Genomic DNA, 55,738 nt, shown 5'->3' on the forward strand with positions numbered 1-55,738 from the left:
TGACGAAAGCAGGTATGCCTGAAAGTGTGCGTATTGCCTGAAAACACAACCCGCTACGGGGGAGACTTACCCGAAATCTGATTTATTCAACAAAGCCGGGGCAACATCTAAAGTATATGCAAAATTCGGTGTAGAAATCTATGCTGCGGCGAAACAAGGTGAACCAGACCCGGAATCAAACTCAACGTTAAAATTCGTTATTGAACGTGCAAAACAAGCGCAGGTTCCGAAACACGTTATTGATAAAGCCATTGATAAAGCCAAAGGCGGCGGCGATGAAACATTCGTACAGGGCCGTTATGAAGGCTTTGGGCCAAACGGTTCAATGATTATCGCCGACACGTTAACGTCAAACGTTAACCGTACGATTGCTAACATCCGCTCCGTCTTCAATAAAAACGGTGGCAATATCGGCGCGTCCGGTGCCGTGAGCTATATGTTTGACAATACTGGCGTGATTGTATTTGCGGGCACAGATCCTGACCGTATTTTTGAAATTTTGCTTGATGCTGAAACGGATGTTCGCGATGTCACCGAAGAAGAAGGAAACATCGTTGTTTATACCGAGCCGACAGACCTTCATAAAGGCATTGCAGCACTTAAAGCCGCCGGCATTACTGAATTCTCAACCACAGAATTAGATATGATTGCCCAATCAGATATTGAGCTTTCACCAGAAGATTTAGCAATCTTTGAGGGGCTTGTTGATGCCCTTGAAGATGACGACGATGTTCAAAAAGTATATCACAACGTTGCAAATCTCTAATTACAAATCAAATAAATCTGTCATTACGGCAGATTTATTTAATATTGTACTCTTCGTAGTAAAATTATTCCCGGCAAAAAAACACTGCTAAAAATAAGTAATAATTATTATTACTGAAAAAACCACATCAATTTACATTCTGACCTGAAATATCTGATGATAGACAATAAATACCCCTTATTGAAAACTGGATGATATTGCGCATCAGGTTTCAACCTGTTTTTCGCTGACGGCCCCGGCCTCGCGCCTCTGTGCCAATTACGCACAGCTGATGTTCCGCCCCGCCGCTTTTTCCGGTTTTCCCGCCCCCTATAATGGCCCCCATCGCAGCAGCGCATCTGCCTGCCACTATTAATGAGGAAAACACCATGTCTATGCCCGGCATAAAAGCACCTGACCATATCGGTTTCACCGTCCCGGACCTGCAACAGGCCATCGACTTCTTTGGCACCCACTTTGGCTTTGAGGTGGCCTACCGCTTTGGGCCCTTCGCCGCCGACGATAACTGGATGGCAGACCATCTGAATGTTGATCCCCGGGCCACTATTCGCCAGATTGCGGTGCTCAGCGCCCACAGCATGAATTTAGAGATTTTTGAATATGCTGATACCACACCGCGTAATCACCGGGCGCCAAACAATGCCGATGTCGGCGGCCACCATATTGCGTTTTATGTGGACGATATGGATGCCGCGGTGCGTTATCTGCATGAACAGGGCATCACGGTAAAAGGTGAACCTACCGTAATGCAGGAAGGCCCCAGCGCCGGGGAGAGCTGGGTCTACTTTATGGCGCCCTGGGGCATGCAGCTGGAGCTGGTTTCCTACCCGCAAGGCAAAGCCTTTGCCAGCGGCAGCAGCGTCCGCCTGTTCGACCCGCGCCGCCTGTAGCCCGCCCAGTACCGGCACCGGGAATGATGCCTGTGGCAGGATTTACCGTTATCATTAACCGCATCTGCCATTCACCTGGGATATGCGGTGATCAATTACGATATTTCTCTGCAGGATATGCAGTTGTTTATGATGACAGCGCAATCCGGCAACTTCTCCGCCGTGGCCCGCCAGGCTGATATGACCCCCTCGGCGGTGTCACGCAAGATGTCACAGCTGGAAGAAAAACTCGGCACCCGCCTGTTCCATCGCCATACCAGGGCCATCTCCCTCACCGAAGAAGGCACGGCATTCGCCGCCAGTTGCCGGGATATCCTCGCCCGCTTTGACACTATTGCGGCAGATATCGAAAACGGCGCCGGAACGCCCCAGGGCACGGTCAAGATCAGCGCCCCGGTGGCTTTTGGTCGCCAGCACATCGCCCCTTATCTCGGGGAGCTGCTGGCGCGCTATCCGCGCTTGCGCATCGAACTACAACAAACCGACAGCTATATTGACCCCGCCCAGGAGGGCATCGATCTGCTGATCCGTATCGGCGTACTGAAAGATTCCACCCTGCGGGTAAAACACTTTGCCCGGCAACACTATGTGGTGGCGGCCAGCCCTGCCTATATCAAGGCCCACGGCGCCCCGCATACCCCGGAACAGCTGGCGGAGCATAACTGCCTGGTGTTTAAAGGCAGCCTGGGGCTACAGCGCTGGTTTATCGGCCAGCAGGCGCTCATCCCCTGGGAGGTTCAGGGCAGCCTGTACAGCAATAACGCGGATACCCTGGTAGCCGGGGCCATCAGCGGCGCCGGGCTGGTGATGTTCCCCACCTGGCTGATGAATGACGCCCTGAAAAGCGGCCAGCTGGTCCCGGTGCTCAGCGATTATCAGGCCTCAGCCTCTCTGGAGCCGCAAACCATCGCCGCCCTGTACCTCGATAACCACAATCTGGCCCCGAAGGTCCGGGTAGTTATCGACTTCCTGGCGGAAACGTTCGGCAGCCCCTGTTATTGGGACCAGCCCTGAACCTTAACCCACCAGCAGGGTTTTCGGCTCCAGATACGCCTGCATCCCCCATTTGCCCATTTCTCTCCCCTGCCCGGACTGCTTAAAACCGCCGAACGGGGCCTGGGGCTCGTGGGCCAGCGTATTCACCAGCACCCGTCCGGCATCGATCTGGCGGGCAATGGCCGCCCCGCGGGCAGCATCACCGCCCAGCACCACCGCACTCAGCCCGTAGCAGGTGTCATTGGCCAGGGCGATGGCCTCTGCGTCACTGTGGTAAGGGATAACCACCAGCACCGGTCCAAAAATCTCCTCCCGGGCAATACGCATCTGGTTATCACCAACAAACACCGTCGGTTTCACGCACCAGCCGCGCGTCATCCCCCCAGGCCGGCCGGTGCCGCCGGTCAACAACCGGGCCCCTTCATCTATCCCCAGCTGGATATAGCTCTGCACCCGCTGCCACTGTTTGTGGCTGACCATCGGGCCAATGTCAGTGCGTGGGTCTTCAGGGTAACCAGAATGGATCTGCGCTACCGCCTGGCGAATCGCCTGCTCGCATTCGTCCTGGCGGCTGGCGGGGACCAGAATACGGGTACCGGCGACACACGCCTGCCCGTTATTCATAAAGCCCGCCGCCAGTGCCAGCGGAACAGCCTGGCCAAGGTCCGCATCATCGAGGATCAGGGTCGGGGATTTGCCCCCCAGCTCCAGGGTCACCCGTTTCAGGCTCTGCGCCCCGCTGGCGACAATGTGTTTGCCCACCGCCGTAGAGCCGGTGAAGGATATTTTCGCGATATCCGGGTGGCGGTTAATCACCTCCCCCACCACATCACCGCGCCCGGTAATAATATTAAACACCCCGGCAGGCACCTGTGCCTCGTGCAGCGCTTCACTAATAATCTGGGTCTGGATACCGCTCATTTCACTGGGTTTAATCGCCGCCGTACACCCGGCGGCCATCGCCGTGGCGAGCTTATTGCAGATAAACCCGGCGTCGCTGTTCCAGGGGGTGATCAGCCCGGCCACCCCCACCGGGGTCATGATAACCTCGGCGCTACCGGCCTGCTCGGTAAAGGCAAAATTCTCCAGCGCGCTTATCGCCTGGCGGATGACATCCGCAGGGTACTGGGCCATCCAGCGTGCCCGGCTGCGGGGGGCGCCGTACTCGGTGACAATCGCGTCAAACAAGGTCTCTTCCCGGGCGGCAACCGCCGCGTGCATCCGCGCTAATACCGCAATACGCTGTGCTTTATCGGTGGCGGCCCAGCCGGGGAAGGCCGCTTTGGCTGCGGCAATAGCCTGCAGGGCATCGTGCTCATCCGCCAGGCGCACATAGCCGATAACCTCTTCGGTGGCCGGGTTATACAGCGGGTACTGCTCTTCACCGTGGGGCGTCACAAAGGCGCCGTTAATATAGATCTGGTCGATATAGTGCATAGACATGGGATAACTACTCCGGGTTGGTGCTTGATATCCCCCAGTATAGGAAAGGTCACTGGCCGCGATAAGCGGGGTTATAATGGATGCACTGTTACGAAAATCGGGATAATCAATGCATCGCACCGGGCTGACTGAACTGGAAGTGATCCTCGCCGTGGCCAACCGCAAAAGTTTTCGCGGGGCGGCCCGGGAGCTGAATATGTCCGCCACCGCGGTGAGCAATGCCGTGGCCGGGCTGGAAAGCCGCCTGCAGGTGCGCTTATTTAACCGCTCAACCCGCAGCGTGGCGCTGACCGCCGCCGGGGAGCAGTATGTGGCGCGCATCGCCCCGGCACTGGCGGAAATCCGCCGGGCCTCAGAAGAGCTGAGCGACAATCTCTCAACCCCCAGCGGCACCCTGCGGATCAATATCCCGGCAGAATGTGCCAGCCTGCTGTTCGAGCCACTGTTCGCCCCTTTTTTGTCCCGCTATCCCCAGATGCGCCTCGATTTGTGCAGCGAATCCCGGATGGTGGATATTGTGGCGGAAGGGTTTGATGCCGGTATCCGGCTGGCGGAATCGGTCCCTCTGGATATGATTGCCGTACCGCTAACCGGGGATGCCCGGATGCTGATTGTCGGCTCGCCGGGCTACCTCGCCCGCCACGGCACACCGCAAACCCCGGATGAACTGCGCCACCACGCACGCATTACCATGCGGCTCTCCCACGGCGGGGTGTACCACTGGGAGCTGGCCCACCGGGCGGAAACGTTTATCGTCAACACCCCACCGCGGATGGTATTCAACGAGATGCAGGCGATCCATAAGGCCGCCCTCGGCGGTTATGGCCTGGCGTTTATGTCCAACTGGTTTGTGGATGACGATATCGCCAGCGGCGCGCTGGTCAGCGTGCTGGATAACTGGTGCCCGTCTTTTGGGGGGTTGCAGCTGTACTACCCCGGCAGGCGGCATATTCCCCCGGGGCTGCGGGCGTTTATCGACGTGGTACATCAACAGCGCCGCTAGTTAGCGGGCGATGGCCCCGTCAAGGATAACCAGGGGCCGCCCCCGGGAGCAGCACTCAATGCGCCCGCTCACCCCATACACTTCGGCAAGGGTCGCGGGGGTTATCACCGCCTGTGGCGCACCGCAGGCCACCAGGCCCCCGTCTTTTAGCATCACAATCGTATCCCCGTAGCGCATGGCGATATTGATATCATGCACCACTACCAGGGTCACCATCTGGCGCGCGGCGGTTTCCCGGGCGATCAGGTCCATCACCTGGAGCTGATAGTGCAGGTCCAGTGCGCTAAGCGGCTCATCCAGCAGCAATAAGCCCGGCTGGCGAACCAGGGACTGGGCCAGCCCCACCAGCTGTTTCTGGCCCCCGGAAAGCTGGTCAAGAAAGGTCAGCGCCAGGTGGCCAATCCCCAGTTGTTCCAGGATCTGCATCGCCTGTTGCCGGGCATGATCCGCGTCATGCTCCCCGCTGGCCCGCCGGGCAACAATTACCGACTCCAGCACGTGTAAATGCACCCCCTGAGGCAGGGACTGGGGCAGGAACACTACCTCCCTGGCGCGGGCCCTGAACGGCAACGCCATCAGGTTGTTGTCCCCCAGCCAGGCCTCCCCCCGGGCGGGGTTCAGCCCGGCCAACGCCCGGAGCAGGGTTGATTTCCCGCAGCCATTGGGCCCGAGCAATACCGTGACGCTTCCTGCCGGCAGCGGCGGAAGGCTAAGATTGTCGATAATCGCCCGTTTCCCGTAGCCGGCAGAGAGATGCCCGATACGCAGCGCGCTCATAGCGCTCTCCCCTGCTGGCGGAAGATAATACTCAGGAAGAACGGCACCCCCACCAGCGAGGTGACAATGCCTATCGGGATAATGACCCCGGGGATGATGTTCTTTGAGGCGACCGACGCCAGCGACAGTACCAGGCCACCGGTCATCAGGCTTCCCGGCAGGTAGTAGCGGTGATCTTCACCAAACAGCAAACGCGCAATGTGCGGGGCCACCAGGCCAATAAACCCGATCGGGCCGACAAACGCCACCGCCAGGGCAGACAGCAAACTGATGCGCAGCAGGGTCGCCAGCCGCAAGCGGCGCACATCAATCCCAAAACTCATGGCGCGCTCCTCGCCGAGGCGCAAAGCGGTCAGCTTCCAGCTGCTCAGCAGTGACCAGGGCAATACCAGCACAAAGGCCGCCCCCAGTATGCCGAGTTTGTCCCAGGAGGCCCGCCCCAGGCTGCCCATGGTCCAGAACACCAGCCCCTGAAGGGTGTCTTCATCGGCAATAAACTGCATCATCGACACCAGGGCATTGAAGGTAAATACCAGGGCGATACCGAATAGCACCACCCCGGCGGTCGCCACCCGGGTCCAGCGGGATACCACATCCAGCAACAGCGCGGAGATAACCGCAAACAGAAAGGCGTTACCGGAAATAAACCACTGGCTGGCAATCCCGGGAATGCCGATGCCCAGCACAATCGCCAGCGCCGCCCCGAAAGCAGCCGCAGATGACACCCCTAGGGTAAAGGGGCTGGCCAGGGGGTTATTGAGGATGGTTTGCATCTCGGCCCCGGCCAGCCCCAGCGCCATACCAACCAGTAGCGCCATCAGGGCATAGGGCAGGCGAATATCCCAGACGATCATCCGGGTCGTGGCATCCACCGTGTGCGGGCTGATCAGCGACGCCCACACCTGGTGCAGCGGCAAGCCAGATGGCCCGAGGGTAAAATCCAGCAGCAGCGACAGCATAATCGCCGCACAAAGTATCGCCATCATCAGCAGACGGTGACGCAGGATCTGGCGATAACGCCGATCGATTCCGGCAGAAAGTTGGCTCATGTAGATGGGTTCAGCGTGAGTATTCGATAGCCACAGGCCGACAGGCGCTGCACATAGCGCGATCTGTCTTAGCGCGCAGCGTTATGCATGAAATCATATTACGTTTGATACTCTGCGGATAGCAATGATCCTGAACAGGTACACCGGGAAAGTATTTTATCAGGGAGTAATAACAGCCTCATCATTAGTAAAAGTAATAATTACAATTGCATAAGTAAATTGCCTGATAATTAAGCTGATCGCACAAATGTCCCCTGATCTGCGGCGAAAAATCGTTATTAATAAAAAAGTATGACGTATCACGATGGATTTATGGTTGGGGACAACATTATGCAGTATGACCTGAAAACACTGGTCGGCCACGCCAGACATCTGGAAGATCATGGACTGTACCGCCGTGCACTACGGCTGTGGCAGGAAATTGCCACCCGCTCAGACGCCAGTGACGACTTACGGGATCTCGCCTGGCAGCAAATCACCCGCGGTGTCGGTATCCGGGCCGCCACCGGAGAGCCTCCTCAGGAGGTGCTGCCCAAGCCCGATCGCCGCTATCTGGTTGCCGAAGATAAAAAGCGTATCCAGGCCTACTTCAAAATGGGCTATACCAGCGCCATGATTTGTGGGCTGACGGGCCGCTCGCGCTCTTTTGTTGCCACCTGCCGTAAGAATGCCACCCCCTGAGCCACATCCCGCGGTATTGATATGCAGCAGCCTGGACCCTCAGCCGTGGCGGGGTCCGCTGCCTGACCATTACCGCCCGCGACCCCACAGCACCGCCCCGATAACTCACCCGTAAAAATTCCCATGCCCACAGGCCACTTAGTGGCAGTGGGGCAAGCAGGCAGAAAAAAACCCCGACAACCAGGGGGAATTAATGTACAATGCGCGACACTTTTTCACGCCACAGCGTGTTTTTACGCTGAAACCTGCGTTTTCAGCACTATCATCTTGAGCGTCGATTTCCAGAGGACCCGCCATGTCATTACCAAACTGCCCTCAGTGCAATTCTGAATACACCTATGAAGATAACGGAATGTACATCTGCCCTGAGTGTGCTCACGAGTGGAACGACAATGAACCTCAGGCTGAAGACGATACTCTGGTGGTAAAAGACGCCAACGGCAACCTGCTGGCGGATGGCGACAGCGTTACCGTGATTAAAGATTTAAAAGTTAAAGGCAGCTCGTCGATGTTAAAAATCGGCACGAAAGTGAAAAATATTCGCCTGGTTGAAGGCGATCACAACATAGACTGCAAAATTGATGGTTTTGGCCCGATGAAGCTGAAATCAGAGTTCGTTAAAAAGAACTAATCTCCCCGATTCTGGCAATGGATGGCCAGGGTGAACGCGCCGCCGTTCTCCTGTAGCAACGTCCCGCATCTGCGGGACACCCCCTACCCCCACAGCCACCGCGCATCATTCCCCCACCGCTATCCCTCTTGTCACGGTTTTCGCGTTAACTCTTCATCCCCCTGACATCCCGCATTAACAAAAACATCATATTTTCACTGCACCATAAGGCAACTTTATAAGAGGGCCGGATGATGCAGACGGTAATTCGTGTCGACAACCTGACCAGAACCTTTAACCAGACCCAGGCGCTAAACAGCGTCAGTCTTACGGTTGAGCAAGGCCAGATGGTCGCGTTACTTGGGCCTTCCGGCTCGGGAAAATCCACGTTGCTACGCCATCTCAGCGGGCTGGTCCGCGCCGATGACAACAGTGAATCCCATATCCAGTTACTGGGCCGCACCGTGCAGCGCCACGGGCGTCTGGCCAGGGACATACGCCAGATTCGTGCCCACACAGGCTATATCTTCCAGCAATTTAACCTGGTGAACCGGCTGTCGGTTATCGACAACGTGTTGATCGGCGCGCTGGCCGCCACCCCCTTCTGGCGGACCAGTTTTCGCTGGTTTAGCCAGCCCCAAAAACAGCAGGCCCTCCAGGCCCTGAGCCGGGTGGGTATGGCCCATGCGGCCCACCAGCGCGTCTCTACCTTATCCGGCGGCCAACAGCAGCGGGTGGCCATTGCCCGGGCGCTGATGCAACAGGCCCGTATTATCCTCGCCGATGAGCCCATCGCCTCACTGGACCCAGAGTCCGCCCGCACCGTTATGGATATTCTGCACAGCATTAACCGCCAGGATGGCACCACCGTGGTGGTCACGCTGCATCAGGTGGACTACGCCGTGCGCTATTGCGAACGCATCGTTGCCCTGCGCCAGGGGAATATCGTGTTCGATGGCCACAGCCAGCACTTTGATGAACAACAACGGGAGCACCTGTACCGCACCAGCGGGCCGGGCCTCCTCTCCCAGGCCAGGGCGGCCTGATTGCCCGATGGTTAACCCCAATAAGGATCTGAAATGAGCTATAAAGCCGTCGCCGCTATGGCCTTTACCTCGATGTTCGGCCTCAGCACCCTGGTGACCCAGGCCCATGCGGACACCGCCGACAACACGCTTAATTTCGGCATTATCTCTACCGAATCCCAGCAAAACCTCAAACCCATGTGGGACCCGTTCCTCAAAGACATGGAGAAGCAGCTGGGGGTGAAAGTAAACGCCTTCTTCGCCCCGGACTACGCCGGGATCATCCAGGGGATGCGGTTTAACAAGGTGGATCTCGCCTGGTACGGCAACCTGTCCGCCATGGAGGCGGTGGACCGTGCCAACGGGCAAGTGTTCGCCCAGACGGTAGCGGCCGATGGCTCCCCGGGCTACTGGAGCGTCTTGATCGTCAATAAAGACAGCCCGATCAACACCCTCGACGATATGCTGGCCCAGCGTAAAACCCTCACCTTCGGTAACGGCGATCCTAACTCGACCTCTGGCTTCCTGGTGCCGGGCTATTACGTCTTTGCCAAACATAACGCCGCCGCCAGCGATTTTAAACGCACCCTGAATGCCAACCACGAAACCAATGCCCTGGCTGTGGCCAACAAACAGGTCGATGTCGCCACCAACAACACCGAAAACCTCGATCGCCTGAAAAAAACCGCCCCGGCGAAATTCAGTGAGCTGAAGGTTATCTGGAAATCGCCCCTGATCCCCGGGGACCCGATCGTATGGCGCAAAAACCTGCCTGAGGCCACCAAAAACAAGATTTACGACTTCTTTATCCACTACGGCAGCACCCCGGAACAACAGGCGGTACTCAAAGGGCTCGCCTGGGCGCCCTTCCGCCCCTCCAGTGACCTGCAACTGGTGCCGATTCGCCAGCTGGCGCTGTTTAAAGAATTACAAAACGTGAAGGCCAATAACGGGTTGAGCGACGGCGATAAGACGGCAAAAATCGCCGAAATACAGACCAAACTGGACGATCTTGATCGTCTCAATGCGGCGCTGGCCAGTATGACCAGCACCGCCAACGCCGAGCAGTAACCGCGGTGCGCCGGATGATGCCTCGCATCCGGTGCATCGTCCCCCAGCCCCCACGGGAGCCCTGTATGCACACAATAACCGTCCCACCCCCGAAGCGCAGCTGGTTCAGCATCGCCAGTTGGGCCCTGGTACTGGCCGTACTGGCCCTCTCCTGGCGCGGTGCCGAAATGGCCCCGCTCTCCCTGTTCCGGGACAGCGGCAACATGGTCACCTTTATGGCGGACTTCTTTCCGCCGGATTTCAGCCAGTGGCAATCCTACTTAACGGAAACCCTCGTCACCCTGCAAATTGCCGTCTGGGGCACCGCCCTGGCCGTGGTGCTGTCGATTCCCTTTGGCCTGATGTCGGCAGAGAACTTGATGCCCTGGTGGATCTGCCAGCCGGTACGCCGCCTGATGGACGCCTGCCGGGCCATCAACGAAATGGTGTTCGCCATGCTGTTTGTGGTGGCGGTGGGCCTCGGGCCTTTTGCCGGGGTGCTGGCGCTGTTTGTCCACACCACCGGGGTGTTGTCGAAATTGCTCTCCGAGGCGGTAGAAGCCATTGAACCCGGCCCGGTGGAAGGGATCCGCGCCACCGGCGCCAGCAAAATTGAAGAGATCCTGTTCGGGGTATTGCCCCAAATCATGCCGCTGCTTATCTCCTATTCCCTTTACCGATTCGAGTCCAACGTGCGCTCTGCCACGGTGGTGGGCATGGTGGGGGCCGGGGGGATTGGCGTCACCCTGTGGGAGGCGATTCGCGGCTTCCAGTTCCAGCAAACCTGCGCCCTGATGCTGATAATCATCGTCACGGTCAGCGTGCTGGATATGCTGTCCCAGCGGCTCCGTAAGCACTTTATCTGATTCGGGAGGCCTTGTTGACTATGCACTTATCCAGACATCCGACCAGTTACCCCACCCGCTGGCAGGAAATCGCTGCCCGGCTGGAACACGAACTGCGCCACTACCGCTGCGGGGATTATTTGCCCGCAGAACAACAGCTGGCCGACCGTTACCAGGCCCACCGCCATACCCTGCGCCGGGCCATCGATCAGCTGGTTGAACGGGGATGGGTCCAGCGCCGCCAGGGGGTCGGGGTGCTGGTGCTGATGCGCCCCTTTGATTACCCACTAAATGCCCGCACCCGCTTTAGCCAGAACCTGCTCGATCAGGGGAGCCACCCCACCAGCGAGCGTCTGCTGGCCGTGCTGCGCCCGGCCTCGCCCCAGGTGGCGGACGCCTTCGGGATCAGCGAAGGGGACAATATTATCCACCTGCGTACCCTGCGCCGGGTAAACGGTATCCCCCTGTGCCTGATAGACCACCACTTTGTTGACCTCAGCTGGTGGCCAGTGCTGCAACAGTTCACCAGCGGCTCGCTGCACGATTACCTGCACCAGCAGCTGAATATCACCCTGGCCCGTACCCAGACCCGGATCAGCGCACGCCAGTCCCAGGCCAAAGAGAGCCGGGTACTGGAGATCCCCACCACCGCCCCCTTGCTGTGTGTCAGAACCCTGAATCACGGCCCGGATACCACCCGCCCGGCCGAATACTCCGTCAGCCTGGCCCGGGCAGACATGATCGAATTGACGATGGAGCACTAAATGGAACAGCCGTTATTTACCCTGAGCCAGCGCCAGCACTGGATGGCCGTGCTTGCCGCCAGCCACCCCGCCAGCCTGGCGACCCGCCTGGCCGCCCTGCACGCTGTGCCGCCGTTCGAGGTGATCCGCCCGGCAGAAACCGGGTTACTCCAGATCCAGGGACGGATGGGCGGCAGCGGGGATCGTTTCTTCGCCGGGGATACCACCGTCACCCGGGCGGTGATCAAACTGGCCAGCGGCACCTACGGCTACAGCTATGTCCTGGGCCGCAACACAGCCCACGCCGAGCGCTGCGCCCTGGCCGATGCCCTGTTACAAGAACCTCGCCACCACCTGGCGGTGATGGAAACCCTGATAGCCCCGTTACAGGCAGAACGTGAGGCACAGATTGCCGCACGCCAGGCCGAGATAAATACCAGCCGGGTCGACTTCTTTACCCTCGTTCGCGGAGATAACGCATGACCCTACAGACCGCATTTCCCCAGCCCGTACAGGATGCCCAACACTGCTTTCGCCGCTTGCTTAAAGCGCTTAGCGAACCGGGCGTTATTGTCGGCCTGCACCCGCTACAACAGGGCTGGCAGCCACTGGATATTGCCACCACCAGCACGCTGCTGACCCTGGTAGACGGCGATACCCCGGTGTGGCTGTCCCCGGCGCTGGGCCACGATATCCTCAGCCAGAATCTGCGTTTTCACACCGGCGCCCCGCTGTGTGAGCAACCGGCAGATGCACTGTTTGCCGTGGCAGACAGCCAGATAACCCCGTCGCAATTAGCCGACCTGAACCGGGGCAGCGCCCTGGCCCCGGAACAGAGCGCCACCCTGATTTTACAGCTCGCCAGCCTGAGCGGCGGGCGCATGCTGCGGCTTACCGGGGCCGGTATTCAGGAAGAACGCATGATAGCCCCGCGCCTGCCGGGCTGCGTGCTGGCTGCACTCACCGAACGCGCTCACCCCTTCCCGCTGGGGCTCGATCTGCTGCTGACCTGCGGCGAGCGTGTGCTGGCCATCCCCCGTACCACCCACGTGGAGGTGTGCTGATGTACGTTGCCGTCAAAGGGGGTGAGAAAGCCATCGCCGCCGCTCACCGTTTACAGGCCCAAAAACGCCGTGGTGATCCTGCCCTGCCGGAGCTGGAGGTCGCGCATATTGAGCAACAGCTTGGCCTGGCGGTAGACCGGGTGATGACCGAAGGCGGCATTGCCGACCGCACCCTGGCGGCTCTTGCCCTGAAGCAGGCCAGCGGTGATAACGTCGAAGCCATTTTCCTGCTGCGGGCTTACCGCACCACGCTGCCGCGCTTTGGGGTCAGCCAGCCGCTGGATACCGCGGCCATGCGCGCCGAACGGCGCATTTCCGCCATCTACAAAGATGTCCCCGGCGGGCAGTTGCTGGGGCCCACCTACGATTACACCCACCGGCTGCTGGATTTTACCCTGCTGGCCGCCGGGCAACCCAGTGCGCCCCCCGGGACGGAACCGGCCAGCGCTGCCCCCCAGCCCCTGGCCCCTATCTTCAGCCTGCTGGAGCAACAGCGGCTGGCCATCCCCGAACAAGACAGTGGCGCAGAGCCAGATGATATTACCCGCCAACCGCCGGTGTTCCCCTGTTCCCGGGCGGCGCGCCTGCAACAACTGGCCCGGGCCGATGAAGGCTGGCTACTGGCGCTGGCCTATTCCACCCAGCGCGGTTATGGCCGCAACCACCCCTTTGCCGGGGAGATCCGCAGCGGCTACGTGGCGGTGAGCCTGATCCCGGAAGAGCTGGGGTTTGCCATCACCCTCGGCGAGCTGGAGGTCACCGAATGCGAAATGGTCAACGGCTTTGTCACCCCGGATACCGAAGCGCCGCATTTTACCCGGGGCTATGGGCTGGCCTTTGGCCAGAGCGAGCGCAAGGCCATGGCCATGGCGCTGGTGGACCGCGCGCTCCAGGCCCCCCGCTACGGTGAACCGGTGGCTGGTCCTGCCCAGGATGAGGAGTTTGTTCTCGCCCACGGGGATAACGTCGAAGCCGCCGGGTTTGTCTCCCACCTGAAACTGCCCCATTACGTGGACTTCCAGGCGGAACTGGAGCTGCTAAAACGACTGCAACAGGAGCACCAGCCATGAGCACTGCCCTTGCCGGTTATAACTTTGGTTATCTGGATGAACAGACAAAACGGATGATCCGCCGGGCTATCCTCAAGGCGGTGGCGATCCCCGGTTATCAGGTGCCCTTCGGGGGCCGGGAGATGCCGATGCCCTATGGCTGGGGCACCGGCGGGATCCAGATCACCGCCAGCGTTATCGGCCATGACGATGTGCTGAAAGTTATCGATCAAGGGGCCGATGACACCACCAACGCGGTGTCGATCCGCCAGTTCTTTGAGCGGGTCACCGGCGTCGCCACCACCGGATCAACCACCGACGCGACCCTGATCCAGACCCGCCACCGGATCCCGGAAACCCCACTCACCGAGGATCAGATCCTGATCTACCAGGTGCCAATCCCGGAGCCGCTGCGGTTTATCGAACCGCGGGAGACCGAAACCCGCACCCTCCATGCCCTGGAGGAGTACGGCATTATGCAGGTGAAGCTGTATGAAGATATTGCCCGCTTTGGCCACATCGCCACCGCCTATGCTTATCCGGTTAAGGTCAACCACCGCTACGTGATGGACCCTTCCCCGATCCCGAAATTCGATAACCCCAAAATGCATATGATGCCCGCCCTGCAACTCTTTGGTGCCGGGCGCGAAAAACGCATTTACGCGGTGCCGCCCTATACCCCGGTAGAGAGCCTGGATTTCGATGACCACCCGTTCACGGTCCAGAAATGGGATAAGCCCTGCGCTATCTGTGGCTCCACCCACAGCTATCTCGACGAAGTGGTTATCGACGACCAGGGCAGCCGGATGTTTGTCTGCTCCGATACCGACTACTGCCGCCAGTACCGCGAGGATAACCCCCAATGAGCCAGCCTGCTTCCCCACAGCCACTGCTAAATGTCAGCCAACTGACCCACCTGTACGCCCCGGGAAAAGGGTTTTGTAACGTCTCCTTTGCCCTGTGGCCCGGTGAAGTACTGGGCATTGTCGGCGAGTCCGGCTCCGGCAAAACCACCCTGTTGAAGTCCCTTTCTGCCCGACTGCCGCCGCAGCAAGGCCAGGTGCACTACGGGCAAGAGGATTTATACCGGATGAGCGAAACCCAGCGCCGCCAGCTACTGCGCACCGAATGGGGCGTAGTGCATCAGCATCCGCTGGACGGCCTGCGCCCCCGGGTCTCTGCCGGGGGCAACATCGGCGAACGGCTGATGGCAACCGGCGCCCGCCACTATGGGGATATTCGCGCCACCGCCCAGCGCTGGCTGGAAGCGGTCGAAATCCCCGCCGCCCGCATTGATGATTTGCCGGTCACCTTCTCCGGCGGGATGCAGCAGCGCCTGCAAATTGCCCGCAATCTGGTCACCCATCCCCGGCTGGTGTTTATGGATGAGCCCACCGGCGGGCTGGACGTCTCGGTCCAGGCGCGGCTGCTGGATCTGCTGCGCGGCCTGGTGCGGGATCTCAACCTCGCGGTGGTGATAGTCACCCACGATCTGGGGGTGGCCCGGCTGCTGGCGGATCGCCTGCTGGTGATGAAAGCGGGGGACGTGGTGGAAAGCGGACTGACGGATCGGGTGCTGGACGATCCCCGCCATCCTTACACCCAGTTGCTGGTGTCTTCGGTTCTGCAAAATTAAGGGCCCGCTATGCGCATCTGTATTCAGGTTGAAAACCTGAGCAAAACCTTCGTACTGCACCATCAGAACAGTATGCACCTGCCGGTGCTGGACAACGCTTCACTGCGGGTTCACCGCGGGGAGTGTGTGGTGCTTCATGGCCACTCCGGGAGCGGGAAATCCACCCTGTTGCGCTCGCTGTATGCTAACTATCTGCCGGACAGCGGCCATATTCATATCCGCCATCACGATCAGTGGATAGACCTGGTGGCGGCCGCCCCGCGCCAGATTATTGATATTCGCCGCCAGACCATCGGCTGGGTAAGCCAGTTTTTGCGGGCCATCCCCCGGGTACCGGCCATCGAGCTGGTGATGCAACCACTGCTGGATCTCGGGGTTCCCCGGCCGGAGTGCGCTGACCGGGCGGCAGCGCTGCTCACCCACCTCAACGTGCCCCGCAGCCTGTGGAAACTGGCCCCGGCTACCTTCTCCGGCGGGGAGCAGCAGCGCGTGAATATCGCCAGAGGTTTTATTGTCGATTATCCCATCCTGCTGCTTGATGAACCCACCGCCTCACTGGATGCCGCCAACAGCGCAGCGGTGGTTGAACTGATCACCGCCGCCAAAGCCAGGGGTGCCGGGATCGTCGGGATCTTCCATGACGCTGCCGTGCGCGAGCAGGTGGCGGATCGCATACACACCATGAGCCCACCCCCGGGAGCCGCACATGATAATCACTAATGTCACGCTGGTACTGGAAAACGAACTGGTCAACGGATCGCTGGAAGTGACCGACGGCCAGATCCAGCAGATCTCCACCACCGGGAGCCGGCTCCCCGGGGCTTTCGACGGCGAAGGGGGCTGGCTGCTGCCGGGAATGGTGGAGCTGCACACCGATAATCTGGATAAATTCTTCACCCCGCGCCCCAGGGTAGACTGGCCCGCGCACTCCGCCATGAGCAGCCACGATGCCCTGATGGTGGCCAGCGGAATAACCACCGTGCTGGACGCGGTTGCCCTTGGTGATGTGCGGGACGGCGGCGATCGGCTGGAAAATCTGGAAAAGATGATCAATGCGGTACAGCACAGCCAGCAGCGCGGCCTTAACCGGGCAGAACACCGGCTGCACCTGCGCTGCGAGCTGCCCCACCACACCACGCTACCGCTGTTTGAATCCCTGATGCACCGGGAAGGGGTCTCCCTGGTGTCGCTGATGGACCACTCACCGGGGCAACGCCAGTTCGCCAACCGCACCAAGTACCGGGAGTATTACCAGGGGAAATACCAGCTCAGCGGGGAAGAGATGGACCGCTATGAAGAAGAGCAGCTGGCTCTCGCCCGCCAGTGGTCACAGCCTAACCGCAGCGCCATCGCCGCCGCCTGCCGGGAACAAGGCATTCCGCTGGCCAGCCATGACGATGCCACCCACCACCATGTTCAGGAGTCCCACGGGCTGGGCAGCGTTATTGCCGAATTTCCCACCACTCTGGAAGCGGCCCGGGCCTCCCGCCTGCACGGCATGAATGTACTGATGGGCGCCCCCAATATTGTGCGCGGCGGCTCCCACTCCGGGAATATTGCCGCCCACCAGTTGGCGACAGCGGGGCTACTGGATATTTTGTCCTCAGATTACTACCCCGCCAGCCTGCTGGATGCCGCTTTCCAGGTGGCCAGGGATCAGGCCAACGCCTTCAGCCTGCCAGACGCCGTGCGGCTGGTGACCCGCAACCCCGCCCGGGCGCTGAACCTCCATGACCGGGGGCTGATTGCCGAAGGGAAACGCGGGGACCTGGTGCTGGCGCACCCGGCGGATGATCATGTCCGCGTTCATCATGTCTGGCGCCAGGGGATACGGGTATTCTGATGGCGAAGACTATCTGGCTGGTCGGGGCCTCCGGCTCCGGCAAAGACAGCCTGCTGAACGGGTTACGTGCCGGAGAGATCCCCGATCTGCTGGTCGCCCACCGCTACATCACCCGTGACGCCGGTGCCGGGGGCGAAAACCATATCGCCCTCAGCCCGGCAGAGTTCGCCCGCCGCTGCCGTTACGGGCTGTTTGCCCTGCACTGGCAGGCGCACGGTTACTGCTATGGGGTGGGCCAGGAGATTGATCTGTGGCTGGCGGCGGGGCTTAATGTGGTGGTCAATGGTTCGCGCCAGCACCTGCCTGCGGCCCAGGCCCGCTACGGCATACACCTGCTGCCGGTCTGTTTGCAAGTCTCCACGGCGGTATTGCGCCAGCGTTTAGAAGCCCGGGGCCGGGAGAGCCCGGCAGACATCGCCCGGCGGCTGGACCGGGCCGCCCGTTATCAGGCGCAGCATCGCCACTGCCTGATAGTTAACAATGACGGCAGTCTGCTACAGTCTGTGGATGCTCTGCGGCAACTGATTGCCGGGTCGCAGCCACCACAACCTGGAGTCCATCATGAATAACACCGTTGAGGTTCGCCCGGCGCTGGCAGCCGATTGCGACGCCGTCTATCTGCTTATCTGTGAACTGAACCAGAAAGCGCCGGATCCGGTGGCATTTCGCCGCGGGTATCTGGCTAACCTCGCCACCCAGGGGTTGTATTACCGGCTGGCGGTACGCGGCGAGGAGGTGCTGGGGCTGATTAGCCTGCATCTGCTGTTTCATTTGCACCACGCCCGCTGGGTGGGCGATATCCAGGAGCTGGTCATCATGCCCCACGCCAGAGGGGCCGGGGTGGGGAAAAGACTGCTCGACTGGGCAGAACACCAGGCAAGGCAGGTGGATGCCGAACTGCTGGAGCTCTCTTCCAGTAAACCCCGGGTGGACGCCCACCGTTTTTATCGCCGGGAGGGGTTCCTGGAAAACCATATTCGCTTTACCAAACCACTGAACTGAATAACAGAGGCCATCCATGAGCCTGACTCTCACCCTCACCGGCACCGGCAGTGCCCAGCAAGTGCCGGTCTTTGGCTGCCACTGTGGCGCCTGCCAGCGCGCCCGCCAGGACAGCCGCTGGCGGCGAAAACCGTGCAGTGGCGAAGTGCGTTATAACGAGCATGTCACGCTGCTGGATGCCGGTTTATCGGACCTGGCCGAGCGCTGGCAGCCCGGTGGCTTTCAGCAGTTTTTGCTGACCCATTACCATATGGATCACGTGCAGGGGCTGTTCCCGCTGCGCTGGGGGGTAAGTGAACCAATCCCGGTTTATGGGCCGCCGGATGAACAGGGCTGTGACGACCTGTTCAGGCACCCGGGGATCCTTGACTTCAGCCCGCGGCTGTCGCCGTTTATGGTGTTTGATTTGCAGGGGTTACAGGTCACGCCGCTGCCGCTTAACCACTCAAAGCTGACCTTCGGTTATCTGCTGGAGAGCGCCCACAGCAGGGTCGCCTGGCTGTGTGATACCGCCGGGTTGCCGGAGAAGACCCTGACGTTTCTGCATAATAATCGCCCGGATGTGGTGGTTATCGATTGTAGCCACCCGCCGCGCCCGGAAACCCCGCGCAACCATAATGACCTGACCACGGTGCTGGCCCTGAACCAGCAGATCAACAGCCCCCGGGTGGTGCTGACCCATATCAGCCACCAACTGGATGTCTGGCTCATGGCGCATGCCCTGCCGGAGGGAATTGAAGCGGGTTATGACGGGCTGGTGATTAGGCTGCCATAACGCCCTTAGTAATGCTGGTTCTGGCGCTGCTGCGCTTGTTGCTGGCGCTGCTGTTCCTGCTGCTGACGGCGCTGTTCTTCCTGTTGACGGCGCTGCTGCTCTTGTTGTTGACGCTGCTGTTCCTGCTGCTGGCGACGTTGTTCGTCTTGTTGGCGGCGTTGCTCTTGCTCGCGCTGCTGATCGCGCAGGTGCTGTTGTTCCCGCTGCTGACGACGCTGCTCATCACGCTGGCGGCGGCGCTCCTCTTCCTGACGGTAATGCTCCTGCGCCTGGCGGCGTTGCTCATCCCGCCACTGGCGCTGGCGTTCGCGATCCTGGCGGCGCTGCTCGTCGCGCTGGCGCTGGTATTCATCCTGTTGACGGCGATATTCATCCTGCTGGCGACGCTGTTCATCCTGCCACTGGCGATAGTCATCGTGCTGATAATCACGGGCATCGTCGTCGTCATTGTCCTGATAGCCGTCATTGTCCCGGTAGCCGTCATCCCGATCGGCGGAATACCCCACCTGATCAACGGCCTGAGAAATGCTGTCCACGGCGCGGCCGATAACGTCATCCAGCACATCGGCACTGGCCCGGCCGGGGATTAACGCAATCAAAGAGTAAATCAGTACCAGGGAAAGATGTCGCTTCATAATGCTGCCCGCTCCGCAAAGGTGTCTTCAGGCTAAAAGAACCGCCCACCGCCCCATAGTGGAGAAGTCTCAAAACCCGCTGCCATCGTCACGTCACTTTTGACGATCTGCTGATTTTCGTCATGATGGTGGCGATTTTTTCAGCGTATTCTTGGCTAAAAACCCTGCTTTCAATATGGCATAGATCCTGCATTAACTGCGAAGAAATAACGATGGCCCATGTTCTGGCCGTCTCAAGAGTGTTAACTGGAGCAACGCGGATGAAAAAAGTCGTCACGGTTTGCCCTTACTGCGCATCAGGCTGCAAAATTAACCTGGTGGTGGATAACGGCAAAATCGTCCGGGCGGAGCCAGCACAGGGGAAAACCAACCAGGGAACCCTGTGTCTGAAAGGCTATTATGGCTGGGATTTTATTAATGATACGCAAATCCTGACCCCCCGCCTGAGAACCCCTATGATTCGTCGCCAGCGCGGCGGCAAACTGGAGCCGGTCTCCTGGGATGAGGCACTGAACTATGTTGCCGATCGCCTGAGTGCCATCAAAGAAAAATACGGTCCGGATGCTATCCAGACTACGGGCTCTTCCCGCGGTACCGGGAACGAAACCAACTACATTATGCAAAAATTTGCGCGCGCCGTTATTGGTACCAATAACGTTGACTGCTGCGCACGTGTCTGACACGGCCCTTCGGTTGCAGGTCTGCACCAATCGGTCGGTAACGGCGCAATGAGCAACGCTATCACAGAAATTGATGGCGCTGATCTTGTCTTTATTTTCGGGTACAACCCGGCAGATTCTCACCCTATCGTGGCTAATCATGTGATTAACGCCAAACGAAACGGGGCGAAAATCATCGTCTGCGATCCGCGTAAAATTGAAACCGCGCGCATTGCCGATATGCATATTGCACTGAAAAATGGCTCCAATATCGCGTTACTGAACGCCATTGGTCACGTCATTATTGAAGAAGAACTGTACGACAAAGCCTTCGTGGCCCAGCGTACAGAAGGCTACGAGGAATATCGTAAAATTGTCGAAGGCTATACGCCGGAGTCCGTTGAAGATATTACCGGGGTTAGCGCGGCGGAAATCCGCCAGGCGGCACGGATGTATGCCGGGGCCGGCAGTGCCGCAATCCTGTGGGGCATGGGTGTTACCCAGTTCTACCAGGGCGTGGAAACCGTTCGCTCGCTCACCAGCCTGGCACTGCTGACCGGTAACCTGGGTAAGCCGTCTTGTGGGGTTAACCCGGTACGCGGCCAGAACAACGTTCAGGGTGCCTGCGATATGGGCGCGCTGCCGGATGTGTTCCCGGACTACCAGAAAGTGTCTGACCCGGTCATCAGCGAGAAATTCGCCAACGCCTGGGGTGTGGATAGCCTGCCGAAACATACCGGCTACCGCATCAGTGAGCTGCCGCATAATGTTGAGCACGGCAAGGTTCGCGCGGCTTACATTATGGGTGAAGATCCGCTCCAGACTGACGCGGAACTCTCTTCGGTACGTAAGGCATTTGAAGATCTGGAACTGGTTATCGTCCAGGATATCTTTATGACCAAAACCGCCTCTCAGGCTGACGTTATTCTGCCGTCAACCTCCTGGGGTGAGCATGAAGGTGTCTATACTGCCGCTGACCGTGGCTTCCAGCGCTTCTTTAAAGCCGTAGAACCGAAGTGGGACCTGAAAACGGACTGGCAGATCATCGGTGAGATTGCCACCCGTATGGGTTACCCGATGCATTACAACAATACACAGGAAATCTGGGACGAATTGCGTCACCTCTCCCCGGACTTCCTCGGCGCCACCTATGAAAAAATGGGTGAGCTGGGGTACATCCTGTGGCCATGTCGTGATGAGTCTGACGCCGATCAGGGGACCTCTTATCTGTTTAAAGAGAAGTTCGATACCCCGAACGGTCTGGGCCAGTTCTATACCTGCGACTGGGTGCCGCCAATCGACAAACTGACGGAGCAATACCCAATGGTACTGTCTACCGTGCGTGAAGTCGGCCACTACTCTTGCCGTTCAATGACCGGTAACTGTGCGGCACTGGCAGCCCTGGCGGATGAACCGGGTTATGCGCAAATCAACACCGCCGATGCGGCACGCCTCGGTATTGAAGATGAAGCACTGATCTGGGTGAACTCCCGCAAGGGCCGGGTCATTACCCGGGCCAATGTCAGCGATCGTCCGAACAAGGGCGCGGTATATATGACCTATCAGTGGTGGATTGGTGCCTGTAACGAGCTGGTGACAGAAAACCTCAGCCCGATTACCAAGACCCCGGAATACAAATATTGTGCCGTTAATATTGAGCCAATTGCCGATCAACACGCTGCCGAGCAGTACGTGATTGATGAGTACAGCAAGCTGAAAGCCCGGCTGCGGGAAACCGCATTAGGCTAAGGCGGCGTGTGCTGCATGGCGAAGCCAGCCAAAGCGGGATGAGAGAATCATCCCGCTTTTTTTTGGGCTTATCGCATTGGCCGACGCCTAAATCGGGGACAGATAACCCCCTTTCTGCCAAACCCCATTTTATTCTGGCCTGACCCACCCTATACTGCGCGGCATGTTTACGGACGAAAAATAATCATGAAATCCCTGCTACTGGCACTATGTTTGCTACCGCTAATGGTTAACGCCGACGAGATAGACAGCCCCTGGCTAAAACAGGCCCAGGCGGGTGATCGCCGGGCCCAGTATTATCTGGCGGATACCTGGTACAGCGCTGACGATATGCAGCAAGCCAGCTTTTGGGCGCAAAAATCAGCCGCCCAGGGGGACGCCGACGCCCTGGCACTGCTGGCGCAAATTACCCTGAACAGCCCGGACGCTAACAGCTACCTGCACGCCCGCCAACAGGCAGAACAGGCGGTCAAGGCCGGTAGCCCCCGTGGCCTGGTGGTACTGGCCCGCATTCTGGTCAATACCCGGGCCGGGAAGACCGACTACCCGCGCGCCATTAGCCTGCTCGAACAGGCTGCCAAAAATGACGAAAACGACAGCGCGGTCGATGCCCAAATGCTCCTCGGGCTGATTTATGCCAACGGAATTGGGGTGGCGGAGGACGACCAGCAAGCCACCCAGTGGTTTAAACACAGCTCAATGCTGTCACGCACCGGTTATGCGGAATACTGGGCCGGGATGCTGTTTAGCCAGGGGGAACACGGGTTTATCACCCCGAACAAACAAAAAGCGTTGCAGTGGCTGAACCTGAGCTGTAGCGAAGGGTTTGATACCGGCTGTGAGGCATTTGACCAGCTCAGTGGCCACTAAAACAACGCCCCTTCCTGTGGAGGGGGCGCGGCACGGCCAGATCTGACCCTCAGGGATTGGCGGTTTTATCAAAATTCCCCAGCATTTCCCGCTCGTAAGCGGCCGCTTTTTTACGGTCGAACTTGTGTTCCCATTTCGAAATCACCAGCACCGCCAGCGCATTGCCCACCACATTGAGCGCGGTACGCGCCATATCGAGAATACGGTCCACCCCGGCAATAAACGCCAGCCCTTCCAGCGGGATCCCGACACTGCCCAGGGTTGCCAGCAGCACCACAAACGAGACTCCGGGAACCCCGGCAATCCCTTTCGAGGTTACCATCAGCGTCAATACCAGAATAATTTCCTGGCCAATGGACAGATCAATACCATACAGCTGGGCAATAAAGATGGCCGCGATACTCTGGTACAGCGTTGAACCGTCGAGGTTAAACGAGTAGCCCGTGGGCACCACGAAGCTGGTGATCGACGCCGGGGCGCCATAGGCTTCCATTTTTTCGATAATACGCGGCAACACGCTTTCTGAGCTGGCGGTCGAATAGGCGAGGATCAGCTCATCTTTGAGAATCCGGATCAGTATCCAGATCCGCAGCCCGCAGATGCGCGCCACAATACCCAGCACCACCAGCGCGAAGAACGCGATGGCGAAGTACACCAGGATAACCAGTTTCGCCAGCGGCCACAGCGAGGCAAAACCGAAGTTGGCCACCGTGACCGAGATCAGGGCGAACACCCCCACCGGCGCGTAGCGCATCACCATATGGGTTACTTTAAACATGGTTTCGGAGATGGAACGAAACACCGTCACCAGGGGCTCCCGGTGGCTGGCCGGCAGCGAGGAGAGCCCCAGCCCAAACAGCACCGAGAAGAAAATAATCGGCAGCATATCGCCTTTGGCCATCGATGCCACAATATTGGTGGGCACCAGGGAGAGGATAGTCCCCATTAGCCCATGGGCATGGCTTTGTACGTCCGCGGTGGTGCTCTGGTATTTCGAGATATCCACCGTGGCCAGTTGGGTCATGTCGATGCCGTGACCGGGCTGGAACACATTCGCCAGGGTGATCCCCAGCACAATGGCAACCGTGGTGATAACTTCAAAATAGAGAATGGTTTTGGCGCCGATACGGCCCAGTTGTTTGGCATCGCCGACCCCGGCAATCCCCACCACCAGGGTAGAAATCACAATCGGCACCACAATCATTTTGATCAAATGAATAAAGATGTCACCGGCGGGTGAAAGAAAGTTGTTAATCAGCCATTCACGGCTGTCTGTCTGATAGTGTAAAACGCTACCTAATAGGATACCTAACACCAGCGCCAGCAGGATCTGCCAGGCAAGGCTGACTTTGTTCTTCTTCATAACAGCGAAATTACCCCATAAAACGCCATTCTCATGCAGTTTCTCTATGAGAACGTCAAAACTGAACGTATATGACTAACGTCGAAGGATGACGGGAAGTCACAGGCTCGCATATGGGCCTGAGACCCGACGATAAACCTAACGAAGGCTCGCTAAGGCATAACACTTTATATCAGTACCATCTGCGCGATTATCGCGCAAGTGTTGATATTTATCGCCGTATAATTAACAAGGTCTATATAACTATTGGTTTCTACAAAAACACCATCGTAACTTAATGTTATTAAAACACTTTAAATGGCGATAATTTCATTAATTGAAATTTAAAACTCGTATTATTCAAAGAATCAACTGCGCATTTTTTGGCCTTTCAGTTTTTTGCGTGATCTGCCGCCCAAATAGTAAACAAAGCGTCCCCGCCCTCTATCCTTAACCTTTGTGTGACATATTATTAACAATCCACAAGGAGAAGAAAAATCATGAGCCAAATACATAAACATCCTATTCCCGCTTCTATTGCGGAACGTTGCCTGATAAATCCGGAGCAGTACCAGCAAAAATACCAGCAGTCTGTGCAGGACCCCGACGCATTCTGGGGTGAGCAGGGCAAAATCCTTGACTGGATCACCCCGTATCGCACCGTAAAGAACACCTCTTTCGCCCCGGGGAACGTCTCGATTAAATGGTATGAGGACGGCACCCTAAACCTGGCCGCCAATTGCCTGGATCGCCACCTGGCAGAGCGTGGCGACCAGACCGCTATCATCTGGGAAGGGGATGACGCCAGCCAGAGCACGACCCTCACCTATCGCCAGCTGCACCAGGCGGTATGCAAATTCGCCAATGTGCTAACCGCTTTGGGGATCAAAAAAGGCGATGTGGTGGCTATCTATATGCCCATGGTGCCGGAGGCCGCAGTGGCCATGCTGGCCTGTGCCCGTATTGGCGCTATCCACTCGGTTATTTTTGGCGGGTTCTCCCCGGAAGCCGTGGCCGGGCGCATTATCGATTCTAACTCACGGCTGGTTATCACCGCTGACGAAGGTGTCCGCGCCGGCCGCAAAATTCCGCTTAAGAAAAATGTCGATGACGCCCTGAAAAACCCCGGCGTCACCAGTGTGAACAATGTGGTGGTCTTCAAACGCACCGGCAGCGATATTGCGTGGTATGACGGGCGCGATATCTGGTGGGATACCCTGATGGCAGACGCCAGCAGCGAGCATCGGCCAGTGGAAATGAACGCCGAAGATCCGCTGTTTATTCTTTATACTTCCGGCTCTACCGGCAAACCCAAAGGGGTACTGCACACCACCGGGGGCTACCTGGTCTACGCTGCCACCACCTTCCTGTATACCTTTGACTACCACCCGGGGGATATCTACTGGTGTACCGCCGATGTTGGCTGGGTTACCGGCCACAGCTACCTGCTGTATGGCCCGCTGGCCTGTGGCGCCACCACGCTTATTTTTGAAGGGGTGCCAAACTGGCCCCAGCCAAACCGTATGGCCCAGGTGGTGGACAAGCATCAGGTCAATATTCTCTACACCGCCCCGACCGCGATCCGCGCCCTGATGGCCGAAGGCGATAAAGCCATTGAGGGCACTGACCGCACCTCCCTGCGCTTACTGGGCTCCGTGGGTGAACCCATTAACCCGGAAGCCTGGGAATGGTTCTGGCACAAAATCGGGAATGGCAAATGCCCGATTGTCGACACCTGGTGGCAAACCGAAACCGGGGGCTTTATGATAACCCCGCTGCCCGGCGCCACGCCGCTGAAAGCCGGTTCGGCCACCTTGCCGTTCTTCGGTGTCCAGCCTGCGCTGGTGGATAACGAAGGTAACCCACAGCAAGGGGCCTGCGACGGTAACCTGGTGATCACCGATTCATGGCCGGGCCAGGCCCGCACCCTGTTTGGCGATCATGAGCGCTTCGAGCAAACCTATTTCTCTACCTTTAAAAACTGCTATTTCAGCGGCGACGGCGCCCGCCGTGATGAAGATGGCTATTACTGGATAACCGGGCGAGTAGACGATGTGCTGAATGTCTCCGGCCACCGTCTGGGAACCGCTGAAATTGAATCGGCGCTGGTTTCGCACCCGAAAATTGCCGAAGCCGCCGTGGTGGGTATTCCCCACAATATTAAAGGCCAGGCGATTTATGCTTATGTCACGCTGAATCACGGCGAAGAGCCGAGCCCGGCGTTATATACCGAGGTACGCAACTGGGTGCGTAAAGAAATTGGCCCGCTGGCGACCCCGGATGTGCTGCACTGGACCGATTCATTACCCAAAACCCGCTCCGGGAAAATTATGCGCCGTATTTTGCGCAAAATTGCCGCCGGGGATATCAGCAATTTTGGCGATACCTCGACCCTGGCAGATCCCGGGGTGGTGGATAAATTGCTGGAAGAAAAACAAGCGATTGTCATGCCTTCATAACAACCTTCCTCCCGGCGTATTGCCTCCGGCCCAGCACGGGCCGGTAAATCAGTCGTCATACGCCGGAAGATATTTATTCGCCCAACCACCACACTACGCGCGGTCTACCGGGCGCGGTGTGCCTGGGGACGGTGAATTACTCATAAAAACGTAAAACTTGCCTCTGGAGATTCTGTGATGAATGACAACATTTATCAACGGATAGAAGATAGTACGTATTTCAGGGAGTTAGTCGCTAAACGGCAACGGTTTGCCTGGATATTATCTATCATTATGCTCGTTATTTATATCGGGTTTATTTTATTAATTGCCTTTGGGCCTGACTGGCTTGGCACACCAATAAGCCCGGGCAGTAGCGTCACCCGCGGTATTCCGTTAGGCATGGGTATTATTATTATTTCTTTTATTCTGACCGGCGTTTATGTCTGGCGCGCTAATAGTGAATTTGACCGCCTGAATAAGGCGGTGCTGCATGAGGTTCAGGCATCATGAAAATCCCCATGAAGACGCTTATCACCACCGTACTGGCATTATTTTCCGCCACCACACTGGCGGCCGATGCGATTACCGGAGAAGTGCAGCGCCAGCCCACTAACTGGCAGGCGATCGTGATGTTTCTTATTTTTGTCGGCTTCACGCTGGGCATTACCTGGTGGGCGTCCAAACGTACCCGCTCGCGCAATGATTATTATACTGCGGGGGGCAATATTACCGGCTTCCAGAATGGCCTGGCCATTTCCGGTGATTTTATGTCGGCGGCCTCCTTCCTCGGGATTTCTGCCCTGGTGTATACCTCCGGTTACGATGGGCTGATCTACTCCCTCGGCTTCCTGGTGGGCTGGCCGATTATTCTGTTCCTGATAGCCGAACGCCTGCGTAACCTCGGGCGCTACACCTTTGCCGATGTGGCCTCCTACCGCCTGAAACAAGGCCCGATCCGGGTGCTCTCCGCCTGTGGTTCACTGGTGGTAGTGGCACTGTATCTGATTGCCCAGATGGTGGGCGCCGGTAAGCTTATCGAACTGCTGTTTGGCCTTAACTACCATGTGGCGGTGGTGCTGGTCGGCGTATTGATGGTGATGTACGTCCTGTTTGGCGGCATGCTGGCCACCACCTGGGTACAGATTATCAAAGCCGTTCTGCTGCTGTTCGGCGCCAGTTTTATGGCCTTTATGGTGATGAAACACGTGGGCTTTAACTTCAGCAACCTGTTCAGCGAAGCAATGGCAGTGCACCCGAAAGGCGAAGCCATTATGCGCCCGGGCGGGCTGGTGAAAGATCCTATCTCGGCGCTCTCTTTGGGGCTGGGGTTAATGTTTGGCACCGCGGGGCTGCCGCATATTCTGATGCGCTTTTTCACGGTAAGTGATGCCCGGGAAGCCCGTAAAAGCGTGTTCTACGCCACCGGCTTTATGGGGTACTTCTATATCCTGACCTTTATTATCGGTTTCGGTGCCATCATGCTGGTTGGCGCGAACCCGGCGTTTAAAGATGCCTCCGGGGCGCTGATTGGCGGCAATAACATGGCCGCGGTACATCTGGCGGATGCGGTAGGCGGTAACTTATTCCTCGGCTTTATCTCCGCGGTGGCCTTCGCCACCATCCTCGCGGTGGTTGCCGGGTTAACCCTCGCCGGGGCGTCGGCCGTCTCCCACGATCTGTATGCCAACGTGTTCCGCAAAGGGGCCACTGAGCGCGACGAACTGCGGGTCTCAAAAATCACGGTACTGGTACTGGGGATTGTCGCTATTCTGCTGGGGATTCTGTTTGAGAAACAGAACATCGCCTTTATGGTGGGCCTGGCGTTCTCCATTGCCGCCAGCTGTAATTTCCCAATTATCCTGCTGTCGATGTACTGGTCAAAACTGACCACCCGCGGGGCGATGATCGGTGGCTGGCTGGGGCTGCTGACCGCTGTTATTTTGATGGTGCTCGGCCCGACGGTATGGGTGCAGGTGCTGGGCCATGCGGAGCCGGTATTCCCGTATGAGTATCCGGCACTGTTCTCCATCCTGGTGGCCTTTGTGGGGATTTGGTTATTCTCTACCACCGACACCAGCCCGGAAGGGCTGCGGGAACGCGAGCAGTTCCGCGCGCAGTTTATCCGCTCCCAGACGGGGCTCGGCATCGAGCAGGGCCGCGCCCACTAACCGCAGATATTCCCGGCCTGCGGGCCGGGAATTATCACCATCGACATCAGAACATCACCCGCGCCACCAGCGGTGCCACCACCACCATTAGCGCACCGGACAGCATCATCACCAGGCTGGCAACCACCCCTTCTTGCTGCCCCAGTTCATAGGAGCGTGCCGTCCCGGCCCCGTGGGACGCAGCGCCAAACCCCGCCCCCTTCGCCAGGCCGGTTTTAATCGACATCTTAAGAAACAGCACATCGCCCACCGCCATACCAAAGACCCCGGTAACCACCACAAACAGCGCCACCAGGTCAGGCTTACCGCCCATCGCTTTGGCGGCCTCAAGGGCAAACGGCGTGGTAATCGATCTGACCGCCAGACTGCGCTGGACATCATCGGAAAGCTGAAACAAGCGGGCCAGCCAGACGGAGCTGGTCACCGCCACCACTGTTGCGGTTACCACCCCGGCAGAGAGCGACATCCAGTGGCGTTTAATCACCGCCAGGTTGTCGTAGACCGGCACCGCAAAAGCTATGGTCGCCGGCCCCAGCAGCCACAGCAGCCAGTGGGTCTCACCGATATAGTTCTGCCAGGAGATGTGCCCAATGACCAGCATCGCCACCAGCAGGATAGGCGTCATCACCAGCGGCATCAGCGGCAGCTTACGAAAGCGCCGGTACAGGCGTTTATTGGTGAAATAGAGCAGCAGCGTGATAACCATACACAGCACGCTGATAATAAAATTAGTCATTGTCAGTCATCCGGCGCTGCTCGCGGGCCACTTCAAAGCGATAGACGTTATCCACCACCCAGGCCGTGGCCCCCAGAACCATCAGGGTGCTCAGGGCGATAACCAGACAGATACGCCAGCCCTCGACCATCATCAGGTGCGGGTAGTTCACCACCGCCACCACTGCGGGAACGAAAAATAACAGCATCTCCGCCAGCAGCCAGCGGGCCCCCGCCCGCACCCAGTGCAACGGCACGACCCGGCAGACAATCAGCGCCAGCAGCAATAGCATTCCCACCAGGTTGGCGGGTAACGGAATATGCCACCAGGCCACCAGTTGCTGCGCAAAAATAAATAGCCCGGCATACAGCACAACCTGAAGGGGGACCTGTAAATGCCGGAATACGGCAGGCGTAACGCGACCTAACGCCACGGACATGGTTGGAGTTCCTGAAAAAAAAAGCAGAGATGCAGTATAGTGAGCGCGGCCAGGTTCCAGAAATGAATTAAAATCATTGCAGGTATAGTCAACGGGAATAGTCATGGACATCAGAACACTGCGCTATTTTGTCGAAGTAGTGCGCCAGCAAAGCTTTACCCGCGCAGCAGAGAAGATGTTCGTCACCCAGCCCACCATCAGCAAGATGTTGCGTAACCTGGAAGATGAGCTTAACTGCACCCTGCTTATCCGCGACGGGCGTAAATTACTGCTCACCGATACCGGCCGCGTGGTCTACGAGCGCGGTATCGCCATCCTCGGCGAATTTCAGCAACTGGAAGCCGAACTGGGGGACATTAACCACCTCAATAAAGGGCTGCTGCGGCTGGGTATTCCGCCCATGGTGGGCACCATGATGGCCGGGCCCATTGGGCTCTACCGCAAGCTCTACCCCGGTGTCGAGCTGAAAATTGCCGAGTCCGGCGGGCTTACGGGCCAGCAGGCGGTCCTGAATGGCGAGCTGGATCTGGCCATGACGGTGCTGCCCATTCAGGAAGACAGTGCGCTGTTTGGCAGTAAGCTGCTGTTCAGCTATCCGCTCTGTGTGCTGGTGCCGCGCAGTGCCCCCTGGCTGGAGATGACCGCCGTGGAGCCGGAATCGCTGGCAGAACAGGCCCTGTTGATTTACAACGAAGACTTCGCCCTCAGCCGCCAGCTGTTGCAGCTGTTTGCCGCCAGGGGGATTACCCCCAAAATTGCGGTACGCAGCGGGCAATGGGACTTTCTGGCCGCCATGGTGCAGGCCGGGGTTGGGGTTGCCATTATGCCGGAGCCCATTTGTAAGAAACTCGATAAAAGCAGCCTGATGTGGCTACCGCTCAACAGTGATTTACAGTGGAAGCTGGGGATGATCTGGCGGGAAGGGATGTATATTTCTCACAGCGCCCAGGCGTGGATCCGCTGCTGCAAAGAATACTGGCCGACCCGGGTCGGCCAGTAAGCGTGGCGGCGGTTGCGGTTACTGTTTTTCGATCAGCAACGCTTCCAGCAAATCGAGGTCGTGGAGCAGTTTTTGCAGCGTTTCATTACTGATCTGCTGGGTAGCACGCAGATGGTAAAGCTCACCGCGCTCAGAACGCAGCGCCGTCAGGCGCAGGCGGCGCTCCAGATTCTCTTCCAGCGCCGAATGCTCTGCGTCGTCACGGCCATCGACCCGGCGGCGTAAGTTGCCGATAACCCGGGCACTCACCTCTTTCACCAGCTCATTGTCGAGGTTCTCTTTCGCATCCCCCTGCAGGCGCTCTTCCATCTTCTGGATAGCCACGATGGCCACTTCGGCGGTTGCCGCCCGGGCCAAACGCTCCTCCTTCAGGAACACCGATTTGTCCGTTACCTCAACATGGCGCAGCAGCAACGGCAGCACCACCACCGCCACCAGCAACGAGAACAGGATCACCCCGGCAGAGAGGAAGATCAGCTCATAGCGGGCCGGGAACGGCTCGCCGTTGGGCAAAAACAGCGGAATAGACAGCACACCGGCGAGGGTTATCGCCCCGCGTACCCCGGCAAAAGAGGCAATCAACAGCTTCCGGAAGCTGTAATTACCAAATTCCATCGGGCGCTTTTTCATAAAGCGCTGGCTGATGCGTTTCATAATAAACAGCCACACGAAGCGCACCAGGATCAGCGCAAAGTAAATAAGCACCACATCGAGGAACAACATCCAGGTTTCGACATTGGGGTCGGCTTCGGCGGTTTTCAGCGAGGTTTCAAGGATGCCCGGCATTTGCAGGCCCAGCATCAGGAACACCATGCCGTTAAACACAAACTCCAGCATTGCCCACACGCTGTTGGCGCGCAAACGCATCGCCAGAGGCGCAGAGCGCATCACCCCGGAGCGGGTGATGGTCATCCCGGCGGCCACCGCGGCCAAAATACCGGAAACCCCAATATGTTCGGCAATCAGGTAGGACGCGAACGGCAGCAGGAACAGCAGCACAATTTGGGTGGCGGGTTCATCACCACTCCAGCGACTCATCAGGCGCAGGGAACGGCCATACAGCAAGCTGACCGCAATCCCCGCCAGCAGGCCGCCTACCGCCACCTTAACAAACTCGAGGGTGGCGCCCCCGACGGTAAACACCATGGTGCCCATGGCCACCGCAACCGCGAATTTTAGTGATACCAGGCCAGAGGCGTCATTCATCAGGGCTTCACCCTGCAAAATGCCCATGATCTTTTTCGGTATCCGCCCTTCACCAACAATACCGGACAGGGCCACCGCATCGGTGGGTGACAGCACCGCCGCCAGCGCCAGGGCCGGTATCAGTGGGATACCCGGCACTGTCCAGTAGATCAGGAAGCCAATCCCGACGACGGTGACCAGTACCAGCGCCAGGGCAAGGCCAATAATTTCCCGGCCATGATGGATAAACTCCCGGGTGGGGGTCTTCCAGCCATCGGCAAACAGCAGCGGCGGGATAAACAACACCAGGAAAAGTTCAGGGTTAAAGTCGACATGCAAACCGAATTGCGGCCATGCCAGTATTGCCCCCATCAAAATCTGCATTAAAGGTAAGGGGATTTGGAACGGGAACATTCGTGCCGCAACCCCGGAGAGTGATACCACCAGGATCAAGATGAGGATAGTAAAAAATATTTCCATGCTTTCCGTAGTCTCGCTTATCGTCAGTTGGCACATACCGCAGGCCATCTCGCTATTGATAATAGAACTTTTTTTAGGCCGGATGGAAAGCAGATAGGACTGAAAACCGCAGAAAACAACAATGGGCCCGGAGGCCCATTGTGAAACAAAAAGTGAAACAGAAAAGAAAACAGGCTGTTAACGGCAGCGGCTTAAATCGCCCAGCCACCGGCATAAAATGCTACCAGCGCAACGGCAATCACCACGGTGCCGAGATTGAGCTTCTTCCACTCGCCGGACGCCACACGCCCGATAACCAGGGTGGCGAAACCAATCATGATCCCGGTAACAATGTTACAGGTCAGCACGATAAATACCGCAGTGACCAGGCCCGCCATGGCATCAACAAAATCGTCGAAGTCTATTTTCGCCACGTTACTCAGCATCAGCAGACCCACATACATCAGGGCCGGTGCGGTGGCATAAACCGGTACCAGGTAAGAGAGCGGGGACAGGAACAGGATCAGCAGGAACAGGACACCCACGGTCACCGCCGTCAGGCCGGTTTTGCCGCCCGCCGCGGTACCGGCCGCAGACTCAATATAAACCGCCGCCGGAGAGGCCCCGACCAGGCCAGAAAAGACGCTGCTCAGAGAGTCAGTGGTCAGCGCTTTGCCGCCATCAATGATTTGCCCGTCTTTATCCAGCAGGTTCGCCTGGCCCGCCACGGCGCGGATCGTCCCGGTGGCGTCAAACACCGCGGTCATCACCAGCGCCAGCACGCTGGGCAGCACCACCGGGTTCAGGGCCCCCATAATATCCAGGCTACCAATCAGTGAGTGGCCCTGGTCATCTTTCAGGGACGGCATGGCAAAAATGCCGCTAAAGTGTACCGCCGGGTCAAAAATCAGCCCCACCACCGAAATACCGATAATGGTCAGCAGGATACCGCCCGGTACCCGCAGTTTTTCAAGGCCAATAATGACTGCCAGCCCAATCAGGGACATGATAACCGGGAAGCTATCAAAGTGCCCCAGCGCCACCGGCAGACCATCCAGCGGGTTCTTAATCACCAGGCCGACGCCGTTAGCGGCAATCAGCAGCAGGAACAGCCCAATACCGATACCGGTTCCGTGGGCAACCCCCATGGGCAGGTTACGCAGGATCCAGCTACGGATACCGGTGGCGGAGATGACAGTAAACAGCACCCCCATCAGGAACACCGCCCCAAGGGCCACCGGCACACTGATATGCTGGCCCAGTACCAGGCTAAAAGCGGTAAATGCCGTCAGCGAGATAGCGCAGCCAATGGCCAGCGGCAGATTGGCCCACAGCCCCATGATCAGGGAACCAAACCCGGCAACCAGACAAGTCGCCACAAAGACGGCGGCGGGCGGGAACCCCGCTTTGCCCAGCATACCCGGTACCACAATCACCGAGTACACCATCGCCAGAAAGGTGGTCAGACCCGCAACCACTTCCTGGCGGACAGTGCTGCCACGTGCCGATATTTTGAACCAGGCGTCAAGCGAACCGCCAGCACGCGGAGAAGGAGTAGACATAATAAGACATCCCCTGATGTTTTTATGATGCAGTCAATTACGCGTGGTGAGTAATTACTCACAAACGATCAAACGTCCCTTGTATTCACGCCCGGTGACCGAGGAAGCCACGGCGACGCAAACGTTTAACTCCGCGCATAAAAAAACCGGTAATTTTGAAGCCAGCGATTATCCTGTTAACCGGTAGGGTATTTCAACCAAACTTTATCGTTTGCGGAACGAAAGGCAAGCGTTTGCTTGTTTTTTAACCCAATTGTGCGCAAACGTTATCGTCTCTGCGCAATGGTGGGACATTATCGTGCAGGCGCCGCAGGAAAATTGCGCTATTCGGGACTGCCGGGGATCGAAAATGGGCCGCCGCGTTCAACGGCAGATTGCCAGGCAGGCCGCTGCCGGGCTTTACGCCACCAGGCCTGTAAATGCGGAAGATTCCCCCCGGCGCCCCGGCTCAAGAGTGCCGCCACCGGGAAACTCATCTGAATGTCCGCAGCAGAAAACGCCCCACCGGCAAACCAGGGGCGCTGCGCCAGATGGTGTTCAATAAACTGACTGTGGGTGGCCAGTTGTGGCCCCAGCCAGGACTTGTACACCCCACCCGCCAGTGCCTTACCCGCCGGACGCAACACCCAGGGGACCGGTGCCCGGCCCAATAGCGACAGCACCAGTTTGATGGTCAGCAACGGCATTAACGACCCTTCCGCATAATGCATCCAGAACCGGTACTGCAACCGTTCACTGGGTGCTGTCGGACGGAGCTGTTGCCCACTGTCGTAGGTTTCCTGCAAATAGGCCAGAATAGCGCCGGACTCGGCAAGAATATGGCCGTTATCTTCCAGCACCGGTGATTTGCCCAGTGGATGAATTTTCTGTAATGCGGCGGGGGCCTGCATATCCGCCGCCCGCTGGTACGTCACCAGCCGCCAGTCGAGATGCAGTTCTTCCAGCATCCACAGTATGCGCTGAGAGCGCGACTGATTCAGGTGGTGCACAGTTATCATGATAACCCCCATAAAACTTCAGTAGCCGCTGTAACAAAGGTAGCAAAAAAAAGTGTCCTTTCTGTGACCCTGAATTGGCTATTTTATGAACAGCATTTATACTTTAGTTATCGATGCAATCCGGAACCTCCCACGTAGCACCTGATTGATAGAGGGGCATCGATGTCGGGGGAAACCCTCCCGTAAAGCGGGATAGAGCGAAAGACAAAGACCGGGAACAGCTAAAGCGCCTACGGGCGCTTTAGCTTTTTCTGTGCTCAGCACAAGGGGGCCGGGCGCACACTACTCTTCCAGCAATCGCGCCCCGGTGCCCTGTTTGCCCAGCGCATCGTTCGGGTTGCGCAGCGGGCAATCTTTACGGGACAGACAGCCACAACCAATGCAGCCGTCAAGTTCGTCCCGCAATTGCTCCAGGGTATGAATGCGCCGTTCCAGTTCATCGCGCCAGCGGGAGGACAATTGCCGCCACTGCTCCGCCGTGATGGTCTGCCCTTCCGGCAGCACCGCCAGGGCATCACTGATGGTGGCCAGCGGAATGCCAATGCGCTGGGCAATTTTAATAATCGCCACATAGCGCAACACGTTACGGGAATAGCGCCGCTGATTACCGGCGTTGCGGGTACTGGTGATTAACCCTTTGCTTTCATAGAAATGCAAAGCGGACACCGCCACCCCGGTACGCCGGGATACCTCACCCGGTGTGAGCATGGTTTTGATTCGTGCTGGTCTCTTTTCCAAAATAGGCTTTACCTCAAGTTAACTTGAGGAATTATACTCCAGGCCATTAACCCGCGCGACATGAAACGGAGAGGACAAATGGCACATCAGGAAATTATCGCGACCCTGATCCAGTGGATCGATGAACATATTGATCAACCGCTCAATATCGATATGGTGGCGAAAAAGTCAGGTTATTCAAAGTGGTACTTGCAGAGAATGTTCCGTATGGTCACCCGCCAGGCCCTGGGCGAGTATATCCGCCAGCGCCGTCTGACCCTGGCCGCTGAGGCCCTGCGTACCACACAAAAACCCATTTTTGATATCGCAATGGACCACGGTTACATCTCTCAGCAGACCTTTTCCCGGGTCTTCCGCCGCGAATATGCCCGCACCCCTACCGATTATCGCCAACATGCCTGATCCGCTGGCCGGGATGTACCGGCCAGCACGTCCCGCCAGAAAAATAGCATAAAATATCGCCAGAAGACGTGGTGAATAAACCACCAACTGTGATACAGTTCACACCATTAATGCAACGCGCATTCAAATTACATTCAAAACACCCACTTATTCCTTTGACGGCGACGTAGTTCCTGTTCAGCGTCTCGCACGCCTGTGCCGTTATGCGTATAAGTATTTCCGCTGAGGATCTCTGTTTATGGCTATCGTTACCACCGGTGTAGCGGCGACGGGTCTGGCAATATTGCGCTGGCAGTTACTGAGCGCCACGCTGATGTTTATTGCCAGTACCCTGAATATCAAATTACGTAAATCCGATTACCATGCCCTGGCGGTGGTGGTCAGCGGCCTGGGTATCGCGGCATCCTGCTGGTTTGCCGCCGGTCTGCTGGGGCTCACCATTGATCTCCCGGCCATCTGGAGCGGCACCAAATCCTTTATGGTGCAGATGATGAGCTACGCGCCACCGGATTATCCGGCAACCCTGCCCTGATGCTCGCTAACCGCGGGTTATCCGTTACCCGCGGTTACGCTGTAAGAGTTGCCGTAAACGGCGGCCGTCCCGCACTAGGCCAATCGCCATGCCCAGCAGGGTATAGACCGCCCCCAACAACAACAGCATCCCCACATCCGGCAATGCGCTTTGCCACGGCAGCCCCATCTGATTCACCCCGGCAATGGCTTTTGTGGCCCAGGTGGTGGGCAGACAGGATGAAACAAACCGCACCCATACCGGCATCGCCTGTACCGGCCAAATGGTCCCCGAGAGATAAAACACCGGCATGGTAATAAACGAGAGCGTCAGGTAAATCAGCTCAACCCGCCGCAGACACTCAGTTATCAGTTTCCCCAGCCCCAGAACCGCCAGCAGAAACGGAAATGTCAGCAGTAAAATCTCCAGAATTGATGCGGTTTGCCGGTAGCCCAGCACCCAGGGCCAGAGCACGAACAGGACAATAGATAAAAACAGCCAAATCGGCAGTAATGCCGATAATCCCCCCATATAAACCAGCAGCGGGGGCTGGCCCTGGCTGCGTAATACCAGGCGCACCCGTACGCTGGCAATCAGTAACGAATGCTGCAGCAACACCACCAGCAGGCCGGGGAAGACAATGGCTGCAAAGCTTATCCCGGGGTTAAACACATCTTCGGTTCGGGCGGTTATCGGGGCGAGGATCACCTCGGCCTGGCGCAGGCTGAAACCGCTGGCCAGCATCCTTTCCGTTTGGTAGTAGCTGAGCATCTCCTGATAAGCGGCCTGCACATCCTGCTGAATTTGCCCGTTAGGCAGGCGGTTAGTGGCATCACCGTACACCGGAATGGTCACGGGCTTCCCGGCCAGCAGCTTCTTCTCCAGATCCGTGGGCATAATGATCACCGCAAACAGCTTGCGAAACCCCAGATCGTGGATAGCCTCTGGCAAGCTGTCGTAGCCCACAGTGTTTATCTTATCGGTGGCATCAAGGTTGCGGATCAATAAGCGGCTCGCCGGGCTATGATCCTGATCGACCACCGCCACCGGCAGATCCTGCACGGTGCGGTGCCAGTAGACACTGCTCATCAGACACAATGAGATAAGCAGCATCATCCACATCGGCCGCTCCAGCAGCCCGCCCAGCACCTTAATAAAGGTGGCCCAGAAGATCTTCATTGCAGCGTCTCCGGCATCCGCAAGCGCGCCGTCAGGCGGTTACGGATCAGAATCGCCGCCACCAGCGGATAGATCATGAGCAGCGCGCAGACCTCAATGATCGGTTTGCCGGGCACCTGGCGCAGAAAGATCCCAAACATGGCATACAGGGCGTGGGTTAGCGGCTCGAGGTTGGCGAAAATTTGCGCAAACAGCGGCATCGACAGTTCCGGCATCACCGTCCCGGAAAAGGTCAACGCCGCCCCCACCAGAATCCCCACCAGGGTATAGGCGGTGATGGCGCTGCGGGTAAAGGTATATAGCAGCATGCCGATACTCTGGGCGGCAATCACATAGCAGAAGCCCACCGCCAGCATATAGAAAGGGTTCCCCACCATGCGCGCATCGAAGATCCACACCAGCAGCCCCAGCTCCCCCATCAGGAGCGTGGTGTAGATCAGGGTATAGGGGGCCAGTTTGCCCAGCAGGGCCATACTGAATGAGCTGGAATAGAGCAACGGTTTGCTGCGCGCCAGCACGTAGATCATGCAGGTCACCACAAACAGTTGCAGCAGGTGAATAGTGGCGGAGAACTGCTGGTAATAGATATAGCTGCCGCTGGCGTTAAACAGACTGTCGTAAGAGAGCGTAACCTGGGGCAGCGCCGGTAGCGTTTTTCCGGTCATCGCGGTGACATAACTGCGGGCATTGCCGTTCATCTCGGCCATCAGACCAGGGAAATCCTGGGTGGCGTACAGGCCGGCGCCATAAAACAGCGCATTATAAAACAGCACCACCTGAGGCTGGCGCCCCCCCAGGGTGTCCGCTTCAAAATCCCGGGGAATGTACAACATCGCATAGTCCTGAGCGCTGCTCATCCGCTGTTTCGCCTCTGCCAGGCCGCCCACCGGTACCTCAAGCTGGGCATGGGGCCCGGCGTCCAGTTTACGGATAAGCTCCCGGGAAAGCGGGCTGTGGTCGTTATCCACCACCGCTACCGGCAGTTCCAGCAGTGTCCCTTCGGAAAAGTTGCTGCCGATAAGCCCAAACAGGATCAGCGGGAAGCACCAGGTTATCCAGTGGATCTCCGGCTGGCGAAACGCTTTGCGGACTTCACGACGAAACGCGAGGCTAAAACAGCGCCAGCCGCACCTTATTCCTTCCATTGCCATAATGCGCTCATCCCTTGTCGTAACCCTTCCGTTGGCTGTACTGGCCACAGGCGAACCTCAAATGTCTTGAGGTCAAAATCCCCGGTGGCGCGGGTAGCCCGTTTGGTAGCGTAATCCCCCAGCGGGGCGATATAGCGTACTTCGGCGTCGATCTCTTGATTATTCAGGGCCGGAATGCGCAGCCGGATCTTATCGCCCTTACGTACATGGGCGAGGATATCTTCACGCAGGTTAAAGATAAAATAAGCCTGATTCTGGCGTACCAGGGTCAGCAGCGGGCTGGAGGCATTTAGCAGTTCCCCCACTTCCGAAGGGATCGGCCCGACTTCGCCGTCTACCGGGGCAATCACGTTCAGCTCATCGGCCTGGACTTTAATTTCAATCAGATCCTGTTCTGCCTGCTGGAGCTGAGCACCGTAGATCTCGCGCTGTTCGATCCGGTCACCGTGGATGCCTTCATCGAGGTTGGCTCTGGCCGCTTTCACTTTTTCCAGCGCCGAGTCCCGGCTGCTGAGCGAGTCGTCTAACTCCTGGGCCGAGATATAGCCTTTGGCCGCCACGCGTTGATTACGCAGCAGCAGGTCATTGGCATTTTTGTAGCTGGCTTCGGCGTCCGCCAGGGTGGCGCGCAGGTTGCGGATACTCTCTTCACGGGTACCGTTCATGGAAAGTTGATACTGGTATTTTGCCTGGTCCCGGGTGGCCTGGGCGGCGTTCAGTTGGGCTATCAGTTCAGGCGCATCCATCTTCAGCATCAGTTGGCCGGCTTTTACGTCATCCCCGCGTTCAACCAGCCGTTCAGTAATCCGGCCTTTAGCCTTGGAGGTAACAATAACTTCCGGGGCGTCCACCTCACCCTGCAACAATAAATCCTGGTTTCTGGCGCGGAAGAGGATAGCAAGCGCCACCAGTAACACCACGACCAGTAAGGTAAAAAGGGTCTTTTTGTTCATTTAATAATCCTTGCCTGTACGCCCGATCCCGGCGCGCATAATCCTGTATTTCTTATTCTGGCACAGAACCTACATTCTGATGGACTGATGATAAATTATCCCTGGTTTCCGCCGCGTCAGATGAATCCTGGGTGAATTTTTGCCATAAAAAAACCCCGCCGGAGCGGGGTTTTCGGAACGCGGAATATCGCCGATCAGAACGGGATATCGTCGTCAAAGTCCATTGGCGGTTCGCTGGAAGACGGTGCTGCCGGTGCGGATGGCTGCTGCGGGCGCTGCTGTGCGCCGCCGCTGAACTGGCTGCCGCCCTGAGGCTGCTGCTGAGGTTGGCCCCAACCGCCCTGCTGGCCGCCGGTGTTGCCGCCTGCTGGCGCATTACCGCCGCCCTGACGACCGCCCAGCATCTGCATGGTACCGCCGACGTTAACCACGATTTCGGTGGTGTAACGTTCCTGGCCGCTCTGATCCTGCCACTTGCGGGTGCGCAGCTGGCCTTCAATATAGACCTGAGAGCCCTTACGCAGATATTCACCGGCAACTTCAGCCAGTTTGCCAAACAACACCACGCGGTGCCATTCAGTCTGCTCTTTCATTTCGCCGGTCTGCTTATCGCGCCAGGATTCGGAAGTAGCCAGCGTAATGTTGGCAACCGCACCACCATTTGGCATGTAGCGTACTTCCGGGTCCTGCCCCAGATTACCGACCAGAATCACCTTGTTGACGCCTCTGCTGGCCATGCTCGTGTCTCCTGAATACGTTTCTTACAAGTTTAAGCGCGGGATTGTAGCATTTCAAAGCGGGTGTTTGATAGTTTGGATCTGGCTTCAGATAATTTCATTGTCGTGATTTTCAACCGGCGCAGAGGCTGGCGAATAGCCGCACAATTTCCCCCTGCGCCGCCGTTATACTGTATATCCATTCAGGTTAAGTTGTGCCATAATTAGCCGTTTCTGGCTGCCGGTTTATCACGTTTTTACCCTTACTTTCCGTCTGCACGCCCCTGCACATCATCGGCGTCGGGTAAAAACAACCAGGCACAGGCGTTACTACCGGGAAAGGTGAATGGATAAGATAGAAGTTCGGGGCGCCCGCACCCACAATCTCAAAAATATTAACCTGATCATCCCCCGCGACAAGCTGATTGTTGTCACCGGGCTATCGGGTTCTGGCAAATCCTCACTGGCTTTCGACACGCTCTATGCCGAGGGGCAGCGGCGTTACGTTGAATCGCTGTCTGCCTACGCGCGCCAGTTTCTGTCGCTGATGGAAAAACCGGACGTTGACCATATTGAAGGGTTATCGCCGGCTATCTCCATTGAGCAAAAATCGACATCGCACAACCCGCGTTCTACGGTGGGGACCATCACCGAGATTCACGACTATCTGCGCCTGTTGTTCGCCCGGGTGGGTGAGCCACGCTGCCCGGACCACGATATCCCACTGGCGGCGCAAACCGTCAGCCAGATGGTGGACAACGTCCTCGCCCAGCCGGAAGGTAAACGCCTGATGCTGCTGGCGCCTATCATTAAAGAGCGCAAAGGCGAGCACACCAAAACCCTCGAAAATCTGGCCAGCCAGGGGTATATCCGCGCCCGTATCGACGGTGAAGTCTGTGACCTGTCAGACCCGCCAAAGCTGGAGCTGCAGAAAAAACACACCATCGAAGTGGTGGTGGACCGCTTTAAAGTACGCGCCGACCTTGCCCAGCGCCTGGCGGAATCCTTCGAAACGGCCCTGGATCTGTCTGGCGGTACGGTGGTGGTGGCCGATATGGACGACGACAACGCCGAGCCGCTGATCTTCTCGTCCAATTTTGCCTGCCCGATTTGCGGCTACAGCATGCACGAGCTGGAGCCACGGCTGTTCTCGTTCAACAACCCGGCGGGGGCCTGCCCAACCTGTGATGGTTTAGGGGTACAGCAGTATTTTGATCCCGAGCGGGTGATCCAGAATGGTGAGCTGTCGCTGGCAGGCGGCGCGATCCGCGGCTGGGATCGGCGCAACTTTTACTATTTCCAGATGCTGCGCTCCCTGGCGGATCACTATGATTTTGATGTCGAAGCCCCCTGGGACTCTCTGCCCGCGAACATCCAGAGCGTGGTGCTGAACGGGTCCGGTAAGCAGACCATCGAATTTAAATATATCAACGATCGCGGCGATACCTCGGTGCGCCATCATCCCTTTGAAGGGGTGCTGAACAATATGGAGCGCCGCTACAAAGAGACCGAGTCCGCCGCGGTGCGCGAAGAGCTGGCTAAATTTATCAGTAGCCGCCCCTGCGCCAGCTGCCACGGCACCCGCCTGCGCCGGGAAGCCCGCCACGTATTTGTGGAAAATACCGCCCTGCCGACCATTTCAGAGATGAGCATCGGCCACGCCATGGACTTCTTCAATAATCTGAAGCTCTCCGGCCAGCGGGCAAAAATCGCCGAGAAGGTCCTGAAAGAGATTGGCGATCGGCTGAAATTCCTCGTCAACGTGGGCCTCAATTACCTGACCCTCTCCCGCTCCGCGGAAACCCTGTCCGGTGGGGAAGCCCAGCGTATCCGCCTGGCCAGCCAGATTGGCGCGGGCCTGGTGGGGGTGATGTACGTACTGGATGAGCCGTCAATTGGCCTGCACCAGCGGGATAACGAACGGCTGCTGGAAACCCTGATCCACCTGCGTAACCTGGGTAATACCGTTATCGTGGTAGAACACGACGAAGACGCCATCCGCGCCGCTGACCATATTATTGATATTGGCCCCGGCGCCGGGGTCCACGGCGGTAACGTGGTCGCCGAAGGGACCCTTGATGCCATTATGGCGGTACCGGAGTCCCTCACCGGCCAGTTTATGAGCGGCCAGCGCAGTATTGCGGTGCCGAAAAAACGCGTACCGGCGGATCCGGAAAAAGTGCTCAAGCTGTCCGGTGCCCGGGGTAACAACCTGAAAGATGTCACCCTGACCCTGCCAGTGGGCCTGTTTACCTGTATTACCGGGGTGTCCGGCTCCGGGAAGTCGACCCTGATTAACGACACGCTGTTCCCGATTGCCCAGCGCCAGTTAAACGGGGCAGCCATTGCCGAACCCGCCCCGTACCGGGAGGTCCAGGGGCTGGAGCATTTCGATAAAGTTATCGACATCGACCAGAGCCCCATTGGCCGCACACCGCGTTCTAACCCGGCCACCTACACCGGGGTCTTTACGCCGGTACGTGAATTGTTTGCCGGGGTACCGGAATCCCGCACCCGTGGCTATACCCCAGGGCGCTTTAGTTTCAACGTGCGCGGCGGCCGCTGTGAAGCCTGCCAGGGTGACGGGGTGCTAAAAGTAGAAATGCACTTCCTGCCGGATATTTACGTCCCTTGCGATCAGTGTAAAGGGCAGCGTTATAACCGCGAAACCCTGGAAATTAAGTACAAAGGCAAGAATATCCATGAAGTGCTGGATATGACAATCGAAGACGCGCGGGAGTTCTTTGATGCGGTACCGGCGCTGGCCCGTAAGCTGCAAACCCTGATTGATGTAGGCCTGTCCTATATTCGTCTTGGCCAGGCGGCCACCACCTTGTCCGGCGGGGAGGCACAGCGGGTAAAACTGGCCCGTGAGCTGTCCAAGCGCGGCACCGGCCAGACCCTGTACATTCTCGATGAGCCGACAACCGGGCTGCATTTTGCCGATATTCAGCAACTGCTGGAGGTGCTGCACCAGCTACGCGACCAGGGCAACACCATCGTGGTAATTGAGCACAATCTCGATGTGATTAAAACCGCAGACTGGATTGTCGACCTCGGCCCGGAAGGGGGCAGCGGCGGCGGCGAGATCCTGGTGGCCGGTACCCCAGAGACCGTGGCGGAATGCGCAGCGTCTTATACTGCGCACTTCCTGAAACCGCTGCTCAGTAAGTAACGGACCCAAGCCCCCTTCACCGGGGGCTTTTTTATGATGCGCCGTTGAGCGCCCGGCGTTTATCCGCGGGCACCAGCGCCAGGGCCTGTTGCCAGGAGGCATTGACCAGCGCATAGATCCGCGAGTCCAGCAACGAACCATCCAGATACAGCGTGCTCCAGCAGGATTTATTCAGATACGCGCTGGGGAAAACGTCCGCGTGGTTCTGGCGCAAAAGCTCCGCCAGTTCGGTGCTGGTTTTTAGCGATACCGCCGGCCGGTCATCGACACTGTGCACCATGGCAAATAACACATCGGCCACTTTGATTTGGGTGGCTTTCCAGTCACTGTGCACGCTCTGCTGTGCGCCGGGTTTTGCCATGCAGTACTGGAGTAACTCTGAGTTGGTCATTATTGGTCCCCCCTGAAGCGTCACGACGATCCGTCACAGAGCGTCGCGCTACCGTGTTCCCCCAGCCTGATGCCTGTCTTCACCCTTCATTGCGCACCGGCAACACCAGAGAAACCCCTCGCTGCGCTGACAGACAATGGTCATCAGCGCGGTCGTCTTCATGCGGGTATCTGCTCTGGCCTCTACCGCAACGGCGCCTGCATTAATACGACCCCGTTAAGTGTGCAGTATCCTGGCAAAAGGTAAACCCCTCAGCGCGCTTTGCTGAAAAAATAACCACCGCCGCCAGATCAGTATTCCGAGTTAACAATCACCTCTTCACCCAGTGCCCCGGCTTTGGGGAGCGGGCGGTCCGTAGAGTTAGACGCCCGTAATACGCGGATCCCGCGGATACCCGACTCCTGGGCGGCCATAATATCAGTGTCTGAATCACCGTAAAAAACACGGATCCCTTCGCGTTTCAGCCATCCGGTTTTGCTGTTCAGTTCATCGTCGCTGCCGACAAATATCACCGGGTGCATATTGGATTGCGGGATCAGAAAATCATCTTCTAATAGCCGGGAGAGGGTTTCCGTTTTGGTGGCGTTACGCGCGGTAATAAAGTAGATCTGATCGCCCCGCTTAACATGCATAGTGATCAGCGCCCGGGCCACTTCTTTAGGGATACTAAAGGCATCCCAGCTGTTATTCATTTTTTCCCAGAACTGATTATCCTTCAGATAATCCCGGGAGCCGGGGGATAACTCTTTACGCCCGCGCCAGAAACCAGGGCTGGAGAACAACACGGTATCGTCGATATCAAACCCCACCGCCATCGGCGGGCGGTTCAGCAGGCTGTTTTCAATTTGCGCAACCGAGACCCAATGCACCGGCGCCCGTTCGGCCAGCTGGGCACTGGTCACCCCATTACCCGGGGTATCCTCCGGTGGCGCAGACATGGCGGCCATTACCGGCGCAGATAACCCAAATGCCAGGCACAACGCGGCACAGGCGGAAGTAAACTTACGCATTATTTTCCTTATGGTTATTTGCTTATCGTTTATGACGATTAAAAGAGAGCAAAATGATTTATTCGCCGACTAAGGATACCAGTTTACGCCGGGGGTTTTTAGGGATAAGAGACACAAAAACGATGAACTGAAGGGAATGCTCCGCGTGACACGGAGCATTTAATGATAGCGAGTGCTTACATTACTGCGGCAATAGCGCGGGCAACATAATCAACGTTGTGGCGGTTCACCCCGGCAAGGCACATGCGGCCGCTGGCAATTAAATAGACACCAAACTCTTCCCGCAGGCGATCCACCTGAGCCGCCGAGAGGCCGGTATAGCTGAACATCCCGCGCTGGCGCTGCAGATAGTCAAAATCCCGCCCCGGCATCTGAGTTTTCAGGGTCTCCACCAGCACATGGCGCATCTCAATGATGCGCTGGCGCATGCTTTCCACCTCAGCCAGCCAGACGGCGCGCAGTTGAGGGTCATTCAGCACCAGAGAGACCACCTGAGCGCCATAGTTTGGCGGGCTGGAATAAATACGGCGCACGGTTGCTTTCAGCTGGCCCAGCACCCGGGCGGCGGTTTCGCTGTTCTCACAGATGACCGACAGGCCGCCCACACGCTCGCCATACAGCGAGAATATCTTAGAGAATGAATTACTTATCAGGGCAGGCAGGCCCGCCGAGGCCACCGCGCGCAGCGCATAGGCATCTTCTTCCATACCGGCGCCGAACCCCTGGTAGGCAATATCCAGGAATGGCAGCAGCTCCCGGGCTTTCAGTACCTCAATCACCTGGTCCCACTGGGCGCGGGTCAGATCAGCCCCTGTCGGGTTATGGCAGCAAGGGTGCAGCAGGACAATATCCCCGGCAGGCAGGGTGTTCAGGTGCGCCAGCAGGCCGTCAATATCGACCCCTTTACTGTCGTTATCAAACCAGGGGTAAGTGCCCACTTCGAAGCCAGCCCCGGCAAATATAGCGATATGGTTTTCCCATGTCGGGTTACTCACCCATACTTTGGCCGCCGGGAAGTAATGCTTCAGAAAATCCGCCCCGACTTTGAGCGCGCCAGAGCCGCCCAGAGTCTGGATGGTGGCTACCCGGCCATCGCGCAGTACCGGATGGTCAGCGCCAAACAGCAGCGGCGCCACGGCCTGACGGTAGCTGTTCAGCCCTTCCATTGGCAGGTAGAGCGATGCACCGTGAGGCTGGCTATTCAGGCGCTTTTCCGCCTCTGCCACTGCCTGTAATTGTGGAATAATCCCTTCCCCGTTGTAATACAGCCCAATACTCAGGTTCACTTTGCCGTCGCGGGGGTCCTCTTTGAAGGTTTCCATCAGGGAGAGGATCGGATCGCCTGCATAGGCGTCAACTTTCTGAAACACGCGCGTTTCTCCAGGGTTACAGTAGAACAAAGCACACAATAAACCGGATGCCGGAGAAGGTCGAGGGGGGATGTTAAAGAAGGGTTATAAATCCAGCGCAGCCCCCGGTTGGCAGGGGCTGTGCTGGCGGGATCAGTCGATATAGCTCATGGCCACCCGGGAGGTTAAACGGGTAATAAGTTCGTAAGCACTTACTTTTGTAATTTCGGCAATCCGCTCAACCGGCAGCCCTTCCCCCCACATCACGGCCAGATCGCCCACCTGGTCCGCGGCATCGGGGCCGAGATCAACACAAATCATGTCCATCGCCACCCGCCCGGCAATCGGCACTTCCCGGCCATTAACCAGCACCGGCGTGCCGGACGGCGCCGCCCGCGGGTAACCATCACCGTAACCGATGGCAATCACCCCGAGGCGAGTATCGCGCTCACTCACCCAGGTGCCGCCGTAACCCACCGGCTCACCGGCTTTATGTTCGCGCACCGCAATCAGGCTGGAGGTTAACGACATCACCGGCTGGAGGCCAAAATCCGGCCCCCAGGGGCGCTGTTCCAGGGGGGAAACGCCATACAGAATAATCCCCGGGCGCACCCAGTCATAGTGGGACTGCGGCCACAGCAGGATCCCGCCGGAGGCGGCAATCGAGCGCAGGCCCGGTTTGCCTTGGGTAAACTGATTGAAGATGGCCAGCTGCTTTTCGGTGGCCCCGCATTCCGGCTCATCGGCCCGGGCAAAGTGGCTGACCACATTCACCGGCTGGCAGACATTTTTACAACGGGTCAGACGGGTATAGAACGCGTCGGCCTCTTCCGGGCGTACCCCCAGGCGGTGCATCCCGGTGTCCAGCTTCATCCAGACATTTACCGGCGCCGCCAGATCGGCCTGCTCCAGCGCTGCCAGTTGCTCTTCACTGTGTACCGCAATATGCAGCTGTTGCAGCGAAATAACCGGCAGGTCGCTGGCGTTAAAGAAGCCTTCCAGCAGCAGTACCGGTTGGGTAATGCCACCGGCACGCAGGCGCAGCGCCTCTTCCAGCCGGGCAACGCCGAAGGCATCGGCATCGGGTAATGTGCGGGCGGCCTCGAGCAGACCGTGGCCATAAGCGTTTGCTTTCACAATGGCAACCAGCTTACTGGTGGGGGCCAGTTCGCGCAGGCGTTGCAGGTTGTGGCGCAGAGCGCGGCGGTTAATAACAACGGTTGCCGCTTGCATTTCTATTCCTTTTTGGGTCTGACGTTAGTGTCACGGCCTCCCGGGGGCTACGGCAGGCAGCGGCCCGGGAAACCAAAAATTTACGCGGTTATTCGTCGTCGTATTGCGGGCCCGCGTAGTTATCGAACCGGGACCACTGGCCGTTAAATGTCAGGCGCACCGTGCCGATTGGGCCGTTACGCTGTTTACCAATGATGATTTCCGCGATGCCTTTCAGATCGCTGTTTTCGTGGTACACCTCATCACGGTAGATAAACATAATCAGGTCAGCATCCTGTTCGATAGAACCTGATTCACGCAGATCGGAGTTCACCGGGCGTTTGTCGGCGCGCTGCTCCAGGGAGCGGTTCAGCTGGGAGAGCGCCACCACCGGCACCTGGAGCTCTTTGGCCAGCGCTTTCAGGGAGCGGGAGATTTCGGCGATTTCCAGGGTACGGTTATCGGAGAGTGACGGCACCCGCATCAGTTGCAGGTAGTCGATCATTATCAGGCTCAGGCCGCCGTGCTCGCGGAATACCCGGCGGGCGCGGGAGCGCACTTCCGTAGGGGTCAGGCCGGAAGAGTCATCAATATACATATTGTTCTTCTCCAGCAGGATCCCCATAGTGCCGGAGATCCGCGCCCAGTCTTCATCGTCCAGCTGGCCGGTACGGATGCGGGTCTGATCAACCCGGGAGAGCGACGCCAGCATACGCATCATGATCTGCTCCGAGGGCATTTCGAGGCTGAAAATCAGCACCGGTTTATCCTGGAGCATGGCGGCGTTTTCACACAGGTTCATGGCGAAGGTGGTTTTCCCCATTGAAGGGCGCGCCGCCACGATAATCAGGTCCGAGCCCTGTAAACCGGCGGTCTTCTTATTCAAATCCTGATAGCCGGTGTCCACCCCGGTAACCCCATCATGGGGCTGCTGGTAGAGCGTTTCGATACGGGCAACAGTGGCATCGAGGATTTTATCAATGCTCTGGGGGCCTTCATCCTTACTGGCGCGGTTCTCCGCAATCTGGAATACCCGGGATTCCGCCAGATCCAGTAAGTCTTCACTGGTGCGGCCCTGGGGGTCAAAACCGGCGTCGGCAATTTCATTGGCGACGGCTATCATCTCGCGCACCACGGCGCGCTCGCGGACAATATCCGCATAAGCGTTGATGTTCGCCGCGCTGGGGGTATTTTTAGATAACTCAGCCAGGTAGGCAAAGCCGCCGACGATTTCCAGCTGCCCCTGGCGCTCCAGGGATTCCGACAGGGTGATCAAATCAATGGGCTTGCCCAGTTCCTGAAGGCGGTGCATCTCGGTAAAAATATGCCGGTGGGGACGGGTATAGAAATCTTCCGCCACCACCCGTTCGGCGACGTCATCCCAGCGTTCGTTATCCAGCATCAACCCGCCCAGCACCGACTGCTCCGCTTCCAGTGAATGGGGGGGCATTTTCAGGGCGGCAATCTGCGGATCGCGCTCGCCAGCATCAGTCTGAGGTTTATTAAAGGGTTTCTTTGCGGCCATAACGTACGGGATACCAGGATTAAAACAGACGGGGATTATACACGCTATGATAAGACCAGCGAGATTAATACATCGTAGCTTACGACCACTTTTTCCTCAGGTCACGCCGCCCGCGGCAATATTTTCCCTGCCGATAACCTAATGAACTGTTAGGCTTATAAATTATCCAGAGCACACCACAGGAGCGGTTATGGCAACCAGAATCGTGTTTTCACAGCCAGGTGGGCCCGACGTTCTGCACGCTGTTACATTTACCCCGGCAGACCCGCAGGCCCATGAAGTCCAGGTGGCGAACAAAGCCATCGGCATCAATTACATTGATACTTATGTCCGCAGCGGCCTTTATCCGCCGCCTTCACTCCCCAGCGGCCTGGGCAGCGAAGCCGCCGGTGTGGTTATCAAGGTCGGCAGTGCGGTCAGCCATATTAAAGAAGGGGATCGAGTGGTGTATGCCCAGGCGCCGCTCGGGGCCTATAGTGACGTGCACAATGTGGCCGCCGACAAGGTCGTCATCCTGCCCAATGCTATCTCCTTCGAACAGGGTGCCGCCACCTTCCTCAAGGGGCTGACAGTGTTCTATCTGCTGCGCAAAACCTATGAAATCAAGCCCAATGAGCAATTTCTGTTTCATGCCGCCGCCGGCGGCGTTGGGCTGATTGCCTGCCAGTGGGCCAAAGCGCTGGGGGCGAAGCTTATCGGCACTGTGGGGTCCGCCGCCAAGGCGGAGAAAGCCCTTGCCGCCGGCGCATGGCGCACCATTAACTATCAGGAAGAGAACATTGTTGAGCGTGTTCTGGCGCTGACTAACGGCGCTAAAGTGCCGGTGGTGTATGACTCGGTGGGGAAAGACACCTGGGAAGCGTCGCTGAGTTGCTTGCAGCGCCGGGGGCTAATGGTGAGCTTTGGTAATGCGTCCGGGCCGGTGACCGGGGTCAACCTGGGGATCCTGAACCAGAAGGGCTCGCTATATGTCACCCGCCCGTCGCTAAGCGGGTATATCACCACCCGCGCCGAGCTGGAAGAAGCCAGCTGCGAGCTGTTTTCATTGATTGCCAGTGGGGTGATTAAGCCGGAGATCCCGGAAAACCAGAAGTTTGCCCTCGCCGATGCCGCGAACGCGCACCGGCTGCTGGAAAGCCGGGCCACCAGAGGATCAAGCCTGCTGCTGCCGTGACCGGTATTAAAGAATACGCCAGAAATACAAAAGATTAGGGCTTCCCGAAGGAAGCCCGTTCTTTTTATAGTTCGCGCTGTCTTGTAGGGTACAGCTGCGATGAATTCGTTCTCAACCCGGGCATAGTGGCAGATTTCCCGGACATTTCCTAATAACACCAATAGAAAAGTTATTAGGTTGTGATCAACCCCTCAGACCCTAGTAAAATCTGCGGCGATGTCGACCATACTCTGGCTTCTTCGGCCCCTGGATGGCGCGGATAATCCATACCGCGGCCACCGCCAGTAACAGCCAGGGCAGTAGCTTAAACATCAATGCTAGCAGGCCACCGGCAAACATCAGCGCGGTTGCCACCAACAGGGCGGCAATAATCCCCAGCAGGGAAACCCCGGTGATCAGCAGCATCACAAAAAATCCCACCACAAACAGCAGCTCAAACATTGTCACCTCTCCTTTCTGAATCGCGCTGACTACCGGAGTCCTTACAAGAAACGTGCCAATATTATTGCATTGATTTAATAGCAAAATGCCCCGGCGCGCAGGCCAGGGCATCGTCAAATTCACTAAATAGCGGTCAGAAATTAACGCTTATCGGCAACCAGCGCCAGGGCCTGCTCCAGCACCTGGATGTCCGCCCCCGCTTTGTGGGCGTTTTCACTCAGGTAGCGCCGCCACTGCCGGGCCCCGGGGATCCCCTGGAACAGCCCCAGCATATGGCGCGTAATATGGCCAAGGTAACAGCCCCGGCTCAGTTCGCGCTCAATATACGGATACATGGCCCGCACTACCGCCACCGGGTCAGGATCGACACCGCCGGTGGCGAAAATTTCACGATCTACCGCCGCCAGGATACCCGGGTTCTGGTAAGCCTCGCGCCCCACCATCACGCCATCCATATGGGCCAGGTGGGCTTTGGCCTCTTCCAGAGATTTAATCCCGCCGTTGATAGACATCGTCAGGCCGGGGAAATCGCGTTTAAGCTGATAAACCCGCGGGTAATCCAGCGGTGGGATTTCACGGTTCTCTTTCGGGCTTAACCCCGATAGCCAGGCTTTACGGGCGTGAATAATAAACGTATCGCAGCCGCCCTGCTCCGCCACCGTACCAACAAAGTCACACAGGAACGGGTAGCTGTCCTGATCATCAATACCGATGCGGGTTTTCACCGTTACCGGAATCAACACCGCGTCGCGCATCGCTTTTACACAGTCCGCCACCAGCGCGGCTTCGCCCATCAGACAGGCCCCAAAACGGCCGTTTTGTACCCGGTCAGACGGGCAGCCCACGTTGAGGTTGACCTCATCATAACCCCGGGCCTCCGCCAGTTTGGCACACTGGGCCAGGGCCTGAGGATCACTGCCCCCCAGTTGTAACGCGAGCGGGTGCTCCTCCTCACTGTAGGCCAGATAGTCACCCTTACCGTGGATGATGGCACCGGTGGTCACCATTTCGGTGTACAGCAAGGTATGGCGGGACAGCAGGCGCAGGAAGTAGCGACAGTGGCGATCGGTCCAGTCGAGCATCGGCGCGATGGAAAAACGTGAAGGGCTGTATCCCGGCGTTTTTCCTCTGTTAACGCTGTTCTGGTGTGGGTTGTGCGATTCTTTATTTTCGTGCATTTTTTGTCTTTATGTCGTATTTTTTCTTTATCAGCACCCCCAACAGCACCCCAGATTCATGGGGTGCTGAACGAAGGTAAAGGAAAAGCATGGCCTACTATAGCATAGAAAAACGTCAACGCGCCGATGGGACTTTACGCTACCGCTGCACCGTGGGCGTAAAAGAAGGTGGGAAATATATCTACCGGGAAAACCGAACATTCAGCAAACAGGCCCATGCCAAAACGTGGGGTGCTGGTAGGGTTGCTGAACTGGAAACAAATGGGGTGCCGACCACCAACGACTTAAACAAAATGGTTGTTGGCGATCTGCTCAAACGCTATATCAACGATCCCAACCTCGGCGGCAAAGCCGGGCGCACAAAACGTTATGTACTGGATATGTTGCTGGACTGCAACATCGCCGAAACCCCTCTGACAGACCTTTCAACCAGCCACGTTATCGAGCATTGCCGCCACAGAAACGGCGCTGGTGCCGGTCCTTCTACTATTAACCACGATGTAAGTTACCTTTCTTCCGTTCTGGCGTCCGCCAAACCCGTCTACGGTATCGACTACACGACCAATCCCGCAACAGATGCAAGACCTCTACTGCTCCAGATGGGGCTGATTGGCAAATCCAAACGCCGCAGCCGCCGCCCTGTGAGCGACGAACTGGATAGACTGCTCGCAGGGCTTGAGGCCAGAAGCGATCACGTCGCAGCAAAAATCCCCTTCGTTGATATTCTTAACTTCTCAATCCTCAGTTGTATGCGAGTTGGCGAAGTGTGCAAAATCCGCTGGGAAGATGTAGACGAAAAACAAAAGGCCGTGCTGGTCAGAGACAGAAAAGACCCGCGCAAAAAATCCGGTAACCATATGCTGGTACCACTTCTCGGCGATGCCTGGAACATAGTGCAACGTCAGCCCAAAATCAGCGAGTTAATTTTCCCTTATAACTCTCGTTCTGTAACTGCGGGTTTTCAACGTGTCAGGAACGCCCTGGGCATTGAAGACTTGCGCTACCACGATATGCGCCGGGAGGGGGCCAGCAGGCTTTTTGAGGCGGGTTTTAGTATAGAAGAAGTGGCCCAGGTTACAGGCCATCGGTCTCTTAATGTACTCTGGCAGGTTTATACTGAACTGTTTCCGAAATCCCTGCATGAAAAGTACGACGCGCTGCACGCTAAAAAGAAGTAGCTTTATACCACGCCTGCCAGCGATACTTATCCTGCCGCAGCTGGCGCAGACATTCAGCAGTTTCTATATCAGCCTGCAGATCTTCATCGCTGTCTGTTCCAGCTTTGCTCGCTCCCTTGCACGGCTCCTGCATCAAATCCGCTGATGGAGTTGGCCGCATCGAGGGCGCGCTGACGCAACTGCACAGCGTGATCGTCAAAATCGCACTTAGTATGATTCGGGTCGTTAACATATTTCACCACATCGCGATAAATGGTCCGGTAAATCACTTTGCCTTCTGCGCTGGACGCTGCCGCTTTCTGTTCGCCGGTTGCTACAGCCTTCTCAGCCTTTTTACTCTTCTCCTGATATTCGCTGTTTATCTTGTCACTGTGCGCGTACCAGCCTTTCAAGTAACCCGCGTAATACGCACCGACGAGCAACGCCAGCAGAACGGCCAGCGCTAACAATTTTGTTTTAAGGGTCACTGGTCTATCCCCCAGCACGTCAGCGCGCTTTCCTGGTCACGACGGGATACCTGCCCGTAGCAGTTATTGGAACGGATCCGGCAATCGCGTCCACCGTCTTTTATCCACCACCTGATTGCTTCACATGCCCCCTTCCGATCGCCGGCATTGATTCGCTTATAGAACGTGGATGGGAAACACTTGCCGGGGCCGATATTGTACGGGCAGAACGACGCAATACCTGCTTTCTGCGGTTCAGTCAGCGGCACTTTGATATTGTGCTCTACCCAGGCTAGCGCTTTATCGCGTTCGATAGCGTTTACCTGGTCACATTTTGCCTGCGTCAGCTTCATACCCTTCACTACAGGCTTACCATCAACCATCGTGGCACCACGGCAAATCGTCCAAATTCCTCCAGCGTCACGGTATGCGGAGAGACTGTTGCCCTCTTTCTCATTCAGGAACTGATCGAGAATAACCGATGCTGGCGCACCGGCGAGTACCAGTCCCAGAACAGCAGCGCTAAGCTTAGTCCTGTTGCTGGTCATAGAGTTGAGCCTCTTTGCGACGGTCTTCTTTGATTTTGAAATAGAGATTGGTCAGGTAGGTAACCAGCCCCAGAAATATACTCGCCAGCACACCGATAGCAGCCCACTGGCTTGGGCTGACTTTATCGAGTAATTGCAGTAACCAGAAGACGCCACTGCCCCCGGACGTAATATAGGAAGCACCTGCCGCCAGACCTGAATGGTTGTTCATCCTCATACCTTACCCCCCGTAGGGAACACTATTAAGTGCTCCGAGGGTAAGGTGGTGATGTGGTCGGAATCCTGACTATTGGAGGTATTGACCCGAGAGCCAACATAATGAATTCATTTAGGGTGTATTTAACCCTTTAATTTTTTTATGGCTTAGCAAGCCGAACAGGCCCCATATTTTATTAAAGGCGCGTGTTACTTTTTTATCCAGAAGCTTTATGTACAGCGCTGCAATAGTAAACGATATTAACATCGAAATAACTATCGTCACCTCATAGTTAACAAAAGTCTTCGTAACCGGATATTCAACCCACCACTTCCTTTCAAACATAGCGTGAGACCAAAATCCGATATCGGCATGTATTAAATACAGTGGGTATGTCATCGCCCCAAGAAACTTAACAACATTATAAAACTTACCGACTTCAGATACGTTAGATGCACACCAGGTTAACGTAACAAGAGAGATACATGCGAGCAGAAGAGATGCATCAGAAACTGAATACCCAAAACTTCCATTTACATATGAATTAAAACCCAACATTCTATTATATATGAGGATCACACTAAGAACCATCAAGACGAAATCAAAAGGAGATGGCTTATTTTTCATTATGTCATATATTACTATCCCTGCAATGAAATGACCGGCATGTTCAGTTATAAATAGCGCATCAACAAAGCTAGGGAAGGTGCGAACAAGTTCCTGATATGAGATCATCATATTCATCCGGAGCGCATCCCAGAGGGACATCATGAGCCATCAACTCACCTTCGCCGAT

Annotated in this window: 57 protein-coding genes; 31 read left to right on the top strand and 26 right to left on the bottom strand. The window is 57.3% G+C overall.

Features of this window, described 5'->3' with window-relative positions; translation table 11 throughout:
- Positions 1 to 37 precede the first annotated feature (37 nt).
- The 3 genes from F9C28_RS12600 to F9C28_RS12610 all read left to right on the top strand — a co-directional run bounded on the left by F9C28_RS12600 (position 38) and on the right by F9C28_RS12610 (position 2,670).
- Complete coding sequence (locus tag F9C28_RS12600) at positions 38 to 766, top strand: YebC/PmpR family DNA-binding transcriptional regulator (protein ID WP_199015764.1); 729 nt, start codon at positions 38 to 40, stop codon at positions 764 to 766.
- A gap of 368 nt (positions 767 to 1,134) precedes the next feature.
- The gene (locus F9C28_RS12605; protein WP_199015717.1) at positions 1,135 to 1,656 is read left to right on the top strand and encodes a VOC family protein; all 522 of its coding nucleotides are present in this window, start codon (positions 1,135 to 1,137) and stop codon (positions 1,654 to 1,656) included.
- 117 nt (positions 1,657 to 1,773) lie between these two features.
- Positions 1,774 to 2,670 (top strand): LysR family transcriptional regulator, encoded by an 897-nt coding sequence (locus tag F9C28_RS12610; RefSeq protein WP_199015765.1) that lies wholly within the window; start codon positions 1,774 to 1,776, stop codon positions 2,668 to 2,670.
- 3 nt (positions 2,671 to 2,673) lie between these two features.
- Here F9C28_RS12610 and F9C28_RS12615 read toward each other — a convergent pair whose 3' ends face one another.
- Positions 2,674 to 4,089, bottom strand: a complete 1,416-nt coding sequence (locus F9C28_RS12615; RefSeq protein WP_199015766.1) for an aldehyde dehydrogenase family protein — start codon at positions 4,087 to 4,089, stop codon at positions 2,674 to 2,676.
- A gap of 115 nt (positions 4,090 to 4,204) precedes the next feature.
- Here F9C28_RS12615 and F9C28_RS12620 point away from each other — a divergent pair, with 115 nt between their 5' ends.
- Complete coding sequence (locus F9C28_RS12620) at positions 4,205 to 5,098, top strand: LysR family transcriptional regulator (RefSeq protein WP_199015718.1); 894 nt, start codon at positions 4,205 to 4,207, stop codon at positions 5,096 to 5,098.
- Here F9C28_RS12620 and F9C28_RS12625 read toward each other — a convergent pair whose 3' ends face one another.
- Both F9C28_RS12625 and F9C28_RS12630 read right to left on the bottom strand, forming a co-directional pair.
- Positions 5,099 to 5,875: an ABC transporter ATP-binding protein gene (locus F9C28_RS12625; protein WP_199015719.1), complete on the bottom strand. Its 777-nt coding sequence runs from the start codon at positions 5,873 to 5,875 to the stop codon at positions 5,099 to 5,101.
- Positions 5,872 to 6,924 carry a FecCD family ABC transporter permease gene (locus F9C28_RS12630; protein WP_199015720.1) on the bottom strand — a complete coding sequence of 351 codons (1,053 nt, stop codon included), beginning with the start codon at positions 6,922 to 6,924 and terminating at the stop codon, positions 5,872 to 5,874. The genes F9C28_RS12625 and F9C28_RS12630 overlap by 4 nt, the downstream gene beginning before the upstream one ends.
- Before the next feature lie 291 nt (positions 6,925 to 7,215).
- Here F9C28_RS12630 and F9C28_RS12635 point away from each other — a divergent pair, with 291 nt between their 5' ends.
- The 16 genes from F9C28_RS12635 (at position 7,216) to phnP (ending at position 19,247) form a co-directional block, all read left to right on the top strand.
- Positions 7,216 to 7,605 (top strand): hypothetical protein, encoded by a 390-nt coding sequence (locus F9C28_RS12635; protein ID WP_233149058.1) that lies wholly within the window; start codon positions 7,216 to 7,218, stop codon positions 7,603 to 7,605.
- 295 nt (positions 7,606 to 7,900) lie between these two features.
- Positions 7,901 to 8,236: a zinc ribbon domain-containing protein YjdM gene (locus F9C28_RS12640; protein ID WP_199015721.1), complete on the top strand. Its 336-nt coding sequence runs from the start codon at positions 7,901 to 7,903 to the stop codon at positions 8,234 to 8,236.
- Between the two features lie 233 nt (positions 8,237 to 8,469).
- A complete protein-coding gene (gene phnC / locus F9C28_RS12645; protein WP_199015768.1) occupies positions 8,470 to 9,261 on the top strand; it encodes a phosphonate ABC transporter ATP-binding protein in 792 nt (263 codons plus the stop codon).
- Between the two features lie 33 nt (positions 9,262 to 9,294).
- Positions 9,295 to 10,311 (top strand): phosphonate ABC transporter substrate-binding protein, encoded by a 1,017-nt coding sequence (gene phnD, locus F9C28_RS12650; RefSeq protein WP_199015722.1) that lies wholly within the window; start codon positions 9,295 to 9,297, stop codon positions 10,309 to 10,311.
- A gap of 65 nt (positions 10,312 to 10,376) precedes the next feature.
- Positions 10,377 to 11,156, top strand: a complete 780-nt coding sequence (gene phnE / locus F9C28_RS12655) for a phosphonate ABC transporter, permease protein PhnE (RefSeq protein ID WP_199015723.1) — start codon at positions 10,377 to 10,379, stop codon at positions 11,154 to 11,156.
- 20 nt (positions 11,157 to 11,176) lie between these two features.
- Entirely contained in the window at positions 11,177 to 11,899 is a 723-nt protein-coding gene (gene phnF / locus F9C28_RS12660; RefSeq protein WP_199015724.1) for a phosphonate metabolism transcriptional regulator PhnF, read from the top strand.
- Positions 11,900 to 12,361, top strand: coding sequence for a phosphonate C-P lyase system protein PhnG (gene phnG / locus F9C28_RS12665; protein WP_199015725.1), 462 nt, complete (start codon positions 11,900 to 11,902; stop codon positions 12,359 to 12,361).
- Complete coding sequence (gene phnH, locus F9C28_RS12670) at positions 12,358 to 12,942, top strand: phosphonate C-P lyase system protein PhnH (RefSeq protein WP_199015726.1); 585 nt, start codon at positions 12,358 to 12,360, stop codon at positions 12,940 to 12,942. The genes phnG and phnH overlap by 4 nt, the downstream gene beginning before the upstream one ends.
- A complete protein-coding gene (locus F9C28_RS12675) occupies positions 12,942 to 14,012 on the top strand; it encodes a carbon-phosphorus lyase complex subunit PhnI (RefSeq protein ID WP_199015727.1) in 1,071 nt (356 codons plus the stop codon). The genes phnH and F9C28_RS12675 overlap by 1 nt, the downstream gene beginning before the upstream one ends.
- Positions 14,009 to 14,857 carry an alpha-D-ribose 1-methylphosphonate 5-phosphate C-P-lyase PhnJ gene (locus F9C28_RS12680; protein WP_199015728.1) on the top strand — a complete coding sequence of 283 codons (849 nt, stop codon included), beginning with the start codon at positions 14,009 to 14,011 and terminating at the stop codon, positions 14,855 to 14,857. Before F9C28_RS12675 ends, F9C28_RS12680 begins: the two co-directional genes overlap by 4 nt.
- Positions 14,854 to 15,627: a phosphonate C-P lyase system protein PhnK gene (gene phnK / locus F9C28_RS12685; RefSeq protein WP_199015729.1), complete on the top strand. Its 774-nt coding sequence runs from the start codon at positions 14,854 to 14,856 to the stop codon at positions 15,625 to 15,627. The genes F9C28_RS12680 and phnK overlap by 4 nt, the downstream gene beginning before the upstream one ends.
- A 9-nt stretch (positions 15,628 to 15,636) precedes the next feature.
- Positions 15,637 to 16,347, top strand: a complete 711-nt coding sequence (gene phnL / locus F9C28_RS12690) for a phosphonate C-P lyase system protein PhnL (RefSeq protein WP_199015730.1) — start codon at positions 15,637 to 15,639, stop codon at positions 16,345 to 16,347.
- Positions 16,334 to 17,470, top strand: coding sequence for an alpha-D-ribose 1-methylphosphonate 5-triphosphate diphosphatase (phnM, locus tag F9C28_RS12695; RefSeq protein ID WP_199015731.1), 1,137 nt, complete (start codon positions 16,334 to 16,336; stop codon positions 17,468 to 17,470). The genes phnL and phnM overlap by 14 nt, the downstream gene beginning before the upstream one ends.
- A complete protein-coding gene (gene phnN / locus F9C28_RS12700) occupies positions 17,470 to 18,039 on the top strand; it encodes a ribose 1,5-bisphosphokinase (protein WP_199015732.1) in 570 nt (189 codons plus the stop codon). The genes phnM and phnN overlap by 1 nt, the downstream gene beginning before the upstream one ends.
- Positions 18,032 to 18,472 carry an aminoalkylphosphonate N-acetyltransferase gene (phnO, locus tag F9C28_RS12705; protein ID WP_199015733.1) on the top strand — a complete coding sequence of 147 codons (441 nt, stop codon included), beginning with the start codon at positions 18,032 to 18,034 and terminating at the stop codon, positions 18,470 to 18,472. The genes phnN and phnO overlap by 8 nt, the downstream gene beginning before the upstream one ends.
- Positions 18,473 to 18,488: 16 nt before the next feature.
- The gene (gene phnP, locus F9C28_RS12710) at positions 18,489 to 19,247 is read left to right on the top strand and encodes a phosphonate metabolism protein PhnP (RefSeq protein WP_199015734.1); all 759 of its coding nucleotides are present in this window, start codon (positions 18,489 to 18,491) and stop codon (positions 19,245 to 19,247) included.
- A gap of 5 nt (positions 19,248 to 19,252) precedes the next feature.
- On the opposite strand, the gene F9C28_RS12715 is transcribed toward phnP, so the two are convergent.
- Positions 19,253 to 19,882: a hypothetical protein gene (locus F9C28_RS12715; protein ID WP_199015735.1), complete on the bottom strand. Its 630-nt coding sequence runs from the start codon at positions 19,880 to 19,882 to the stop codon at positions 19,253 to 19,255.
- 260 nt (positions 19,883 to 20,142) lie between these two features.
- Here F9C28_RS12715 and fdhF point away from each other — a divergent pair, with 260 nt between their 5' ends.
- On the top strand, positions 20,143 to 22,290 hold the full coding sequence (fdhF, locus tag F9C28_RS12720) for a formate dehydrogenase subunit alpha (protein ID WP_199015736.1): 2,148 nt from the start codon (positions 20,143 to 20,145) through the stop codon (positions 22,288 to 22,290).
- Between the two features lie 186 nt (positions 22,291 to 22,476).
- Entirely contained in the window at positions 22,477 to 23,160 is a 684-nt protein-coding gene (locus F9C28_RS12725) for a tetratricopeptide repeat protein (RefSeq protein WP_199015737.1), read from the top strand.
- A gap of 49 nt (positions 23,161 to 23,209) precedes the next feature.
- On the opposite strand, the gene gltP is transcribed toward F9C28_RS12725, so the two are convergent.
- The gene (gltP, locus tag F9C28_RS12730) at positions 23,210 to 24,523 is read right to left on the bottom strand and encodes a glutamate/aspartate:proton symporter GltP (RefSeq protein WP_199015738.1); all 1,314 of its coding nucleotides are present in this window, start codon (positions 24,521 to 24,523) and stop codon (positions 23,210 to 23,212) included.
- A 479-nt stretch (positions 24,524 to 25,002) separates the two neighbouring features.
- On the opposite strand from gltP, the gene acs reads away from it, so the two are divergent.
- The 3 genes from acs (at position 25,003) to actP (ending at position 29,111) form a co-directional block, all read left to right on the top strand.
- Entirely contained in the window at positions 25,003 to 26,961 is a 1,959-nt protein-coding gene (gene acs / locus F9C28_RS12735) for an acetate--CoA ligase (RefSeq protein WP_199015739.1), read from the top strand.
- A gap of 177 nt (positions 26,962 to 27,138) precedes the next feature.
- A complete protein-coding gene (locus F9C28_RS12740; protein ID WP_199015740.1) occupies positions 27,139 to 27,453 on the top strand; it encodes a DUF485 domain-containing protein in 315 nt (104 codons plus the stop codon).
- Positions 27,454 to 27,461: 8 nt separating this feature from the next.
- Positions 27,462 to 29,111: a cation/acetate symporter ActP gene (gene actP, locus F9C28_RS12745; protein ID WP_199015741.1), complete on the top strand. Its 1,650-nt coding sequence runs from the start codon at positions 27,462 to 27,464 to the stop codon at positions 29,109 to 29,111.
- A 46-nt stretch (positions 29,112 to 29,157) separates the two neighbouring features.
- Here actP and F9C28_RS12750 read toward each other — a convergent pair whose 3' ends face one another.
- Both F9C28_RS12750 and F9C28_RS12755 read right to left on the bottom strand, forming a co-directional pair.
- Positions 29,158 to 29,847 (bottom strand): LrgB family protein, encoded by a 690-nt coding sequence (locus tag F9C28_RS12750; RefSeq protein WP_199015742.1) that lies wholly within the window; start codon positions 29,845 to 29,847, stop codon positions 29,158 to 29,160.
- On the bottom strand, positions 29,840 to 30,265 hold the full coding sequence (locus F9C28_RS12755) for a CidA/LrgA family protein (protein ID WP_199015743.1): 426 nt from the start codon (positions 30,263 to 30,265) through the stop codon (positions 29,840 to 29,842). Before F9C28_RS12755 ends, F9C28_RS12750 begins: the two co-directional genes overlap by 8 nt.
- A 103-nt stretch (positions 30,266 to 30,368) precedes the next feature.
- Between F9C28_RS12755 and F9C28_RS12760 the strand changes: the two genes are divergently transcribed.
- Positions 30,369 to 31,265, top strand: coding sequence for a LysR family transcriptional regulator (locus tag F9C28_RS12760; protein WP_199015744.1), 897 nt, complete (start codon positions 30,369 to 30,371; stop codon positions 31,263 to 31,265).
- Positions 31,266 to 31,283: 18 nt separating this feature from the next.
- On the opposite strand, the gene F9C28_RS12765 is transcribed toward F9C28_RS12760, so the two are convergent.
- From F9C28_RS12765 to soxR, 4 genes are all read right to left on the bottom strand, one after another.
- Positions 31,284 to 32,930, bottom strand: coding sequence for a Na+/H+ antiporter (locus F9C28_RS12765; RefSeq protein ID WP_199015745.1), 1,647 nt, complete (start codon positions 32,928 to 32,930; stop codon positions 31,284 to 31,286).
- 191 nt (positions 32,931 to 33,121) lie between these two features.
- Positions 33,122 to 34,471 (bottom strand): NCS2 family permease, encoded by a 1,350-nt coding sequence (locus tag F9C28_RS12770; RefSeq protein WP_199015746.1) that lies wholly within the window; start codon positions 34,469 to 34,471, stop codon positions 33,122 to 33,124.
- A 323-nt stretch (positions 34,472 to 34,794) separates the two neighbouring features.
- Complete coding sequence (locus F9C28_RS12775) at positions 34,795 to 35,469, bottom strand: glutathione S-transferase family protein (RefSeq protein WP_199015747.1); 675 nt, start codon at positions 35,467 to 35,469, stop codon at positions 34,795 to 34,797.
- A gap of 282 nt (positions 35,470 to 35,751) precedes the next feature.
- Positions 35,752 to 36,207 (bottom strand): redox-sensitive transcriptional activator SoxR, encoded by a 456-nt coding sequence (gene soxR, locus F9C28_RS12780; RefSeq protein WP_199015748.1) that lies wholly within the window; start codon positions 36,205 to 36,207, stop codon positions 35,752 to 35,754.
- A 78-nt stretch (positions 36,208 to 36,285) separates the two neighbouring features.
- Here soxR and soxS point away from each other — a divergent pair, with 78 nt between their 5' ends.
- On the top strand, positions 36,286 to 36,609 hold the full coding sequence (soxS, locus tag F9C28_RS12785; RefSeq protein ID WP_199015749.1) for a superoxide response transcriptional regulator SoxS: 324 nt from the start codon (positions 36,286 to 36,288) through the stop codon (positions 36,607 to 36,609).
- A 238-nt stretch (positions 36,610 to 36,847) separates the two neighbouring features.
- Complete coding sequence (locus F9C28_RS12790) at positions 36,848 to 37,141, top strand: YjcB family protein (protein ID WP_199015750.1); 294 nt, start codon at positions 36,848 to 36,850, stop codon at positions 37,139 to 37,141.
- Positions 37,142 to 37,165: 24 nt separating this feature from the next.
- Here F9C28_RS12790 and F9C28_RS12795 read toward each other — a convergent pair whose 3' ends face one another.
- The 4 genes from F9C28_RS12795 to ssb1 form a co-directional block, all read right to left on the bottom strand.
- A complete protein-coding gene (locus tag F9C28_RS12795) occupies positions 37,166 to 38,299 on the bottom strand; it encodes an ABC transporter permease (protein ID WP_199015751.1) in 1,134 nt (377 codons plus the stop codon).
- Positions 38,296 to 39,450 (bottom strand): ABC transporter permease, encoded by a 1,155-nt coding sequence (locus F9C28_RS12800; protein ID WP_199015752.1) that lies wholly within the window; start codon positions 39,448 to 39,450, stop codon positions 38,296 to 38,298. Before F9C28_RS12800 ends, F9C28_RS12795 begins: the two co-directional genes overlap by 4 nt.
- Complete coding sequence (locus tag F9C28_RS12805) at positions 39,432 to 40,403, bottom strand: HlyD family secretion protein (protein WP_199015753.1); 972 nt, start codon at positions 40,401 to 40,403, stop codon at positions 39,432 to 39,434. The genes F9C28_RS12800 and F9C28_RS12805 overlap by 19 nt, the downstream gene beginning before the upstream one ends.
- A 194-nt stretch (positions 40,404 to 40,597) precedes the next feature.
- Positions 40,598 to 41,140, bottom strand: coding sequence for a single-stranded DNA-binding protein SSB1 (gene ssb1 / locus F9C28_RS12810; RefSeq protein ID WP_199015754.1), 543 nt, complete (start codon positions 41,138 to 41,140; stop codon positions 40,598 to 40,600).
- 325 nt (positions 41,141 to 41,465) lie between these two features.
- Between ssb1 and uvrA the strand changes: the two genes are divergently transcribed.
- Positions 41,466 to 44,294 carry an excinuclease ABC subunit UvrA gene (gene uvrA / locus F9C28_RS12815; RefSeq protein ID WP_199015755.1) on the top strand — a complete coding sequence of 943 codons (2,829 nt, stop codon included), beginning with the start codon at positions 41,466 to 41,468 and terminating at the stop codon, positions 44,292 to 44,294.
- Between the two features lie 31 nt (positions 44,295 to 44,325).
- On the opposite strand, the gene F9C28_RS12820 is transcribed toward uvrA, so the two are convergent.
- The 5 genes from F9C28_RS12820 to dnaB form a co-directional block, all read right to left on the bottom strand.
- A complete protein-coding gene (locus F9C28_RS12820) occupies positions 44,326 to 44,685 on the bottom strand; it encodes an MmcQ/YjbR family DNA-binding protein (protein ID WP_199015756.1) in 360 nt (119 codons plus the stop codon).
- A gap of 290 nt (positions 44,686 to 44,975) precedes the next feature.
- Positions 44,976 to 45,695 (bottom strand): acid phosphatase AphA, encoded by a 720-nt coding sequence (gene aphA, locus F9C28_RS12825; RefSeq protein ID WP_199015757.1) that lies wholly within the window; start codon positions 45,693 to 45,695, stop codon positions 44,976 to 44,978.
- 176 nt (positions 45,696 to 45,871) lie between these two features.
- Positions 45,872 to 47,065: an amino acid aminotransferase gene (locus F9C28_RS12830; RefSeq protein ID WP_199015758.1), complete on the bottom strand. Its 1,194-nt coding sequence runs from the start codon at positions 47,063 to 47,065 to the stop codon at positions 45,872 to 45,874.
- A gap of 132 nt (positions 47,066 to 47,197) precedes the next feature.
- Positions 47,198 to 48,277: an alanine racemase gene (alr, locus tag F9C28_RS12835; protein ID WP_199015759.1), complete on the bottom strand. Its 1,080-nt coding sequence runs from the start codon at positions 48,275 to 48,277 to the stop codon at positions 47,198 to 47,200.
- Positions 48,278 to 48,365: 88 nt separating this feature from the next.
- On the bottom strand, positions 48,366 to 49,781 hold the full coding sequence (gene dnaB, locus F9C28_RS12840) for a replicative DNA helicase (RefSeq protein WP_199015760.1): 1,416 nt from the start codon (positions 49,779 to 49,781) through the stop codon (positions 48,366 to 48,368).
- Between the two features lie 190 nt (positions 49,782 to 49,971).
- Between dnaB and F9C28_RS12845 the strand changes: the two genes are divergently transcribed.
- On the top strand, positions 49,972 to 50,955 hold the full coding sequence (locus F9C28_RS12845; protein WP_199015761.1) for a quinone oxidoreductase: 984 nt from the start codon (positions 49,972 to 49,974) through the stop codon (positions 50,953 to 50,955).
- 198 nt (positions 50,956 to 51,153) lie between these two features.
- Here the strand turns inward: F9C28_RS12845 and pspG are convergent, their stop codons facing one another.
- Positions 51,154 to 51,396 carry an envelope stress response protein PspG gene (gene pspG / locus F9C28_RS12850; protein ID WP_199015762.1) on the bottom strand — a complete coding sequence of 81 codons (243 nt, stop codon included), beginning with the start codon at positions 51,394 to 51,396 and terminating at the stop codon, positions 51,154 to 51,156.
- Between the two features lie 140 nt (positions 51,397 to 51,536).
- Positions 51,537 to 52,574 carry a tRNA dihydrouridine(20/20a) synthase DusA gene (dusA, locus tag F9C28_RS12855; protein WP_199015763.1) on the bottom strand — a complete coding sequence of 346 codons (1,038 nt, stop codon included), beginning with the start codon at positions 52,572 to 52,574 and terminating at the stop codon, positions 51,537 to 51,539.
- A gap of 89 nt (positions 52,575 to 52,663) precedes the next feature.
- Here dusA and F9C28_RS12860 point away from each other — a divergent pair, with 89 nt between their 5' ends.
- Positions 52,664 to 53,752, top strand: a complete 1,089-nt coding sequence (locus F9C28_RS12860) for a tyrosine-type recombinase/integrase (RefSeq protein ID WP_001619049.1) — start codon at positions 52,664 to 52,666, stop codon at positions 53,750 to 53,752.
- An 83-nt stretch (positions 53,753 to 53,835) separates the two neighbouring features.
- Here the strand turns inward: F9C28_RS12860 and F9C28_RS12865 are convergent, their stop codons facing one another.
- From F9C28_RS12865 to F9C28_RS12880, 4 genes are all read right to left on the bottom strand, one after another.
- On the bottom strand, positions 53,836 to 54,219 hold the full coding sequence (locus F9C28_RS12865; RefSeq protein WP_001619048.1) for a hypothetical protein: 384 nt from the start codon (positions 54,217 to 54,219) through the stop codon (positions 53,836 to 53,838).
- Positions 54,216 to 54,746 carry a lysozyme gene (locus F9C28_RS12870; RefSeq protein WP_001619047.1) on the bottom strand — a complete coding sequence of 177 codons (531 nt, stop codon included), beginning with the start codon at positions 54,744 to 54,746 and terminating at the stop codon, positions 54,216 to 54,218. Before F9C28_RS12870 ends, F9C28_RS12865 begins: the two co-directional genes overlap by 4 nt.
- Positions 54,727 to 54,957 (bottom strand): class II holin family protein, encoded by a 231-nt coding sequence (locus tag F9C28_RS12875; protein WP_001619046.1) that lies wholly within the window; start codon positions 54,955 to 54,957, stop codon positions 54,727 to 54,729. The genes F9C28_RS12870 and F9C28_RS12875 overlap by 20 nt, the downstream gene beginning before the upstream one ends.
- Before the next feature lie 117 nt (positions 54,958 to 55,074).
- Positions 55,075 to 55,713: a hypothetical protein gene (locus F9C28_RS12880; RefSeq protein ID WP_233149059.1), complete on the bottom strand. Its 639-nt coding sequence runs from the start codon at positions 55,711 to 55,713 to the stop codon at positions 55,075 to 55,077.
- Positions 55,714 to 55,738: the final 25 nt, after the last annotated feature.

The organism is Shimwellia pseudoproteus, assembly GCF_016415625.1.
In the GTDB taxonomy this organism is placed as follows: Bacteria; Pseudomonadota; Gammaproteobacteria; order Enterobacterales; family Enterobacteriaceae; genus Shimwellia; species Shimwellia pseudoproteus.

What these genes read in the sequence shown, in the direction of transcription:
- phnO (WP_199015733.1), top strand. Translation starts at nt 18,032, where the DNA reads ATGAATAACACCGTTGAGGTTCGCCCGGCGCTGGCAGCCGATTGCGAC.
- F9C28_RS12870 (WP_001619047.1), bottom strand. Translation starts at nt 54,746, where the DNA reads ATGACCAGCAACAGGACTAAGCTTAGCGCTGCTGTTCTGGGACTGGTA.
- phnK (WP_199015729.1), top strand. Translation starts at nt 14,854, where the DNA reads ATGAGCCAGCCTGCTTCCCCACAGCCACTGCTAAATGTCAGCCAACTG.
- phnN (WP_199015732.1), top strand. Translation starts at nt 17,470, where the DNA reads ATGGCGAAGACTATCTGGCTGGTCGGGGCCTCCGGCTCCGGCAAAGAC.
- aphA (WP_199015757.1), bottom strand. Translation starts at nt 45,695, where the DNA reads ATGCGTAAGTTTACTTCCGCCTGTGCCGCGTTGTGCCTGGCATTTGGG.
- F9C28_RS12610 (WP_199015765.1), top strand. Translation starts at nt 1,774, where the DNA reads ATGCAGTTGTTTATGATGACAGCGCAATCCGGCAACTTCTCCGCCGTG.
- F9C28_RS12625 (WP_199015719.1), bottom strand. Translation starts at nt 5,875, where the DNA reads ATGAGCGCGCTGCGTATCGGGCATCTCTCTGCCGGCTACGGGAAACGG.
- F9C28_RS12725 (WP_199015737.1), top strand. Translation starts at nt 22,477, where the DNA reads ATGAAATCCCTGCTACTGGCACTATGTTTGCTACCGCTAATGGTTAAC.
- F9C28_RS12820 (WP_199015756.1), bottom strand. Translation starts at nt 44,685, where the DNA reads ATGACCAACTCAGAGTTACTCCAGTACTGCATGGCAAAACCCGGCGCA.
- F9C28_RS12635 (WP_233149058.1), top strand. Translation starts at nt 7,216, where the DNA reads ATGACGTATCACGATGGATTTATGGTTGGGGACAACATTATGCAGTAT.
- phnL (WP_199015730.1), top strand. Translation starts at nt 15,637, where the DNA reads ATGCGCATCTGTATTCAGGTTGAAAACCTGAGCAAAACCTTCGTACTG.
- F9C28_RS12615 (WP_199015766.1), bottom strand. Translation starts at nt 4,089, where the DNA reads ATGCACTATATCGACCAGATCTATATTAACGGCGCCTTTGTGACGCCC.
- phnE (WP_199015723.1), top strand. Translation starts at nt 10,377, where the DNA reads ATGCACACAATAACCGTCCCACCCCCGAAGCGCAGCTGGTTCAGCATC.
- F9C28_RS12605 (WP_199015717.1), top strand. Translation starts at nt 1,135, where the DNA reads ATGTCTATGCCCGGCATAAAAGCACCTGACCATATCGGTTTCACCGTC.
- F9C28_RS12860 (WP_001619049.1), top strand. Translation starts at nt 52,664, where the DNA reads ATGGCCTACTATAGCATAGAAAAACGTCAACGCGCCGATGGGACTTTA.
- F9C28_RS12790 (WP_199015750.1), top strand. Translation starts at nt 36,848, where the DNA reads ATGGCTATCGTTACCACCGGTGTAGCGGCGACGGGTCTGGCAATATTG.
- F9C28_RS12760 (WP_199015744.1), top strand. Translation starts at nt 30,369, where the DNA reads ATGGACATCAGAACACTGCGCTATTTTGTCGAAGTAGTGCGCCAGCAA.
- phnG (WP_199015725.1), top strand. Translation starts at nt 11,900, where the DNA reads ATGGAACAGCCGTTATTTACCCTGAGCCAGCGCCAGCACTGGATGGCC.
- F9C28_RS12875 (WP_001619046.1), bottom strand. Translation starts at nt 54,957, where the DNA reads ATGAACAACCATTCAGGTCTGGCGGCAGGTGCTTCCTATATTACGTCC.
- F9C28_RS12755 (WP_199015743.1), bottom strand. Translation starts at nt 30,265, where the DNA reads ATGTCCGTGGCGTTAGGTCGCGTTACGCCTGCCGTATTCCGGCATTTA.
- gltP (WP_199015738.1), bottom strand. Translation starts at nt 24,523, where the DNA reads ATGAAGAAGAACAAAGTCAGCCTTGCCTGGCAGATCCTGCTGGCGCTG.
- phnH (WP_199015726.1), top strand. Translation starts at nt 12,358, where the DNA reads ATGACCCTACAGACCGCATTTCCCCAGCCCGTACAGGATGCCCAACAC.
- pspG (WP_199015762.1), bottom strand. Translation starts at nt 51,396, where the DNA reads ATGTTTGAGCTGCTGTTTGTGGTGGGATTTTTTGTGATGCTGCTGATC.
- F9C28_RS12770 (WP_199015746.1), bottom strand. Translation starts at nt 34,471, where the DNA reads ATGTCTACTCCTTCTCCGCGTGCTGGCGGTTCGCTTGACGCCTGGTTC.
- F9C28_RS12740 (WP_199015740.1), top strand. Translation starts at nt 27,139, where the DNA reads ATGAATGACAACATTTATCAACGGATAGAAGATAGTACGTATTTCAGG.
- F9C28_RS12750 (WP_199015742.1), bottom strand. Translation starts at nt 29,847, where the DNA reads ATGACTAATTTTATTATCAGCGTGCTGTGTATGGTTATCACGCTGCTG.
- dusA (WP_199015763.1), bottom strand. Translation starts at nt 52,574, where the DNA reads ATGCACGAAAATAAAGAATCGCACAACCCACACCAGAACAGCGTTAAC.
- F9C28_RS12845 (WP_199015761.1), top strand. Translation starts at nt 49,972, where the DNA reads ATGGCAACCAGAATCGTGTTTTCACAGCCAGGTGGGCCCGACGTTCTG.
- alr (WP_199015759.1), bottom strand. Translation starts at nt 48,277, where the DNA reads ATGCAAGCGGCAACCGTTGTTATTAACCGCCGCGCTCTGCGCCACAAC.
- F9C28_RS12805 (WP_199015753.1), bottom strand. Translation starts at nt 40,403, where the DNA reads ATGAACAAAAAGACCCTTTTTACCTTACTGGTCGTGGTGTTACTGGTG.
- phnC (WP_199015768.1), top strand. Translation starts at nt 8,470, where the DNA reads ATGCAGACGGTAATTCGTGTCGACAACCTGACCAGAACCTTTAACCAG.
- phnD (WP_199015722.1), top strand. Translation starts at nt 9,295, where the DNA reads ATGAGCTATAAAGCCGTCGCCGCTATGGCCTTTACCTCGATGTTCGGC.
- F9C28_RS12675 (WP_199015727.1), top strand. Translation starts at nt 12,942, where the DNA reads ATGTACGTTGCCGTCAAAGGGGGTGAGAAAGCCATCGCCGCCGCTCAC.
- uvrA (WP_199015755.1), top strand. Translation starts at nt 41,466, where the DNA reads ATGGATAAGATAGAAGTTCGGGGCGCCCGCACCCACAATCTCAAAAAT.
- acs (WP_199015739.1), top strand. Translation starts at nt 25,003, where the DNA reads ATGAGCCAAATACATAAACATCCTATTCCCGCTTCTATTGCGGAACGT.
- F9C28_RS12880 (WP_233149059.1), bottom strand. Translation starts at nt 55,713, where the DNA reads ATGATGTCCCTCTGGGATGCGCTCCGGATGAATATGATGATCTCATAT.
- F9C28_RS12715 (WP_199015735.1), bottom strand. Translation starts at nt 19,882, where the DNA reads ATGAAGCGACATCTTTCCCTGGTACTGATTTACTCTTTGATTGCGTTA.
- F9C28_RS12680 (WP_199015728.1), top strand. Translation starts at nt 14,009, where the DNA reads ATGAGCACTGCCCTTGCCGGTTATAACTTTGGTTATCTGGATGAACAG.
- F9C28_RS12775 (WP_199015747.1), bottom strand. Translation starts at nt 35,469, where the DNA reads ATGATAACTGTGCACCACCTGAATCAGTCGCGCTCTCAGCGCATACTG.
- F9C28_RS12765 (WP_199015745.1), bottom strand. Translation starts at nt 32,930, where the DNA reads ATGGAAATATTTTTTACTATCCTCATCTTGATCCTGGTGGTATCACTC.
- ssb1 (WP_199015754.1), bottom strand. Translation starts at nt 41,140, where the DNA reads ATGGCCAGCAGAGGCGTCAACAAGGTGATTCTGGTCGGTAATCTGGGG.
- F9C28_RS12640 (WP_199015721.1), top strand. Translation starts at nt 7,901, where the DNA reads ATGTCATTACCAAACTGCCCTCAGTGCAATTCTGAATACACCTATGAA.
- F9C28_RS12800 (WP_199015752.1), bottom strand. Translation starts at nt 39,450, where the DNA reads ATGGCAATGGAAGGAATAAGGTGCGGCTGGCGCTGTTTTAGCCTCGCG.
- dnaB (WP_199015760.1), bottom strand. Translation starts at nt 49,781, where the DNA reads ATGGCCGCAAAGAAACCCTTTAATAAACCTCAGACTGATGCTGGCGAG.
- soxS (WP_199015749.1), top strand. Translation starts at nt 36,286, where the DNA reads ATGGCACATCAGGAAATTATCGCGACCCTGATCCAGTGGATCGATGAA.
- F9C28_RS12630 (WP_199015720.1), bottom strand. Translation starts at nt 6,924, where the DNA reads ATGAGCCAACTTTCTGCCGGAATCGATCGGCGTTATCGCCAGATCCTG.
- phnP (WP_199015734.1), top strand. Translation starts at nt 18,489, where the DNA reads ATGAGCCTGACTCTCACCCTCACCGGCACCGGCAGTGCCCAGCAAGTG.
- phnM (WP_199015731.1), top strand. Translation starts at nt 16,334, where the DNA reads ATGATAATCACTAATGTCACGCTGGTACTGGAAAACGAACTGGTCAAC.
- phnF (WP_199015724.1), top strand. Translation starts at nt 11,177, where the DNA reads ATGCACTTATCCAGACATCCGACCAGTTACCCCACCCGCTGGCAGGAA.
- actP (WP_199015741.1), top strand. Translation starts at nt 27,462, where the DNA reads ATGAAGACGCTTATCACCACCGTACTGGCATTATTTTCCGCCACCACA.
- F9C28_RS12620 (WP_199015718.1), top strand. Translation starts at nt 4,205, where the DNA reads ATGCATCGCACCGGGCTGACTGAACTGGAAGTGATCCTCGCCGTGGCC.
- F9C28_RS12795 (WP_199015751.1), bottom strand. Translation starts at nt 38,299, where the DNA reads ATGAAGATCTTCTGGGCCACCTTTATTAAGGTGCTGGGCGGGCTGCTG.